The sequence below is a fragment of the Symbiobacterium turbinis genome (assembly GCF_055383075.1).
On record NZ_AP042433.1, the window covers coordinates 1,032,554 to 1,087,920 of the forward strand.

Genomic DNA, 55,367 nt, shown 5'->3' on the forward strand with positions numbered 1-55,367 from the left:
CGAGGCCGTCCTTCCGCCGGCCCATCAGGGTTGCGCCGGAATGGGCGGCCGTGCCCTTGACGAACACCTTGTAGCGGGAGGGCGCCGCGATGTGGCTGACCACGCCGACCGGCTTTTCGGCGTAGAGCAGCTCGGGCCCCTGTTCGATGTGCATCTCGAAGAAGCCGGCAATGGGACCGAAGTCCCGGGGACCGTCGACAAGATCGTACCCGGCGTTCTCCTGCAAGGCCTGGCCGAAGGTGATGCCGTCGCGGTCTGCGTAGGCCATCAGCTCATCCTCGGGGATCACGCCCGCCAGGGCCTTCGAGCCCAGCGTCGCCCGGCCCCAGCGGGAGGACTCTTCCGACGTGAAGTTGACGACCCCGACCGGCACCCGCGGCAGTTGGCCGTCCTCCTTCAGCGCCCGGATGACCTCCAGCGCGGCGACCACGCCGACCACGCCGTCGAAGCGGCCCGCGTTGGGCACGCTGTCCAGGTGGGAGCCCATCAGAAGGGCGGGCCGGTCCCACTCGCCCAGGACAGCGGCGATGTTTCCGAAGCGGTCAATGCGCACCTCAAGGCCCTCGGCGCGGCAGAGCTCAATAAAGTGGGCCCGCGCCGCGCGGTCCTCCGGCGTCAAGGCCAGCCGGGTGACGGCGGTGGGGCCGGAGCGGCCGAACTGCGCGAAGGCATTCAGGTCGCGTTCGATGCGAGCAGGCTGTACGGGCATAATAGATTCCCCTTTCTACGATGATGAGGATAGACCGGCGGGGCCCCGCGCCAGTGCGCAGGACCCCGCCGTGTGTACGGCGGATGCGATTAGAGCCCCTGCATAATGAAGACGACGATGCTGGCGAGAATCATGCCGGGTGCGTTGCGCTTCGCAACCTCCATCGGGTTCACGTTGGCGATACCGGACACGATGATAGCCGCGCCTGCCACGGGGCTCATGGACCGGCCCAGGGCGCCGGCCAGGGAGGCGAGCGTGCCCAGCTTCGGGATGGTCAGGCCGAACGTGGCGGCGTGCGGGGTCACGGCCTCGTTGAAGGCGATGGTGGCCGCGTCGCCGGAGCCGCTCAGGATGGCGACCAGCATCGGGCCCCAGGTGCCGGCGGCGCCGATGGCGCCCTTCGCGCCGGTGGCCGCCTCGAGCAGCATGTCGATCAGGCCGACCGAGCCGAGACCGGCGGCGAACACGCCGGCGGCGATGATGATGCCGATGACGTCGGCGTACGCCTTGCCCATGCCGTCAAAGAAGGACTTGGTGAGCTCGGCGGGGTTGGTGCGGGTGACAGCCAGGGCGACCATGGCGCCGATGACCATACACGCGGGCACCGTCAGGCCCCAGTCCTTCATCGCGGGCACGGTGGCGCCGAGAACCAGCAGAACCAGGGGCAGAACCGGCACCAGGGCGTAGAGGGGGTTGACCTTGAAGCCGTTGGCCTCGGCCAGGACGTCGGACTTGTGGCCGCGGTCCTCCTTGCGGAGGATGGCGAACAGGGTCAGGACGATGGCGCCGATGAGACCCGCGGTAATCGTCGCCGGCGTGACCACGGCGATGGTCTCAACGACAGAGGCCCCCGACATCTCGGCCACCATGTTGATGTGGGCGCTGCCCGGGCTCAGGACGGAGCCGAACGTGCCCGCGAGCACCGCTGCGGCGGCCACGGCCGGGTGGACGCCGGCGGCCATCAGAACCGGGATCATGACCGCGCCCACCGCCGCGCTACAGCCGGCCGCGCTGGGCAGGGCGATGTTGATGAGGAAGGTGGCGATGGTGGTAGCCGGGATCAGGATCGCCCGGGCCTTCGCGACGGTCCCGGCGACCGCGTGGACCAGGTGCTGGTCGCACTTGGTCAGCTTCATGACGTAGGCGAAGCCCATCACCGAACAGATCGCGCTGATGAGGCCCGCGTTGGTCATGGATTTCTGGAACTGGGCGAAGGCGGACATGGGTTCCAGGGAGATGATCGCCATGACGAGGCCGGCAGTGAACAGGACCATTCGGGTCTCGTACCGCTTCAGAATCGCATAGATGACCCCGAGGACGATAAGAACACCAATCCATGGCAGCATACGGTACCACACTCCTTTTGCTGCGTCACGCTTATGTGATCGGCGAAGTGCGACAGAACCTCGCCGCGATCACCTGCGACGTCAGGCCGACGCGGACTCCACAATCAGTGCGAAGACCACATCGCCGATGCGCTCCAGCGCCGCGATCTCGATGCTCTCCTGCAGGCTGTGTGCGCCGCGGTAACCCGTGCCCAGGTTGCAAGCGGTGATGCCCCTGCTGTTGAAGATGTTCGCATCGCTGCCCCCGCCGGTCGCCCGCAGCTCAGGCTCCAGCCCGGCCCGGCGGATGGCGGCCGCGGCCCGCTGCACCACGGGATCGTCCGGCTTCAGGTTGACCGGGCCGTAGGCGAACTGAATGTCGGCCTCCACCCGGGCGCCGAACTCGGCGGCGGTGCGCTCGAAGACCTCGGTCATGTGCTGGACCTGGGCCTCCATCTTCTCCGTGACGAGCGACCGCACGTCGCCCCTCATCTCGAAGGTCTCCATGACGATGTTGGTGGCGCTGCCGCCCTGCGCCAGCCCCAGGTTGGCGGTCGTCTCCTCATCGATGCGGCCGAGCGTCATGCGGGTCAGCGCGTGGGCCGCGACGACCAGGGCGCTGATGCCCTTCTCCGGCTCCACGCCGCCGTGGGCGGCCTTGCCAATGACCCGGTAGGTCACCTTCGTCTGCGCCGGGGCCTTATTGATGATCGTGCCGACCGGCGTCGAGGAGTCGATGATGAATGCCTCACGGGCCTCGATCAGGGAGAAGTCCATGTTCTTGGAACCGTTGAGGCCGCCCTCTTCGGCGATGGTGAAGACCACCTCGATGTCGGGCCGCTTCACGCCCTGCTCGATGGCGCGCTGCACACCTTCCAGGATGGCCGCCAGACCCGCGGCGTCATCTGCGCCCAGGATCGTCGTGCCGTCGCTGGTGATCACGCCGTCGCGAATCTGCGGCTTGATGCCGGTGCCAGGGGAAACCCTGTCCATATGGGCGCACAGGCAGAGGGGCGGGCCCTCGCTGTTTCCCTTCAGCTTGGCGATGAGGTTGCCGGTTTCACCACCGATGCGCTCACCGGCATCGTCCCGCTGTACGGTAAAGCCCATGGCCTCCAGCCGCTCCTGCAGCAGATCGGCCATGCGGCCCTCCTTCCGCGTCTGGGAGTCCGTGGTCACCAGCGTGAGAAAGGTATCCAGAATGCGTGGGCGTTCGCTCAACCGTCGTCACCTCTTCTGGGGTAATCGGCCTGCGCATGCAGGCGAAAGGTCAGTCCCGCCTAAGTGTAGCAAGCCGGCGGGTAGACTCTGAATGGAGAATAGGGCGGTTACTCCGGCACCGTTCCGTGATCCATTGGGCCATCGCCATTGCTGATCCAAAGGCCCTTGGCAAAGTATTTGCTGGAACTTAGGGCGGATATCCCTCAGGCGGCGCACCCCGCCGGTGGGGTGCGCGCCCGGGGCGATTCCCTAGCTCTGGGTCAGCCGCAGCACGGTCCGGACCATCACCTCGACGCCGATGGGCAGCGACCGCTCGTCGAAGTCGAAGCGGGAGTCGTGGTGGGGGGCTGCGATCTTCGAACCGATCATCATGTAGGCCGCCTTGCCGCCCCGCTTCTGCACCCGGTCCATCATCCAGGCGTAGTCCTCGCTGCCGCCGAGATCGCCGGTGGGCAGGATCTTCGTGACACCCGGCGTCTCGCCGGCGGCTTGCCCGATGATCTCCGCGAGCTCCGGATCGCTGGTGCCGCCCGCGGCGCTCCCCATCGGCCTCAGCTCCACCTGCACGTCGTACATCGCGGCGGCCGCCTTGATGATCCGCTCGGCCTGCTCCTTCATGTACGCGTCGATGTCCGTGGTCTCGCCGCGCGTCTCCAACTTCATGATCGCGTTGGCCGGGGTGACGTTGCGGCCGGAGCCGGCCTGCAGCACGCCGACGTTGATCCGGGAAGCGCCGCCCGAGTGGCGCGCGATCGCGTGCAGGTTCAGGGCTGCCGTGGCGCTGGCCAGCAGCGCGTTGCGGCCCGCCTCCGGGGCTGCCCCCGCGTGGGAGGGAACGCCGGTGAAAATCGCGTCCATCTTCGAAGTGGCCAGGAAGCCGGCGCCACCCGTGATAATGGTGCCAACTTCCCTCGCCTGGAAGCCCAGGTGGGCGCCCAGCAGGAAGTCGACGTCGTCGCAGACGCCGGCCTCCACCATCGCCCGGGCCCCGCGCACGCCCTCCTCAGCGGGCTGGAAGAACAGCTTGATGGTGCCGCGCAGCTGATCCTTCATCTCAGCAAGCACGGTGGCCACGCCCAGCCCGATCGCCGTGTGGCCGTCGTGACCGCAGGCGTGCATCGCGCCCTTGTTCTTGGAGGCGAACCCCTCCTGGTTGGGCCTGTGGTCCGGATCGTCTGACTCGGTGATGTCGAGCGCGTCCATATCGAAGCGCAGGCCGATGGTGGGCCCCTCGCCGCAGCGCAGGATGCCGACGACGCCGGTGTAGCCCCCGGCCATCTTCCGGGCGATGTCAGGATTGGCCCCCTGCGCGATCGCGCGCTCCAGGTGGCGCTCCAGTTCAGCCTCGGAGGGCAGGCCCGCCATGTGCTCGCGGTTGTGCACCTCGGGCCCGAACTTGACCTCATAGCCGAGTTCGGTCAGGCGCTCGACGACCTTGGTGGCCGTGCGGAACTCCGTCCAGCCACTCTCCGCGTGCGCGTGGAGGTCGCGGCGGATCTCAACCAGTTCCGGAGCTAGTTTCGCAACTCGTGCTGAAACATTCATGGTAACACCTCCTTACAAGATTATCATCCACCGCTTTCCTGGGGGGTATCGCCCATCGGGACCGGTTTTCGGTCTAACGGGGTCTCGGGTTTGTCACCTAACGGCGCACTACTGCACGCCTGGCGGTACCAAACTAACCAGGAGCACGAGCGTCCTACCTGACCTCCGCCTTGAAGACGCGGAAGAGAAGCCAGAGGGAGGGCAGCAGCACCAGCAGGCCAAACGGCAGGGTCTGCAGCAGAAACCGGATGGAGGGGCCGGCCGCCGCGGCGCCATGGAAGGTGATGTCCGGATAGATGAGATACGGCCACTGACCGACCGCCCAGCCGCTCAGCAGCACGACCACCTGCGCCACGGCCGCAGCCCGGCCCAGCAGGTAGCGCCGGGTGTAAATGGCCGCAGCGGAGAGCAGGGCGAGGGCGGCCCCGCCCAGCAGGATCGGAGCGGGGGCAGGGCGCGTCAGGTGCTCCCACAGATGGGGCATGGCGGCCGGCAGGAGCGGCAGCAGGGCCGCAGCGAGCAGCCCCATGACGGCACCGGACCAGAGGGCCCGGCGGCGGAAGTCCTCCTGCACCTCACCGCGGGTCTCCACGGTGAGGAAGACCGCGGCCAGGTAGGCGCACATGGCGGTGGTCAGCAGGCCCATAAGGATGGAGACCGGACTGTACCATGTGAGGATGGGGTCTACCTGGACGGTTCCGCCGGGGAGCACCCGGATGCCGCCGCCTGAGACGGCCGCAGCGGCGAGGCCCAGCAGGAAGGGAGTGACGGCGGAGGAGGCGCCGAAGACCGGGCTCCACAGCCGCCACTGGCGCGATTCGCCCGATGCTGCGGCCCGGAATGCGAACGCCGCGCCCCGGAGGACGATGCCGATCAGCACCAGGTGAAACAGGCCGAAGAAGGCGATGCCCAGGGCGCGGTAACCGGTGGGAAACACCGTGAACAGGATGACGATGACGAAGATCAGCCAGACGTGGTTGGCCTCCCAGACGGGCCCCATCGCACGGGCGATGGCCTGCCGGTGCTGCTCCTGCCTGGGGCCGGTGGCCAGAAGGTCCCAGATGCCGCCGCCGAAATCCGCCCCGGCCAGCACCGCGTAAGCCATGAGGGCCAGCAGCATGACCAGCGCCGCCCCCACCACGGGGTCCAGCGTCGACCACAAATGCATGGCGCATGTCCACCTCCTTAGAGTCATTCGTGGCGCAGGCGGCGGAGCAGCAGGACCAGCGCCACCGCCAGGGCGGCGTACAGGGCCGTGAAGCCCGCCACCGAGGGGTCCATGCCGCCTGACGGGGTCACGGCGTCGGCGGTCAGCATCGCCTTCCAGATCGTCCAGGGCTGCCGGCCCGCCTCGGCCACGATCCAGCCGGCCTCCAGGGCCAGATACCCCATCGGCGCCGCAATGACCAGCAGCCAGAGGAGCCGCCGATCCCGGGCCACGTCCGCGGGCCTGCGCCAGCGGACCCAGGCGTAATAGAGGCCAACCAGAACCATGGCCAGGCCGGCGCCCACCATGAGCTGAAAGGAGAGGTGGACGAGGGGTAAATTGGGCCATTCGTCCCTGGGAACCTGGTCGAGCCCCATCACCTCCGCATCGAGGGCGCCGTAGGCCAGGAACGAGAGCAGCCCGGGCAGCTCAACGCCGCAGCACACCTTCCCCGTCTCCTGGTCCGGCAGGCCGCCGATGAGGAGCGGCGCCCGGGTGCGGGTGACAAAGAGCGCCTCCATGGCTGCCAGTTTCTCCGGTTGGTGCCGGGCGACGACCTTGGCGGAGACGTCGCCGGTCAAGGGCATGGTGACCGCGGCCAGCAGCCCCATGATCACCGCGATCTGGAGCGCCTTCTGCCGGAGGCTGTCTGTGCGCCCCCGCAGCATGCCCCAGGCGTAGACGCCGCTCACGGCAAATCCCGTGGCTGCGTAACAAGCCAGGGTGGAGTGGAGGGCCATGATGGGCCAGTGGGGGTTGGTGAACACGACCCACGGGCTCAGCGCCTCCGGATGGCTCCGCAGCGTCTCGATGCCGACAGGGTTCTGCATCCAGGCGTTCGCAGCGGTCACCAGCACCGACGAGGCGGCGCCGCTCACCGCCACCGCGACGCTGGTGAGCCAGTGCGCGACGGGCCGCATGCGGTCACGCCCGTACAGGTACAGGCCGATGAAGATGGCCTCGGTGAAGAAGGCGTAGCCCTCCAGCGTGAAGGCCGGGCCGATGGTGCTGCCGGCGAAGTGCATGAACTCGGGCCACAGGAGGCCCAGCTCGAAGGCGATGCCGGTGCCGCTCACGGCGCCGATGGCGAAGAGCACGGCGGTGGCCCGGGCCCACGTGCCGGCGAGCCGCAGGTACTGCGGATCCTTCGTGCGCAGGTGGAGGTATTCCGCGGCGGCGAGCAGCGCAGGCATGCCGACCCCGAGGGCGGCGAAGATCATGTGAAAGAAGAGCGAGTACGCCATCTGAAACCGGGCGGCGTCAAGATGAGACACGCACGTCCCTCCTGAAGCGGCCTGCGCGGATGGCAGGCGGACCACCATCTGGCGCATGGTGCGGGCAGAACCGGGCTTGCGCACCTGCCGCAACTTCTGAGACAATATAATGGAATTAGGGGGTGCCTACATGAGAGAGCAGATTACCCGTACCGAGGTGCACAGCCCGTCGGGACGGCTTTATTACATCGACGTGTCCGACGCGGGCTATGTGTGCGTCTACGACGCCAGCGGCCGCAGGATGCTGCGCGTGACCCTGAAGGGAATCAGCGCGAAGGCGATGGTGAAGCGGATTCGGGAGAACATCTCCACCGGTGCGCCGGCTTACCTGGCCGGCTGGCCCCCGAAGGACGTCGACCGGATCCTCACCCAGCACGCCATCGCCTGCGAGCGTTAGTCATACGGTCTGTCACGGGGCGCTGCCACAGGCGGCGCCCCGTCGGCATGCGGACGCCGGCGCCTCGTTCGCAAGTCTGCCCACGTGGGCCTTCGTGCCATTCTCCGAACCGGTATGGACAGTGTGCCGCCCTTCTTGCCAAAGATTCCCCCGTTCGGTACAATCACTACGGCAACTTTTGGGGGAGTGCCCCACGTCGTGAAAGGGGAATCGACGCGTATGGAGCGCAGCTTTGTCATGGTGAAGCCCGACGGCGTGCAGCGGGGCCTGGTGGGGGAGGTCATCAGTCGGTTCGAGCGGCGCGGCCTGAAGCTGGTCGCAGCCAAACTCATGCGGGTCTCGCGCGAACTGGCGGAGCAGCACTATGCGGAGTTGAAGGACAAGCCCTTCTTCCCGAGCCTGATCGAGTTCATCACCTCGGGCCCTGTCATGGCGATGGTCTGGGAGGGGCCGAACGCGATTGCCACCATCCGCAAGACCATGGGGGCAACCAACCCGGCCAACGCCGAACCCGGCACCATTCGGGCGGATTTCGCCTGCGACGTCTCCTTCAACGTCGTCCACGGCTCCGACGGCCCCGAGAACGCCGAGCGCGAGATCAAGCTGTGGTTCGGCGAGGTGGAGGAGTCGTACAGCCGGTCCGTAGACCGCTGGATCTTCCCCGAGGGCTGAGGCACCCAGCCCGCGCGCGACGGCGCTGGTGACCGCCGGTCACCAGCGCCACATGCTATGTCTTGCTCCCTTCGCACCTTACGGGTCGGATTTCTGGCTGCGCCGGCCGGGGATGATGAGCACCTGCCCCGGCGAGAGCTGATACGGCTCCGACAGCTTGTTGGCCTTGGCGATGGCCCCGGGCGAGGTCGCGAACTTCCGGGCCAGCCGCCAGAGGCTGTCGCCCCGCCGCACGGTGTAGACCGTCTGGGTCTCCCGGGGCAGGAGGGCGCAGGAAACGTACACATCCACCCAGCCGTCCCTGGTGGCCGCCACCAGTTCGCCCGCCGAGGTGGGCCTGGCGGCGACCAGCCCGCCCACGTAGAGGCGTCCCAGCTCCTCCAGCCGGCTCTCCCGTCCCACGGCCATGACCTGGTAGAGGTAGATCGTCTGCGCCCCGCTCGCGCCGGCAATGACCTCAGCCCGGCCGTCGTCGTTCACGTCGTCCAGACTGAGCGACCGGAAGTAGGCATTGGGGTAGAGTAGGGTCTGACAGAGGGCCACCAGCCCGCCGGGAGTCAGGGCGTAGAGCAGGACGTTGTCGCGGGTGCCCACCGCCACGGTGCCTGGCCCGCCCGGGTCAACCTGGCCGACGGCCAGGGAGAGCGCGTCCTTGGGCAGCCCTGCCTCTGCAAGCAGGGCGTAGGTGTCGCCCGTCCAGCGGTAGATCTTCAGCTCACGGCCGGCGCAGGCGACGATCTCGGGCGCACCGTCGAGGTCGACGTCGCCGGTGGTGACCAGCAGGAGCCGCCCGAGGCCGCCGCCCCGCCACCGCCTGTGGTACTGGTGCTCCGTTCCTCCTTCAGCGTGTGTCCCGTTCTCCGTCATCCGAGCCCCACCTCGCAGAGCATCCGTCGGGGCTCCCGGATGTTTCAGCCCCTGTAAGACCAGCTTATGTCACCAGAAAGGTGGGTGTGCGCATATGACGCAGAAGAAGGTTCGCCTGGCGATCATCGGCGGCACGGGGGTCTACGACCCGCGCATCCTCGATAACATCAGGGAGGAGGTCATCACCACCCCTTACGGGCAGGCCAAGGTGCGCATCGGCACCTACGCGGGGGAGGAGGTGGCCTTCATGGCCCGGCACGGGGTCGATCATTCCGTGCCCCCGCATCTCATCAACTACCGTGCCAACATCTACGCCCTGAAGATGCTGGGCGTTGAGCGGGTGGTCGCGACCACCGCCGTGGGTTCGTGCAACCGCGAGCTGAAGCCCGGCGATTTCGTCGTGGTGGACCAGTTCCTGGACTTCACCAAGGGCCGCGTCTGCACGTTCTTCGAGGGCGGCGAGGCCGGCGTGGTGCACACCGATGTCACCGAGCCCTACTGCCCGGAGCTGAGGCAGGTGCTGGTCGCCGCCGCGCAGGAGGTGGGCGTCGCCGCGCACCCCAGGGGCACCTATGTCTGCACCGAGGGCCCGCGCTTTGAGACCGCGGCGGAGATCCGCATGTTCGGCCAGCTTGGGGGCGACGTGGTGGGCATGACCAACGTGCCCGAGTCGGTGCTGGCCCGCGAGGCCGGGCTCTGCTATGCGACGGTGTCGATGGTGACCAACTACGGCGCGGGCATCTCGCCCACGTCGCTCACCCACGAGGAGGTCCTCGAGGTGATGGCGGCCAACAGCGAGAACCTGAAGAAGCTGCTCTTCGCCACCCTGAGGCAGATTCCCGTGCAGCGGGGGTGCGCCTGCCACAAGAACAACCCGGCCCTGAAGGTGTAGGAGGTGACCGAAGTGCAGAGCAAGGTTTCGGCCTCGACCCTGCGGGATCCCGCGCTGGCGCCGAGCGGGCATCAGAAGATCGACTGGGTGAAGGCGCACATGCCGATCCTGAATCAGCTGGAGCGGGAGCTTAGCCGCGAAAAACCCCTGGCGGGCCAGCGGGTGGCGATGTCGATCCACCTGGAGGCCAAAACGGCCTACATGGCCCTGGTCTTCGCCGCGGCCGGCGCGGAGGTCTTCCTCACCGGCTCCAACCCGCTCTCCACGCAGGACGACGTGGCGGCTGCCGCCGCCGAGCGCGGCGTGACGGTGCACGCCTGGCACGGGTCGACGCCCGAGGAGTACACCGAGCACCTGATCCGCACCCTGGAGGCGGCACGTCCCACCCTGCTGCTGGATGACGGCGGCGATCTCACCTACCTGCTGCACACCAGCCGGCAGGACCTGGCCGGGGACCTGATCGGCGGCTCGGAGGAGACCTCCACGGGGGTGCAGCGGCTCAGGGCCATGGAGGCCGACGGCGTGTTGCGCTTTCCCATGGTGGCGGTCAACAATGCCCGCATGAAGCACCTGTTCGACAACCGCTACGGCACGGGCCAGTCCACCATGGAGTCGATCATGCGCAACACCAACCTCTCCATCGCCGGCAAGCGCGTGGTGGTCGCCGGCTACGGCTGGTGCGGCAAGGGCGTGGCCATGCGGGCCAAGGGGCTCGGGGCGCGGGTGATCGTCTGCGAGGTCGACCCGGTTCTGGCCAACGAGGCGCTCATGGACGGGTTCGAGGTCATGCCGATGGCCCGGGCCGCAGCCCTGGGCGACATCTTCATCACGGTGACCGGCTGCGAGAAGGTGATCCGCCGCGAGCACTTCGAGGTGATGCGCGACGGCGCGATTCTGGCCAACGCCGGCCACTTCGACGTCGAGATCTACAAGCCCGACCTGGAGGCCTTCGGCGGCAGGCCGGTGCGGGTGCGGCCCAACGTCGACGCCTACACCGGCCATGACGGCCGCCGCCTCTACCTCATCGGCGAGGGGCGGCTGGCCAACCTGGCCGCGGGCGACGGCCACCCGGCGGAGGTCATGGACCTCTCCTTCGGCGTGCAGATCCTGACCCACCTCTGGCTCCTGGAGAACCGGGGGAAGCTGGAGAACCGGGTGATTCAGGTGCCGGCCGAGATCGACGTGCGCGTGGCCGAGACCCGGCTCCGGGCCCTGGGCGTCGAGATCGACCGGCTGACCCCCGAGCAGGAGCGGTACGTGCGGTCCTGGCAGGTGTAGGCCGTGGCACAGCTCTTCGTACCGCTGCAGGGGGCCTTCGGCCGGATTGCGGGATCCGGCGTGAACACGTACGGCGAGTCGCTGGAGCGGCCCCACTGGCAGGGGGCGGAGATCGGCCTCTGCGACACCCTGCCCGACGTGCTGGGCGCCGTGGCGGAGGCCGAGTACTACGAGTGGGTGATCGGCGCCCACCACCCGACCCACCGGGACGGCGGACCGGTCTGGTGCCGGTTCCTGGACCCGGACCGGGCGGTGCGGTCCGAGGCCCTGGAGGTGGCCTGGACCGCCGCCCAGGCGGCCCACCGGCTCGGCGCGCGCTATATCCTCTTTCACTTTCCGTGGCCGGCCCTGCAGATGCCCGGCGTGGACTACGCCGCCCTCGGCTGGTACTTCAAGGACGCCGACCCGATCCCCCTGGAGGCGTGGCCCCGTGAAGCGGAGCTCTACGAGTGGAGCCGCCAGTGCTTCGACCGGCTGGCGGAGCTGCAGGAGCGGGAGCGAATCCGCGTCGTGCTGGAGATTGACGGGCCGAACCCGTACTTCTTCGACGGCGAGCTGTACAGCCGGCTGTTCGAGGAGTTCCCCGAGCTCTCCCTCTGCATCGACACAGGCCGCCTGGGCCTCCTGGCCCGCACCCACGGGCAGGACCCGGTCAGCCTGGCCGAGCGCTGGCTGCCCTGGGCCCGGCACCTGCACCTGCACACATCGCTGTGGGATGCCGAGGGGCAGTTCCGGAGCCACCTGCCGACAAACGGCAGTCACACCCGGGATCGCTGGCCGCAGGTGACCCCCGCTGCCGACATCGCCCGCATGGTGGTGGAGGCGCACCCGCAGGCGGTCATCGTGCTGGAGCACGCCCCCCGGTCCGTGTCTCCCGACGAACTGGAAGCCGCCCATGAATGGGCAGCGACCCTGGTGAGGTAGAGCCCCTACAGGCCGGGCGAACACCCCCCCGACCGACCCGACAGGGCGTTTCCTATAGACCTTTGGTGCCATTTGCACCGGACGGGTCTATTGGTAACGTCAATAGTAACGGGTCGCTATCGGGGGGGTTCACGATGCGTAACCACCAGTGCACCTCAGATCAAGCAGCAGAGGTCCAGCGCGCCCTGGCCCGGTCGGAGGCCCGCCTGGCCAGTATGCTGGCGATCACACCCGCTGCGACCATCGCCCTCGATGCCGATCAGCGGATCGTCCTGTTCAACGAGATGGCGGAGAAGATCTTCGGTTGGACCCGGGAAGAGGTCCTGGGCCAGCCGCTGGACATCCTGCTGCCGCCCGGCACCGCGGCGCGGCATCGCAAGTTCGTCGCAGAGTTCGGACGGGGTCCCGTGAAGCAGCGCACCATGGCCGAGCGGCAGGAGCTGTCGGCCCGGCGGAAGTCAGGCGAGCTGTTTCCGGTGCAGATCGGCATTGCCCGGGTCTCCGTGGAGGACGAGACGCTGTATCTGGCCGTGGCACAGGACCTGACTGAGCGCAAGGAGACCGAGCGCCGGCTGAAGGCGAGCGAGGAGCGCTTCCGGCTGGCCTTCGAGCACGCCCCCATCGGCGTGGCCCTGCTCGACGCGCACGGCCGGATTCTCCAGGTCAACCGCGCGTTTTGCGCCATGCTGGGGTGCGACGCGGCGGAGCTGACCGGCCGGCCGCTGTCCCACTTGGCCCTGGAAGCCGATGCGCTGCCCGATCTCGCCGAACTGGCGACCGGCGGGGCGTGTGTGCCCTTGCGCCACCGGAGCGGCGGGACCATCTGGGCGGACCTGAGCTGCGCCGCCATGCACGGCCAGCAGGGCGAGGCCGCCTACATCCTCCAGGTGCAGGACGTCACCGACCGCAAGCGGTACGAGGAGGAACTGGTGCGTCTGGCCCTCGTCGATTCGCTCACCGACCTGGCCAACCGGCGGCGGTTCCAGCAGGTGCTGGAGGAGGCCCTCTCCCGGGCGCAGCGTACCGGCGCAGGCGGGGCGCTCTTCTTCATCGACCTCGATATGTTCAAGCACATCAACGATACCCTCGGCCATCAGGCCGGCGACGAGGTCCTGCGGCAGGTCGCCGCCCTCCTGCGGAGCGCAGTTCGTTTGGGCGACACCGCGGCCCGGCTGGGAGGCGACGAGTTCGCGATCGTGCTGCCCGGCGCAGACGGCCCGCTGGCGGCGCGGGTGGCCGACCGGCTGCTGGAGTCGATCCGGCAGAGCAGGTTCGCCAGCGAGGAGACCCCGGTGTCGCTCACGGCCAGCATCGGCATCGTGCTCTTCCCCGACCACGGCAGTTCGGTGAGCGAACTGCTGAGCAAGGCCGACATGGCGCTCTCCGAGGCCAAGGAGAGGGGGCGGGACAGCTGGGCCCTCTACACGCCCGACGGCCCCTGGCAGCGGCAGTTGGAGGCGCGGCTGCTCTGGAGGCGGCGCATCAGCCAGGCGCTGGAGCAGGACCGGTTCGTGCTGCACTATCAGCCGATTCTCGATCTCAGGCGCAACGTGGTCACGCACCACGAAGCGCTGCTGCGCATGGTGGGAGATGAAGGGGAGCTCATCTTCCCGGGAGAGTTCCTGGGCGTGGCGGAGCGGTTCGACCTGATTCAGCAGGTGGACCGCTGGGTGCTGGACACGGCGCTCCGGCAGCTGGCCAACCTGCGCCGGATGGGCCAGAGCCAGGTGCTGGAGGTCAACCTGTCGGGCCGGACCCTGATCGATCCGGACCTGCCGGGCATCATCCGCCGGGGCCTCTCCGACCGCGACGTGGACCCCGCGAGCCTCGTGCTGGAGATCACCGAGACGGCGGCCATCGGCGACCTGGAGCAGGCGGAGCGGTTCATTTGCGAGATGAAGGCGCTGGGGTGCCGCTTCGCCCTGGACGACGTGGGCGCAGGCTTTGCCTCGCTCTACTTCCTGAAGCGGCTGCCGGTGGACTACGTCAAGATCGACGGGGCGTTCATCCGGAACCTGGCCCACGACACCGCCGACCAGCACCTGGTGCGGGCCCTGGCGACCGTCTGCCGCGAGCTGGGCAAGCAGACCATCGCGGAGTTCGTCGATTCCCCCGAGAGCCTGCGGCTCGTGCGCGCGTACGGGGTCGACTACGCGCAGGGCTACCTGATCGGCCGCCCCGGCCCGGAGCTCTGCTCGACCGAGGCGCCGTGTCAGTGAGATGCCTGCCAGCGACACAGAATAGCCAGCACCTCGTGCTGGCTTCGTTTATTCATTGAAGCAGGAATCGTCGCAAGTGTGACGGAAGTAATCGCACAACTCGATCCGGGAGGGTTATTCACATGGAGTCTCTCGTGCTTTACGAGCTGCAGCTCTATGCACCGGTGGAGATTGCGGGCCAGAATCGGTGGGCCCACCTCGACACGGGCGCCACGCAGGACACCACCTTCGGCGTTTTCGATGGCGTGGAGGCGGGCGAGCAGGAGGTCACCATTCGCGGGGCCCTGGCGGAGGCCCGCCACCGCAAGGGACGGGTGAGCGACGTCCGCTTCCTCGGCGACTCGCTCGGCTCGCTGGAGGTGGTCGTCAGCGACGACCAGGAATTCTATGCGAACATGCCCTTTCCGGTCAGCATGCGGCTCGGGAGGGCCACGCTGCTTTCCCGCCCGCTGCTGCTGGATTTCAAGGCGCTACGCGTGGGCCGGGAGCCGCTGCCTGAGCACTACCCGCGGACGACGGTACCGCTGGAGCTGTTCCGGGGCATCATGCTGGTGGACGTGGAACTGGAGGGGCAGAAACTGCGGACGGCGGTGGACATCGGCGCGGCCATGTCTGTCGTGAACACCGCACGCCTGCCCCAGTGGCGGACACAGCCGGAGCAGGTTTACGAGGGTGAGCTCACAAACGCCACGGATACAAGCGCGTCGGTTTCCGTGTGCCTCACGCGGGGCCTCACGCTGGGCGGCCTCAGCCTCGGGGACTGTGAGCAGTTCATGGTGGACCTGAGCCGAGCCGAGGCGGGGCTGGGCACACGGATCGACATGGTGCTCGGCCTCAACACCCTCCTGGCCTCGTCCACCGTCTGGTACGTCAATCCGGAGGCCGGGAAGGTGGAGATCACCACCCGCGGCCTGCCGGTGTAAGCTTTCGCCCAGCCTCACGGCCTGCTGCGGCGGCCCCTAGCAGCCCCGTCCGCTCAGCCGCTCCTGCAGGATCTGGATCAGCTCAGCCGTCTGGGCCTTCCGGTTGCGGTCGCCCGTAAACGTGAGCGGCTCGCAGACCGTGATGGTGCGGGCCTCGCGGTCGATGTAGAGCGGGACGAACGGGATGTGCTTCCCCGTCGCCCGATGGTAGAACCGGTCCACGCTCAAGAACCCCTCGTACAGCTCCGACACCTCGCTGTCTGTGCTGGCGTAGTCCTTGTCGGGGAAGATGAGGAGGCTCTCGCCCCGCTTCAGCGCGGCCGTGCTCTCCCTGAAGGTGGTGATGATCTGGGCGGATCCCCGGTACACGGGGATGCAGCCGGCGGAACGGTACAGCGCCGAAAGGCCGATGGCCGCCAGCCAGGCGAGGGAAGTGGCCTTCCACCGGGGCCAGCCGTAGCGCGCGCCGAAGGTGATGTCCCGGAGGTGCCGGTAGCAGGCCTCCCGGTCGCGGAACTGATGAAGCCCCCACGTGCGCACGGGCACGGGGAGCCACAAGAGGTTCAGCACGATGCCGTAGATGTCGGCGTGGCGGCACAGGTAGACTGCGGGTTCCACCAGCCGCTCCGGGTGGACGATCGTATACCGCGGGGCCAGCGGACGGAGCACCGCCCGGCAGAACCGAAACAGCTTTCCGTAGAAAGACATCTTACGCTCCCTCGATTCCGCGGTGAGACTTGAAGAGCCAGCGCGGGTGAATCTGGTAGCCCACCACCGCGAGCACGATGTCGGCGACCAGCTTGATCCACACGGCCGTCCAGCTGGTGATCAGGTGCACGGCGAGCACCACCAGGTAGGAAGCGAGCATCTGCCCGGCCACCAGCAGGTAGTACTTGGCGGTGGCGTCGGTCATGCTCCGCTCGGTGCGCACACGGAGGAGCAAGTGCAGGAGCAGCCGGACGACCGAGCCGGCCGCGGCGCTCACAATGCTCGCGGCGAGCAGGCGGCTGCCCGGGGCCAGCGCCGCCAGCCAGACCAGATCCACCCAGGCAAACACAGCCAGCGTTGCCAGTGAGGCGAGCGCGCCCGCCAGCGCGTAGGCCCCCAGGTGGCTGATCAGGATCTTGAAGATAGGCCAGGAGTCGCGCAGGGTGTGGTAGTGCGTACTCGCGTTCTTGTTGAAGTAAAGCGTTTGAATCGGCATCTCCGCCATGGGGATGCCGCGCTTCATGGCCTGCACCAGGCAGTTGGTCTCATACTCAAAGCGATCGCCCGCGACCTCGGTCGCCCACTGCCAGAGGCTGATGGGCAGGGCCCTGAGCCCCGTCTGGGTGTCCCGCAGGTAGCGGCCGTAGAAGAGATGAAACGCGCCGCTGGTCAGTCGGTTGCCGAAGCGGCTGCGTGCGGGCACGATCTTCTGGTTGAAGTCGCGGATGCCCAGCACGTAGGCCTCGGGATTCTCGTGGGAGACCCGGGCCATGCCGCAGACATCCTCCACCGCGTGCTGGCCGTCCGCATCCACCATGATGACGCGCCGGTAGAGCCGCTGCCATCCCTCTTGCAGGCAGTGGCGCAGGGCCGTCTTCAGGGCCGCCCCCTTGCCGCGGTTCACCTCGTGGCGCAGCACCACGCAGCCCTTGAGCTCGGCCAGGCTCGCAAAGATAGAGCGGCAGGCGGGGCTGCTGCCGTCGTCCACCACCACGATCCGCTGGAACCCGCGCTCCAGAAGGGCCTGCACGTACTGCACCAGGGCGGGCGGAGGCTCCAGGGCCGGGATGATGATGATACTGCTGGCACTGTAGGGGCCTGCTGCTTCGGCAGAATTCAAGTCCGTTTCACTCTCCCGTTCACTTCGGGCTTCCCGTCGCCGCGAAAAGACTGTACAGACTACTATTCCGCCTGAACCACGGGCGTTCCTGCCTGTCCGCTCCCTGCCCCGGGGTTCTGGCTATCAGCATCCCCGAATCTGGGGGCCCCCGCGCGCACGCCGCACGGCTCTTGCCGCGCACGGACGGGTCAGATAAACTAATCCTGACATTGAACGGGCCCGCCGCGCCGGCCCGCTGACCGACGGACGAGGAGGAGTCATTCATGGAGCGGCTGATGATCGAGGGCGGAACAGTGCTTCCCATGACCGGACAGGCCGATGTGTACGAAAACGGAGTCGTTCTGGTCGAGTCGGGCCGGATCGTCTACGCAGGTCCCCGGGCCGGCGCCCCGTTTCTGCCGGGGGCCAGGCGCATCAACGCCGTGGGCAAGATCGTCATGCCCGGCATCGTCAACACGCACTGTCACGCCGCGATGACCCTCCTGCGGGGGTACGCCGACGACATGCGGCTGATGGACTGGCTGCAGACGAAGATCTGGCCGGCGGAGGCGAAGATGACCGCGGATGACGTGTACTGGGGAACGGCCCTGGCCGCCTACGAGATGCTCTCCGGCGGCATCACCACCTTCCTCGACATGTACTTCCCCGCGGACGCGGTGGCGCGGGCCATCGAGGCCACGGGCATCAGGGGCATCGTGGCCCGGGGCATCATCGCCGTCGGGGGTCCGTCTGAGGCGCTGTCCCGGCTGGATGAGAGCCGCGAGGCCTTCCACAGGTGGAACGGAAATGCGGGCGGCCGGATCACGTTCATGGTCGGGCCCCACGCGCCGTACACCTGCCCGCCCGATGCCCTGCTGGCCTGCGCGGAGCTGGCGGACGAGCTGGGCATCGGCATCCACATCCACCTCTCCGAGACGGCGGGCGAGGTGGAGGAGGCCCGCAGGCAGTGGGGGAAGAGCCCCATCCGGCACGTCTACGACCTGGGGCTGATGAAGGGCCGGCATGTGGTGGCGGCGCACTGCGTCCACGTCGACGATGATGACATCGCGATCCTGGCCGAGACCGGCACCGGCGTCTGCCACTGCCCGGTGTCGAATCTGAAGTTGGCCTCGGGCCGCACGCCGGTCAGCAAGATGCGGCGGAAGGGCGTTCCGGTTGGCTTCGGCACCGATGGCGCCTCCTCGGAAAACATGCTGCACATCCTGGGCTCCGAGATGCGCATCGGCGCCATCCAGGCGAAGGAACTGGAGGGGGATCCCGCGGTCTTCACCGCGTACGACGCGGTCGCCATGGCCACCATCGAGGCCGCCCGGGCGCTGGGAATGGAGGCCGAGATCGGCTCCCTGGAGCCGGGCAAGCGCGCGGACATCATCCTGATCGACACGGAGCGGCCGCACCTGACGCCGAACCACGACGTGTTCGCGCTGGTCGCCTACTCGGCCCTGCCCAGCGACGTCGTCACGACCATCGTCGACGGGCGCATCGTCTACGACAACGGCCGGCTGACGTATATGGACGGCCGGGAGATCATGGCCAAGGCCCGCGAGGCGGCGGCCCGGATCGTGAAGAGTTAAGATTCGCCGAAGGCATGCGGCAGAGGTGAGACACGTCATGGAATACCGCAATCTTGGCAGGAGCGGGCTGAAGGTCTCGCAGATGGCGCTGGGCACCAACGCGTTCGGCACCCGCAGCGACGAGGCGACGTCCATCAAGATCGTCCACGCGGCGCTGGATGCCGGCATCAACCTCATCGACACCGCCGACCTGTACGGGCAGGGCGAGTCCGAGCGCATCATCGGCCTGGCGCTGAAGGACCGGCGCTCCCGGGCCCTCATCGCCACCAAGTGCTGGTACCCCACCGGCGACGGGCCCAACGACCGGGGCACGTCCCGGAAGCACATCATGGATGCCGTCGACGCCTCGCTGCGCCGGCTCCAGACCGATTACATCGACCTCTACCAGGTGCACCACTGGGATCCGACGACCCCCATCGAGGAGACGATGCGGGCGCTGGAAGACCTGGTCCGCGCCGGTAAGGTGCGGTACATCGGCTGTTCCAACTTCTCCGGCTGGCAGATCGTCAAGGCCAACGCCGTGGCCGACCGCCATGGCTGGGCGCGTTTCATCTCCAACCAGCCCGAGTACTCGCCGGTCAACCGGCGCATCGAGCAGGAGGTGATCCCGGCCAGCCTGGCGGAGGGGGTGGGGCAGATCGTCTACTTCCCCCTGGCCGGCGGGCTGTTCACCGGCAAGTATCGCCGGGGTCAGGCGCCGCCCGAAGACTCCCGGGCCGCGAAGCAGGGTCAGCGCTTCGTCGACCGCTGGTTCACGGAGGCCAACTTCGACCTCATGGAGGCGATGGAGGGGGTTGCCCGTGAGGCCGGCGTCACGCTGGCGCAGCTCACCCTCGCGTGGGTGATGGCCCGCCCGGGCGTGACGTCCGCCATCGTCGGCGCCAGTCGGCCCGAACAGGTGGCGCAGAACGTCTCCGCCTGCGAGGTCGGGCTGCCGCAGGAGATCATGGACCGGGTGACGGCGCTCTCCGAGCCCTTCACCCGCTGAGGCTCGCCGCCGGCCGGCTTATTCTGAGCGCAGCCGGTGGAAGAGCGCCGCAAACAGGATCGTCGCGAACAGGAGGCCGCTCAGGCTGGTGAGCATGGCGAGCAGCTTGCCCAAAGGGCTTGTCGGAAGCACGTCGCCGTACCCGCCGGAGGCGAAGGTGAGCAGGGTGAAATAGGCCACGTCCAGGGCTGAGGCAGGCAGGCCGCGCCACTCGAACGTCTGGGGGAAGGCCAGCTGGGCCGACAGGTTCAGCAGCACCAGGTTCGACAGGGTGTTCAGCAGCCAGAGGCCCGTGGTCCGCACCTGTGCCACGGGGCCGGTGCGGCTGACGGGCGCGGACATGAGCTGGTACGCGCCGGTGTAGCTCTCCCAGAGCCCGACCGCCGCGGCCGCCGCGGCCAGACTGTACGCCCACCGCTCGGCCTCCGCCAGCAGCACGAGCAGCAGAAGGCTCAGCAGGGCCATGACGGCTGGGCGGACCAGCGTGTGGTTCAGGCGGTCGGCCCGGTCGGCCCCCAGCCAGAGCACCCCCGCCACCAGGCTGCCTGCCGCGGCCAATAGCAGCAGGTGACTCATCGTACATCCTCCTGCTGTTCCATACGCCCGTCCACCCCGCGATGATGCCGGGTGTACTAGCCCCCCTGCCCGCTGAATATCCCAGTGAGGGACAGGGGGGCGACGATCGATGCACAGCAGCCACTCGGGACGGCTGCCCGGCGGTAGGCAGATCTACGTTTTCCTGCTCTTTCTCGGCCTGTCGCTGCTATTGGGGGGAATTATGCGGAGCGGCTCGGGCGCGCTCTCCGGCCGGAGCGTGCCCGCTGCGGCGGGCCCGGACGGCGCTGCGGGCGCCGTGCCGGAGGCGGAGTCGGCTGCACGCCTGACCCCGCTCACGCAGACCGCGGCCATGGACGGCTTCGCCGCATGGTCGCCGGACGGCCGGGAGATCGCGTTCATGCGGGACGGGCAGATCCTCCTGACCGCGCCGCAGGGCAAACCGGTGCGGGTTTTGACCACCCAGCCAGGGGCGTGGGACGCCGGCCCGGTCTGGAGGCCAGACGGCGGGGCCCTGGCGTTTGTGCGCCTTTCCACCCGCGACAGCGGGGCCCAGATCATGCTGCACCCGCTCCCATCCGGCACAGCGGAACCCGACCCGCCCCGGGCGCCGGCCGGCGAAGCCCGGGCCCTCGCCGGCGAGACGGGGGCCATCGGCTACCTGGCCTGGCATCCAACGGGCGACAGCCTGTATTACACCACCGCCGACAGGATCGTGCGCATAGATGCGGCCAGCGGGCGGAAGGAGGAGATCTACCGGGCGCCCGATGGATGGGAACTTCTCTCGGGAGGTCTGGCCGTCACGCAGGACGGGCGGTGGCTGCTGTTCGGGGGCGGGCCCCGCACGGCCGGCGGAGTGGAGTACGAACTGTACCGGCTCCCGGCCGGCGGGGGTGAGCCCGAGCGGCTCACCAGCGGCGGCGGCATCATGCCCGGGCTGCACCCAGGGGGGCAGCTGGTGGCCTACCGGAACCCCCGCACCGAGACCGGCATCTACGTACTGGACCTCGCCACGAAGTCCGCACGCCGGGTGCTGCCGGACGACGCCAGGGCGATGTTCTTCCACCCGCAGTTCTCACCTGACGGCAAGAAGCTGCTGGTCTCCCGCCTCTGGCTGCTGCCTGCACAGCAGCGGGAGCGGGGCGGGTTCACGTCCAACATCTACGTGTACCAGTGGGAGTGAAGATGGGCGGCCCGCCGGCAGGGAAACGATGGCAGCAGGCGAAAACTAACGGCTGGGAGGTGGCGCGACGATGGTCAACGTTCACGACCATGCCCACAACCTGGCGCGTGCGCTGAAGCAGAGCCAGGAATACCGCAGTTTTCAGGCCGCCCGGGAGAAGATCAAGGGCAAGCCTGCCGCAGAGAAGATGATCGCCGACTTCCACACGCGCCAGATGGACCTGCAGGCCCAGGTGCTCCAGGGGAAGGAGCTGACCGAGGAGCAGAAGCAGGGGCTGGAGCAGCTCTACAACGTGCTCGTGCAGGACCTGGACATCCGCGACTACCTGATGGCCGAGCAGCGGCTCGCGACGCTGCTCCAGGATGTGTACAAGATCATCGGTGAGGCGGTGGACGTCGACCTGCCCTTCACCAAGTAGATCACCTTCAGAGCCGATGCAGGCCGGTGCGCCACTGCGCACTGGCCTGCCGCGTCACGACGCCGGACGATCCTTCACACTCCATCGGAGCCGGACAGGCCGCCGTGCGGGAGCACCACCTGCCCCTCGGTGAAGACGGGCAGGTGGGTCGTGGTGCCCAGCTGGGCGCAGAAGAGCAGGTCGTCCTGGAGCCCCAGCTTGACCAGGTTGCGCCCGTGGGAGGAAAGGTGCAGCAGGTCGGCCAGCCTGCCAGCGTAACGGCGGAACAGCTCGCGGGCCACCAGCCCCATGTCATTGGTCTCCACCGGCTGGCCCGGCCCCGCCATGAACTCCAGGATCGCCCCGGCGCACACGGTGTCCTCCAACGAGAACTGGTCGTGGGTGCCGGCGCAGCAGATGGCCGCGTCCATCTCGAGGCGCGCCAGTTCCCGGGCGACCGCCGGGGCGTTGAGCAGGCTGGCGATGTAGACCCGGTCAGCCCCTGCCGCGCGCCGGATGGCGCGGGTGCCGTTGGTGGTCGTGAACAGGATCGGCCGCCCTTTCACGCGCGCCTCGGTGTACTCCAGGGGCGAGTTGCCGAGGTTGAATCCGGGAATGATCACGGCCTTGCGCTCGCCGCCCAGGAGGAACTGCCTTTCCGGGTTGTCCCGCGCCACCTGGAAGGCTTCCTCCGGGGTAAGGATCGGCACCACGGTGTCGGCGCCGTTGGCCAGGGCCGTGCAGATGGTGGTCGTCGCCCGCAGCACGTCGATCACCACCGCAGCCTTGCCGGCCAGCTCCTCCGCAGGGGGGATGTTCAGTACGGTCGGATAGACGTCGGCACGCATGTTCTGGCCTCCCGCATGAGCAGATACTAAAATTATACACTTCCCGTGAGGGCGCGGATAGTTTTCCCGGACAGTACTCGCAGGCCTCCGCCGCGCATAGCCTCATCGGGGAGGTGTGTGTACATGCCCCGGTGGGCCCGCTTCCTGTCGTGCACCCTCACCGGCTCGCTGCTCGCCTTCGGCGGCGTTCTCCTGGCCGCCGGGGCGGTGGAGCGCCCGCCCCACTTCTGGCGGGCCTTTCAGGCCTTTGCCGTGACTCCGGCCTTCTGGACCCTGCTGCTGCTCTTCGTGCTGCTGGCCGCGGGCGCGGTCACCGCCGCGAGGGCCCTGGTCAACCTGTACGCGCTGCACCCTGTGGCCGCCGGCGCCATCGGCGGCGCGCTGCTGGCCGCGTGCTACATCGCGGCCCTGGTGTCCGGCCACATGCCGGGGTGGGGCGGCTGGGAGGGAACGCTGCCCCGGCTCTGGCCCGCGGCCGTCTGGATGGCCGCACCCATCTCCGCTGCCGGCGCCGCCGCCGGCTGGCTCTGGGAGCGGCTTGACTGAGCGCAGAGGAGTTGTATCGGGCGAACTCGAAACACTAACCGATGGGTATGCATGCAGAAAGGGGGTACAGCCCACATGGGGCTGCGCTCCTTCGTCGCGATAGACGTCGAGACGACCGGAACTTCGCCCGACCATGACGAACTGATCGAAGTGGCGGCCGTGCGCTTTGAAGACGGCCGTGAGACCGCGTGCATCTCGCAGTTGATCGACCCCGGCTGCCCGATTCCGCAGCGCATCCAGAACCTCACCGGCATCCACCCGGCCATGGTGGCGGGCAAGCCCCCCATCGAGGCGGTCGTGCCCGCCCTGGCCGAGCTGTTCGGGGACCTGCCGCTGGTGGCGCACAACGCCCCGTTCGACGTGGCGTTTCTGCAGGCAGCCTTCGCCCGGGCCGGCCGCAGCCTCCCCAACTGGAGCTACGACACGGCCGAACTGGCCCGCATCGCCCTGCCCCTTGCCCGGAACCACAGGCTGGCCACCCTGGCCCAGCTGCTGCAGCTGCCGCTGGAGCGGCACCACCGGGCTGAGGATGACGCCCGCGCGTGCGGCCGTCTCTTCGTCGCGCTGGTGGAACGGCTGGGGCAGATGGACATGGGCCTCCTGCAGTTCATCCTGGCAGTGGGCGAGCCCGCCGGCTGGTCGCTGGCGCCGCTCTTCCGGGCTGAGTTTGCCGCCCGGGAGGCCCGGGGCGAGCGGCCGCTCCCGGCAACCGAGTGGATCCGGCCCTTCGCGGGCCCGCTGCACCGGCCCGAGCACGAGTCGGAACCCGATGAGCCGGCGCCCATCGACCCCGCCCTCGTCCTGTCTGTGCTGGGCAGCGGCGGGGTCATCAGCGAGGCCATTCCCCATTACGAGCACCGGCCCCAGCAACTGGAACTGGCTGAGGCCGTCGCGCGCGCGTTCAACGACGGCGCCCACCTGCTCATGGAGGCCGGCACCGGGACCGGAAAGTCACTGGCCTACCTGGTGCCGGCCTTCGCCTGGGCCAAGGCGAACGGCGAGAAGGTCGCCATCTCCACCCACACGATCACCCTTCAGGAGCAGCTGTGGGAGAAGGACATCCCCTTCCTGCAGTCGGCCCTTTCCGGCACGCCGCTGGAAGGGGTGCAGGCGGCACTGGTGAAGGGGCGGAGCAACTACATCTGCCTGCGCAAGTGGGAGGAGGCCGCCATCGGGGCGGACTTCCTGACCTCCCTGGAGGAGCGCCGGTTCATGATCCGCCTGGCGGGCTGGCTGGCCGAGACGCAGACCGGCGACCGGTCCGAGCTGAACCTGGCGGGCGAGGACGAGCGGTTCTGGCGCACCGTGCAGTCGGAGACGGAGACCTGCCTCGGCCCCAAGTGCAAGTGGTTCCGCCACCACTGCTTCGCCTTCCGCGCCAGGCGCCGGGCGAAGGATGCGCAGGTGCTCGTCCTCAACCACGCGCTGCTGTTCGCCGACATCGCGACCGGCAACCAGATCCTGCCGCCCTTCCGGCAGCTGATCATCGACGAGGCGCACCACCTGGAGGCGGTGGCCACGCAGAACCTCGGCGTCAACCTGGAGAGCTGGGACATCACCGGCGCGCTGCTCGTCCTGTTCCGCTCTCCGGGCCAGGGGCTCCTGCCGCAGCTCAGGCGCAAGCTGCCCAGAGGCGAGGCGATCCCCGCCAGGCCGCCCGTGGGGCTGCCGCACGAGGACCTCATCGACAAGCTGGTGGGCCTCATCCAGCACTGCCGGGCCGCCGCCGACGAGCTCTTCCGGCTCTGCGCCGAACTGGTGGAAGCCCGGGGCGGAAGCGACGAGGAGGGGGGAACCCGGACCCTCAGGCTGACCGACGCCGTCCGCACCGGGCCGCTGTGGGAAGCCCTGGACCAGGCGCGCGCCAACGCCGTGCACCGGCTGGGCACGCTGGCGGCCGGGCTGACCCTCCTGGCCGAGGCCGTGGAAATGCGTGAGCCGCCGTTCGCAGACGCAGACGCGCTGTTAGTTGACATACAGAAGCAGAATGGTATTCTTATTCAAAGTACCAAAGCGATTGACTGTGTGCTTCTGGAGCCGGGCGAGGGAGACGTGACCTGGATAGAGGCGGCCCAGCGGGGAGAACGGCTGCGGGTGGCCTTGCGGTCTGCCCCGATCAACGTCGGCGACGTGCTGCGTGCCGAGCTGTTCGGCCGGCTCCGCTCGGTGATCATGACCTCGGCGACGCTCGCCGTGGGCGGCAGCTTCGGCCACCTGAAGCAGCGGCTGGGCCTCAGCGGCCTGCCGCCGGACCGGCTGCGGGAGGGGGTGCTCTCCTCGCCGTTCGCCTACCGGGAGCAGGCCCTGCTGTTGGTGCCGGAGGATCTGCCCAGCCCGAAGGACGGAAGCGGCTTCACCGAGGCGGTGACCGAGTTCCTGCGGCGCTTCCTGCCCCGGGCCGGGGGCCGCACGCTGGTGCTCTTCACCAGCCATCGGCAGCTCCGCCAGGTCTATAATTCACTGAAAGAGGAGCTGGAAGGCGAGGGGCTGCTGCTCCTGGGGCAGGGGCTCGACGGCTCGCGCAGCCGGCTCGTGGCGGAGTTCCGGGATGGGGAGCGGACCGTGCTCTTCGGTTCGGCCTCCTTCTGGGAGGGGGTCGACATCCCCGGGGAGGGGCTTACCTCCGTCATCCTGGTGCGGCTGCCGTTCAACCCGCCGGACGACCCGGTGATGGAGGCCCGCATTGAGGATCTGGATCGCCGGGGCCTCTCCAGCTTCGTGCACCTGAGCCTGCCCCAGGCGGTCATCCGCTTCAAGCAGGGCTTCGGACGGCTGATCCGAACCCGGCACGACCGCGGCGTGGTCATTGTGTTGGATAATCGGCTCTCGCCGCGGGTCACCCGCTACGGGCTGCAGTTCCTGCGGTCGCTGCCCAATCCGGCCGTCTTCCGCGGCAGCTCGGAGGAGGTGCTCCGCAGGGCCATGGCGTGGCTCAATCTGGCTGACGAGGGGTAGGCGCAGCCGGAGAGACTACACAAGTACACATGACAGGCGGAAGGAGTAGACGGATGGCGCTGGTCCTCCTGACCAACGACGACGGGATTTTCGCTCCCGGCATCAACGCACTTCGTGCCCGCATGGAGAAGATCCCCGGCCTGCAGGTCTGGGCGGTGGCGCCCGACCGGGAGCGGTCTGCCAGCGGGCACGCGATCACGATGTACCGCCCGCTCTTTCCGGTGCGGGTCGACATCCCCGGGGCCGTGGCCCCGTGCATCTCGGTGACGGGCACGCCGGCCGATTCGGCGAAGCTGGCCATCGAGGCCATCCTCCCCCGGCGGCCCGACCTGGTCATCTCGGGGATCAACCGCGGCGCAAACCTGGGAACGGATATCTTCTACTCCGGCACGGTGGCCGCGGCCCTGGAGGGACCCATTCTGGGGGTGCCCGCGATCGCGGTTTCCCTCGATTCGCTGACGTCGCAGGACTACTCGGTGGCGGCCGACTTCACCGCCGAACTGGCCCTGAAGGTGCTGCAAGAGGGGCTGCCCGAGGGAACGCTGCTGAACGTGAACGTGCCCGCGCTTCCCCGCAGTGAGATCAAGGGGGTGCGGGTGACCAAGGTGGGGCGGCGGGTCTACCGCGATCAGTGGGTCCGCCGGGTGCACCCCCGCGGCCAGGAGTACTACTGGCTGGCCGGCGAACTGGCGGAGATCACCAACGACCGTCAGTCCGACGTCGCGGCGGTCGAGGAAGGCTACATCTCGGTCACGCCGGTCCATCTCGACCTCACGCGCTACGACCAGATCGAGCGGCTCCGCGGGTGGGAGCTCTCGCTCTGAGGCGGACTGTGCGCACACCGCTGTTATCATGTATTCTTATAAGAGAGTAGTGTTCGGCATGAGACGACCTATTGTCGCCCGTGAAGGATGGCCGTTTGTCGGCACGCTCGCCGTGCTTGCTCTTCTCTCCCTGATGCTTCACTGGGGCCCGGCCCTGATTCTGGCGGCGCTGGCCCTGTTTGTGGCCTGGTTCTTCCGCGATCCCGAGCGGCCGGTTCCGCAGGAGGACGGCCTCGTGGTCTCGCCCGCCGACGGGCGCGTCATGTTCGTCCGCGAGGTGGAGGAGCCGCGGTTCGTCGGCGGACGCGCGGTCATGGTCTCGATCTTCCTGTCCGTGTTTGACGTGCACATCAACCGCGCGCCCGTCGCAGGCGAGGTCGCATACCGTGAGTACGTGCCGGGCAAGTTCCTGGCCGCCTGGGACGATTCGGTGGGCGAGGTGAACGAGCGCGCCTACCTGGGCCTGGTGACGGAGGCGGGCCAGCGGGTGCTGGTGAGCCAGGTGGCCGGGCTGGTGGCCCGGCGGATCGTGACCTGGCCCTCGGTGGGCGACCGGCTGGACCGCGGCGAGCGGTTCGGGTTGATCCGTTTCGGCTCCTGTACGCAAGTTTGGCTTCCGCCGGGGAGCGAGGTGCTCGTGCGGCCGGGCGACCGGGTCGCGGGCGGCGAAACGGTGATAGGGAGGCTTCCATAGTGAACGGTAATTCTGCCAGACAGCGGTATCGGCTGCGGTGGCGCGTGCGCGCCGTCCGGGGGGGAGACTGGTTCCGGGAAAGGGGGCAGAAGGGCCTCTCCAGCCTTCCGCACCTCTTCACCCTGGCCAACCTTTCGTTCGGCATCGGGAGTCTCCTCCTGACCATGGACGGTCAGTTTCGGTCAGCCTCGCTCATGGTGGTCGGTTCCCTGATCGCCGACGGCCTGGACGGCCGGCTGGCCCGATTGATGAAGGCCGACGGCGCCTTCGGCCGCGAGCTCGACTCCCTGGCCGACGTGGTCTCGTTCGGCGTCGCCCCGGCGGTGCTGCTCTACCAGATGGGGCTGCGCGATCTCGGCTACCTGGGGCTTGCCGTGACGCTGTTCTTCCCCCTGTGCGGTGCCCTGCGCCTGGCGCGGTTCAACATCCTCAACATCGAGGGCTACTTCCTCGGCGTGCCGATCACCGCTGCGGGCACCCTGCTTTCCACCATGGCCTTCTACTTCCAGCAGGAAACCACAGCACCGCCCCCGCCGCACGTCATCCCCGCCGTCATGGTCATCCTGGGGTATCTCATGACGTCGTCCATTCCGTACCCCGACTTCAAGAAGCGGCCCAGGGGCGCGGGCATCCAGTTCTGGCCGGTGGTCGGGCCGGTGCTGGCCCTGGCCGGGCTGCTCTACGCCGCCGGGTGGAACCCGTGGGTCGTCATCCTCATGCCGCTCACGGCCTACGTGGTGCTGGGCCCGTGGCTCGTCGTGCTCCGGAAGTGGGACGAGAAGGTGCAGCCCTGGCTGGCCACAGTCACCCGGCGCTGATTGGCCGACTCCGTTCGCTCAGCCTGGCCCCGCCATCTGGCGGGGCCTTTGCATACCCCTTGTCCGGCACCCGTATACATGGGTCAAGCCGTGGGAGGGGAGAGGTGAACGGAAGTGCGCGGAGCGGACAGCGGTGAGTCGCTGCTTGACGTGGGCGCGCTGGCGTCGGGCGTGCTCTGGGGCGTAATGCTCATGGTGGTCAGCGCGCTGGTGCTGGGTGTGCTGGACTTCCGCTACCCGCCGGAGCCCCAGGCCGAGGCGGCCCGCACCCTGGTCGTGCAGGGTGTCGCCGCGGCGCTGGCCGGGCTCCGTGCCGCCTGGGTGGCGGGGCGCGGCGGGTTTCTGCACGGGCTGGCGGCCGGCGTCGCACTGATCGCAGCCGTCACGGTGCTCATCGGCATCTTCCGGGACCTCCCCGGCATCGTCGGCCTGGCGAGGGGGCTGCTGCTGGGGGCCGGCGCCGGCGCCGCAGCCGGGATCGCGGCCGTCAACGTGGCGCGGCGGTGAGCAGCGCCGGGTTTACAAAACATGCGCACGGGGCAGACTTTCTGGCTGAGAGAAGCTGGAAGGGAGGAGCGCCCCGTGAAGAGCTCCGCATGGGTGGCCACCACATCTGCGACGCTGGCGGTCGTGGCGCTGCTGGTGGCGCTGCCAACCACTGCGGCCGCCTTCCGGTCCCCGTCTGCCGGACCCCTGGCGGCGGTGGTCAGCGAGCGTGCACTGCGCCACGGCGACCGCGGCCCGGCGGTCGCCCAGCTGCAGGACCTGCTCCGTCAGAGCGGCTTCGACCCCGGTCCGGTGGACGGGATCTTCGGCCCCCTCACCGAGGCGGCCGTCATCGCCGCCCAGCGCCATTTCGGGCTGGAGGTGGACGGGCTGGCGGGCCGCATGACCGTCGGCGCCCTGGAGGGGGCGAGGTCGCAGGCGCCCTCGCCGGCCGCGGCGGTGCAGCGGGAGGCGCCGGGTGCGGTTCGGCGGGAGTGGCCGCAGCCGTCCGAAACGGGTCTCAGAATCTACGACGCGGTGGTGGCAGCGGCCGACCGGCAGGAGGCACCGGCCGGCGGCGCAGCGGCTGCGCTGACCTTCCACCACCTGCCCGCGCCTGAAGCGCTCAGTGCGCTGCTGCAGCACCTGGCGGCGCACGATGCCCGGGCGACCTTCTTCGTCACCGGAACCGAGGCCGAACTCCGGGCGGCGGACCTGCAGCGCATCCAGGCCGCGGGCCACGACGTGGGCAGCCTCGGCTACCGCGAGGTAGACCTGCGCAACCTGCCGCACTGGGCGGTGCGCGCGGAGCTGCGGAAGGCCAGGGAGGCCGTGGCGAAGGCCACGGGCGCGCCGCCGGAGCTGTTCCGGCCGCCCCTCGGCCGCTTTGACCGGCAGCTCGTGCGCCTCGCGGAGGAGGAGGGGATGCGAATGGTCCTGTGGTCCAACGCCGTCGCACCGGCCGGCGTCAACGGAAGCCCTGACCGGCTGGCCGCCCACGTCCTGCGGGCGCTGCACCCGGGCGCAATGCTGATGATCCCGCTGGATGTGCCCGGTGGGGTGGAAGCGGCGCACCGGGTGCTGCAGGGCATGACGGAGGCCCGCTATCGCACGCAGCCTCCGCTCTCGGGCCATTACGACACGAAATGACAGGATTCGCCATCTTTGTCGACCGATTTCTGTCAACACTGGGCAGGAATGGGGGAGGAGCGGGTCAAATATAGGGGGGCAGCAGGCTCATTTCCGGGAGGAAACGGCAATGACGGAAGCTGCTACCTCTGGGTCCGCACGGATGCGCGGCATCGGTCTGCTGACAGACCTGGCAGCCCTTCCCTGGCATGAGCGTCCGCCCCTGGGCTGGGCGGCCGCTGCGCTCTCCCTGGTCACCGGACGGGTAGGACGGGCCCTCAGTCGGTGCCGAAAGCTCGTGGAAGCGCAGCCCGAGCGGCTGGATCTGAGAGCGCGCCTGGCCGTCATGCTGTTGCATGCCGGCGCCGAGTGCGAGTTGCAGGCGGCCGTGGACCACCTGGCGCCGGCGGTCAAGCGCGATCCCGAACATCCCCACCTGCGGCGGTGGCTGGCCGAGGCGCTGGTGAGGAGCGGCATGCCTGAGGCCGCCATCGCGCACCTCGACGTCGGGCTGCGGCTGAATCCCGACATGCCTGAACTCTGGGTCACCAAGGGGCGGACCCTACTGGTCCTCGGGCGAACGGAAGAGGCCCTGGTGTTCATCGACGGCGCGCTGGCCGGGCGGCCGCGCAGCGGCGCTCTGTGGAATCTGCGGGGACTCTGCCTGAATGAGCTGGGCAGGCTGCAGGAGGCGGCAGAGGCCTACCGCAGGGCCGCCAGGCTGCTGCGCACCGACGGAGCGGTGTGGGCCAACCTGGGGCTGGTTCTGCAGAAGACCGGCGAGACCGCGGAGGCCCTGCGGGCGCTCCTGAGGGCCGTTCGGCTCAGGCCCGCAGACCCCACGCTGCTGAACAACGTGGGCTATACCCTGCTTCGGGCCGGGCGCACGCGGGAGGCCATTGAATCGTACCGGCAGGCCAGCGCCCTGGAACCGGATTCACCCCTTACCCTGGGCAACCTGGCGGCGGCGCTCTTCGAGGGCGGCATGGCGGCCGAGGCCACCAGGCTGCTGGACGCCGCCCTGCAGAAGGCTCCGGGCGATCCGACCCTGCTGAACAACAAGGGGCACCTGCTCATGAAGGCGGGGCAGTTCCGTGAGGCCCTGGAGTGTTTCGACGAGGCCCTGAGGCGGGCGCCGGACGACCCCGCGGCCCTGGCCAACCAGGCCGCCTGCTACTTCGCGCTCGGGCGCTATGAGCAGGCCCTGAGCGCCTACCGACTGGCCGTGGCCACCGAGCCGGACAACAAGCAGCACCTGTGGTCCATCGGCGCGTGCCTGGAGCGGCTCGGGCGGGCCGAGGAGGCCCTGCAGACGTACAATCAGGCCCTTGGCGCGTAACCGGAACAGGCCGGCTGGAATGCCGGCCTGTTCATCTATGTCATCGGCGGGGTGCGCGCCCCCCCGCCTGGGTGGGCGCCCCGCTACTTCAGGGTAGCGGAGCCTTCAGCGAGGGCCTGCTCGGCGTACTTCAGCATCACCTTCACCATGCGGCCGCCGATGCGGCCCCCGATGTGTCCACATGCGCGTGAGCTCATCTGGGGCCAGCCGTGCTGCACGATCTGTTCGGTAAGGCCTGCCTGTTCGGCAACCTCCCACTTGAAGCGGTCCAGGAGCTCATGCGGTAAAACTCGGCCGGTGGGCGTGAACTTTGCCACGGAGCACCACCTCCTGCGGTTTTACGCTGTTAGTGTTCGGCGCGGTCGCCGTCGTTATGTCTACCAATCCGCGGCATCACAGGATACGTAAAACCAATGACGAAGGAGCAGCCGAACGTTTTGTCGAATGAGTATCCAGTTTTGCCTACCCCCGGGAAGAGCGTGGTGCGAGGAGGTCCAGAAGTTGTCAGCTCGCCCGCTTCTCACACTCGATATCGGCACCCGCAAGGTCGCCGGGCTCGTCACTGCCCCCGGCCCGAGGGGACTGAAGATTATTGCCGCGGAGGTCATGGAGCACGCCACCCGCGCCATGCACGACGGTCAGATTCACGACGTCGCCGCCGTGGCCGAGGCGGTCACGCGCGTGGTCGGGCGGCTGGAAAAGCGCACCGGCGAACCGTTGCGTGAGGTGGCCGTGGCCGCCGCGGGGCGCGCCCTCCGTACGGTGCGGGGCCGCGCCGAACGGCAGCTGTCGGGACTGACGCAGCTTACTGCCGACGAGGTCTTCAGCCTGGAGCTCGAGGCGGTGCAGGCCGCGCAGGGGGCGCTCAGCGAGGTGCTCCGCGAGGGCGAGCGGCCGCAGGACTATCACTACGTCGGCCATTCCGTGACACGCAGCCTCCTGGACGGCTTCTCCCTGGCCAACCTGGTGGGTCAGCGGGGTACCGTCGCGGAGGTCGAGGTCATCGCCACCTTCCTGCCCAGGGGTGTCATCGACTCGCTGCAGTCTGTGCTGGAGACCTGCGGGCTGGAGATGATCGCCCTCACGCTGGAGCCCATCGCGGCCCTGAGCGTGGCGGTTCCCGACTCCATGCGCCACCTCAACCTGGCCCTGGTGGACATCGGCGCGGGCACCTCCGACATCGCCCTCACCGCCCGGGGCGCCGTCCTGGCGTACGATATGGTGCCCATCGCCGGCGACGAGATCACCGAGGCGCTCTCCGAAACCTTCCTGCTGGACTTCAACGTCGGCGAGGCGGTCAAGCGCAAGACCGGGACGTCGGATGTGCTGCGCTTCACCGACATCCTCGGCCAGACGCTGGTCAAGGAGCGGCACGAGCTGGTCGAGGCGATGCAGCCCGCCGCCCGGCGGCTGGCGGGGCAGATCGCCCGGCGGATTCTCGCCCTGAACGGAGGTGAGCCGCCGCAGGCCGTCCTGCTGGTGGGCGGCGGTTCGCTCACGCCGGGCCTGCCGGAATACGTGGCGGCCGAACTGGGCCTGCCCGCTCAGCGAGTCGCCGTGCGGGGCCGCGACGCGATCCGGGGCGTGGAGGGGGCCCGGAGCCTGCTGAAGGGGCCGGATGCCATCACGCCCATCGGCATCGCCGTGGCCGCGCGGGACCACTCCACCCTGGGATTTTCATATGTCTACGTGAACAGCGGCGGGGTACGGCTGTTCCGCCCCGGCCGGCTGACCGTGGCAGACGCGCTGCTGGCCGCCGGGATTTCCATCCGTGAGCTGCAGGGAACCGTTGGCAAGGGGTTGACGATCACCGTCAACGGGGAGCTGCGCATGGTGCCCGGGACCTTCGGCCGCCCCGCCCGCATCCTGCTCAACGGCGAACCGGCGGGGCTGGACACGCCGGTTCAGCACCACGACCGCATCGACGTGGAGCCGGGCACTCCCGGCGAACCCGGGCGCGCCACGGTCGCCGAGGTCGCGCCTGAGGCCGTCTGCCAGCTCACCGTGGTCCTGAACGGCACGCAACACACCCTCTCCCCGCTGGTGACCGTGAACGGCGAGCCTGGAGAGCCGGACCGGGAGCTGGCGGACAACGACGTGGTGGTCGTGCGGCCGCTCCGCACCGTGGAGGATGCGCTGACCGCCCTCGGCTACGCCGACCTGTCGACAGCCGAAGTAATTCGGTATACACTGAATGGAAAGCCGGGTTCCGTCCTGTGGCCGCGCTATGTGCTTGCCATCAACGGCGCGCCGGCAGAGCCCGACGCTCTGGAGGCGCCGGTGCAGTCCGGCGACCGGTTTGAGATCCGCGACAACCCGCCTCTGACCGCCGGCGAGCTCGTAGAGCGGCTCGGCGCGGGCGCAGAGGTGCGCGTTCGCCTGAACGGCGAGGTGTACGCGGTGCCGGCCGGCAGTCTGCGGGTGGTGCGCAACGGCGTCCTCGCCGGTCCGGCCGATGCGCTCCGGGAGGGCGATGAGATTGTGATCACCACCAGCGAGGAGCCGCCAATCTTTGCCAACCTGCTCGTTGCGGCCGGGGTGACGGCCACGCCGCCCCCCGGAAAGCGGCAGCTCGTGATGCGCCTCAACGGGCGCGAAGCGGAGTTCATCACCCCGATCTCTGAGGGTGACGACGCAGAGATCGAATGGATCTGACGGGAATCTGCGCCGCCCGCCGCAATAGATTTAGAGCGAGTGGCAGCCCACAGGAGGTGATAGCGCGGTGAACCTAGAACGCCTGGGTTCCATTACATCGGAACTCTCCTCGAACCTGCTGAAGGCCATCGTCGTGCCGCAGGGGGGCCTGCGCGCTTGGTTCGCCCGCCATCGCTCTTCCGCCCAGCGGAACAAGAACGGCCGCCCGGAGGGGCGGCCCGAGCGTGAACTAGATGTCTCCACCGCGGAGTTTCCCGCCGGTCCGGTGATCCTCATGGGAGGAACCCCGGTGCCGGATGAGGCCGTTGTCGCAGCCGTTCACCTCTCCGGAGGCAGGAGCTCGCGGGTCGCGATTGTGCCCGCTGGGGCCAGTGGCGATCCGGAGGTGGCGGCCGCCGCGGCGGCGCGGGCGTTCACCCGCTTTGGCATGAAGCAAGTGGAGCCGCTGCTCCTGGACTCCCGCGAAAAGGCTGCGGATCCGGAATGGGCGGCACGGCTGCGCGAGTTCGACGCCATCGTGCTGTGCGGCGACAGCCCGTCCCAGGGGCTGCACGTGCTGCAGTCCACCGCCGCGGCCGCGGCGCTCCGGGAGCACCTGCAGGCCGGGCGCCTCCTGGTCGGCATTGACGCCGGGGCCGCGATTCTGGGGAGCCGGCTGTTCCTGCACGCGGCGGACGACGCCAGCACCGTCGGGCTGGGCATTCTGCCGGCCCTGCTCATCGACTGGGGCTTCAGCGGCGCCCAGCGCTTCAGCCGCCTGGTGCGGGCGATGTCCGCACCCGAGGCCTGCGCCATGATGGGGGTGGGGCTTGACACCTGCACGGGGCTGCTGGTGAGCGATGGCGAGGCAAAGGCGCTGGGCGAGGCCACGGTGACGGTTCTGGACCCGTGGGAGCGGGGCACGCCCAGCGAGGACCGGCCTGGCGGGCTGAAGGTCCACCTTCTGACAGACGGCTACCGGCTGAACTTCCGCACGCGCCGGGCGTTCCCCCCCGAGCGCCAGGAGGCGGAGGTCAGGTAAACGGCGAATCGCGGGACCACCGAACTCGGTGGTCCTTTTTCGCTTTCTTGGGAACCTTTCGCCCGCCCCGTTTGTCCTGTGTGTGGCGGCCGCCGGACGGAGGTGAGTGGATGCTGACGCAGGGGGAGTTCCTGCGTCTGTTGCAGGAGCAGGAGGGCCGGCTCTACCGCATCGCGATGGCAATCACAGGCAGCGATGCCGACGCCTGGGACGCCCTGCAGGACGCCGTGGAGGCCGCGGTACGCAGCCTGCCGGAGCTGCAGGGCGGGGCTGATGCCTTCCCCAGCTGGATCAGGCGCATCGTGGTGAAGCATCCATAGCGGCCCGGGAGATCTGGGGGCTGATGGATGAACTGGACGCGGGGCAGCGGCAGGTGGTCGCCCTGCGCTACCTGGCCGACCCGTCGCTGGAGGAGATTGCCCGCAGGCTTGACCTGCCTGTGGGTACGGTGAAGTTTCAAGCTCAGTGCTCGGCTCTCGCGCTGATCTGGAACGGAATGCCGAACTTGTCGGTCAGGGAGGCGTAGGCGGGGCTCCAGTCGGTTTTCTGCAGCTCCATCTCGACCTTCTGCGCGCCTTCGGCGAGCCGGGCGTAGATGCGCTCTGCCTCTTCCACCGAGTCGGGCATGACGGTGACCATAACCTGTTCCCCGAAGGTCAGCGACTGTCCCGGGAAGCTGTCGGAGAACATCAGCGCCGCATCGCCGATGGTCAGGTGGGCGTGCATCACGCGATCGTTTGCCTCTTCGGGCATCCCGGGGAACGGGCTGTCGCCGTACGTCATGATGCCTTCGATTTTGCCGCCAAACACCTCCGCGTAGAAGTCAATGGCCTCCCGGGCATTACCGTCGAGCACGATGTACGGGATGATGCGCATCGCCACGGAATCCTCTCCTTTGTTGCACCCCTTTGGGTGGTGTTCCCTGATGAGGGCCTGCCGGACAGCGGCCAAGCATGGACCCATCGACCAGTGTGAGCCAAATCCGGTCGGTGCGATTCACGGCACAGCGGGAGGTGCTCAGTGCGTTTAGAGGGGGAGGACGAACACGGGCGGCCCTGGGCTGTCGGGACTCTCCGTTTGAGCCGTCGCCGGCGCGTCGACCGTCGAGGCTGCATCCGCTGCGATAACAAATGCGCCGTAGTATCCCTGGATGGCTACGCTCTCGTTCCGGATTGGGCTGATTTCGCCGTCTGCAACCAGGTAGCTGTCACCGAGCGTTGGCCTGAACGTGGTGGACCCGGTGGCTGCCGTGAACCAGAAGCGGACAGGTGGCTCAAGCCCCTGGTGCTGCTCCAGCCGCTGGAAGCCGACCTGGCTGACGGCCGAAAACGCGCTGTGTGCCGGGACCAGCCCGCCCGGCATAGAGCCCGTCATGCGCAGGAATGAGCCATTTTCGTACCGAATGGTCCCTCGACCAGTATGACGCAAACGCCGGGGCCGACCACATCACATGTTTGAAGACGAGGGCACCCACACGCTCCGGGCTGGGTGAACTTGGGATCACGGCGGAAGCAGGGGAGGAGGCGGGCTGGGCGTTGACGTTCGAAACCAGGCAACAGACCAATTGTGACGGTTTGCAGGTGGCGGTCAGCACGGCGCACGGCGGTTATGAGTTGCGTTTCCAACGGCCATACGCCGACCCCGCTGAGCGCCTCTGGGCCATGCTTACGCAGCCCAGGTCGTGGAGTGGCTGGCCGAGGCGGATATGACCCTGTTGCCAGGCGGCCGGGTGCGGCTGCGGTGGCTGAACACCGAACCCAAGAGGAACAAAGGGTTGGCCACCGGGGTCATTACGGCCGTGGACCCGCCCCGTCTGCTGGAGTACTGCACTGGCCGACGTGGCGCGACGAGCATTTCAGCCGCTCGCAGGTTTACCGTAACCGCTATGCTGCCGCCATGGGCCTGCAGCCGTGACCTACTGCGGCCAAGGAAGGCCCAGCTTCCCACAGGGACCGCTGCCCGGGCGGCTGCGGGGAACCGCGGCAATCCCGGGGGCCTCTTTTCGCTGTCGCCCTCCGCTAGTTTACATAACATATATTATCGGACGTTGTGTCTGTGAAAGTGGACCCCCGAAAATCCGGCCGGACGCCTCCCCTATCCCGCGGGTTGGCGTCCGGCCCCTACGCAGTAGTTAACAATTCATTATGCGCCGCCCTGCGCCGGCGGCCCGTCTGCCGCGTCGCTGTGCGCCCCTGGTGCGTTCTGGTCATCGCATTCCGGATGCAGATTCACCACCGCCTGCAGCCGCGGCCCGAAGCTGATGCGCCGGGTGATGAACTTGCTGTCCTGAATCGGCTTGCGGCAGCGGGTGCAGTACAGCTTTCCCTCCATGCGCAGCCGCTCTGCGGCGGCGCGCAGCTCGTCCTCCGTCGGGTCGATCAGAACGGGCCGTTCGGCCTCGATCGCGTTGACCAGCAGCCGTTCCATCTCTTCGCTCACGCATGACACCCCCGGTTTCCCCGGACTGTGGGTCCAGTCCGTTCATACCTACGCCGGGAGTTTACCGTTCATGAGCCCGTTGGACGTCCTGCAGCCGCCCTGACCGGTGTGGCGGATCGCCGCCACTCGGTCTCTGGTGCTCTCGCGACAGCCGCCCAGGACTTCCATCGCCCTGCAGAACCCGCATGGGCATCGGACTATCTAACCACACATATATCTGAATACACTGACAGTTAAACCGGCGGCCATCGTCAGGCCCATCGGCCGCATCATGGCGGTGTCGGACGGAGTGAGAACCGGGGAAACCTACGCTTCGCCGCTCACCACATGGTCAAAGATCCTGTGGTACAGGGACGGAAACGCGTACTCCCCCAGCGCTTCCGGCGCCACCCAACGCACCTCTTCACCCTCCGCCACCTTACACCCGGGGGCCAGCGCAGCCCGGTAGCAGCGCACGTGCCACACCAGGTGCGTGAAGACGTGCCGCACGTCCACCAGGTGCTCCCCCACCTCCACCTCCGCGCCCAGCGCGTCACGCAGGAGGGTGCGGAGCGCCTCTTCCGGGGCCAGCCCGGCCGGCACGTCGCCGCCGGGAAGCTCCCAGAGCCCGGCCAGGAGGCCTTCCTGGGGCCGCCGTACGATCAACAGACGGCCCTCCTGCTCCACCCACGCCGCCACCCGCTCCACGGGCCTGGGGGCCCTTGCCCTGCCCTTCACGGGCAGCTCACCCACCCTGCCGGCCTTCCAGGCCTCGCACAGCTCCCGCACGGGGCAGAGCAGGCACCGGGGTCGGCGCGGGGTGCAGATCACCGCCCCGAGGTCCATCAGGGCCTGGTTGAACTCGCTCGCTCGCCCAGGGGGAATCATGGCCCTGACCAGCTCCTCGACGACCCGACGGGTCGCAGGCCTGGCGATGTCGTCCGCGATCGCATACAGCCTGGCCATCACCCGCAGCACGTTGCCGTCCACGGCAGGTACCGGCCGGTTGAAGGCGATCGAGAGGATGGCCCCGGCGGTGTACGGTCCCACCCCCTTCAGCGACGCCACGGCCTCTGGGTCGTCGGGCACTTCGCCGCCGTAGCGCGCCACGACCTCCTGGACGGCGGCGTGCAGGTTGCGGGCGCGGGCGTAGTAGCCGAGCCCCTCCCAGGCCTTCAGGACCTCCTCCTGGGGCGCGGCAGCCAGCGCCTCGAGGGTGGGAAACTGTTTCATCCACCGCTCGAAATAGGGAATCACGGTCTCCACCCGGGTCTGCTGCAGCATGATCTCAGAGACCCAGATGCGATAAGGATCGCGGGTGCGGCGCCACGGCAGGTCCCGCGCGCTTTCCGCATACCAGTCCAGCAGGCGGCCGGCTATCTCCGCCGCCCGCCTGCGCTCGCGAGTCTCGTCGTGCTGCGAGGAGTGCAACGCTGTCTCTCCCTGGCATCTCTTGGGGCGCCCGCTCGGGGCGCCTCATCTGGCCAATGGTTCGCCGGCGCGCCCGACGGGTCCTTCCCGCGCTGCACTCCCGTCCAGGGGACCTATCTGGCCCGATTGTCAGCCCTACTGCTGCGACTGCTGCTGGCCCTGGTCCTGCTGTCCCGGGGGAGGACCGCACTGCCACTGAGCCTGCTGGTCTCCCCCTGCACCTCCTCCCTGTCCACCCTGTCCTCCCTGCGCCGACTGCTGTCCGCCCGCTCCCCAGTTTCCCTCCTGGCCACCGCCGCCCTGGTTGCCGCCCCCCTGCCAGTTGCCGGCGCCCTGTCCGCCATCTCCCTGGCCGTTGCCGCCGGCCTGGGCGCCCCCAGCCTGCCAGGCCCCGCCTCCCTGGCCTCCACCCTGACCTCCGCCCTGGCCCTGGTCTTGGCCCTGGCCCCGGTCTTGGCCCTGGCCCTGGGCTCCGCCCTGCTGGCCGCCCTGTCCCTGCGCCTGCCAAGTCTGCTGCCCCTGTACCTGGGCCCCGTTCTGACCGCCGGCCCAGCCTTCGTCCTGCCGCATCTGGCCCTGACCCTGCCCCTGGTTGTGCCCCTGCTGCCGGGTCCGGTTCTGACCGCCACCGCCCTGGCCGCCGAACTGGCCCTGCTGCTGGCCGCGCGCCTGCCCCACCAGGGCGTTGTACTGGCTCAGGTACTGCAGCCGCGACTCCAGAATCATCACGTGCCTTTCCATATCGTCCGCCATCTGCTTAAATACCTGGTGTGCCTTCGGGTCTTCCGACTGCGCCGCAAACAGCAAGTAGTTGCCCTTGGCCGCCTGCGCCATGGCAATCGCACGTTCCAGATCTCCGTGCACCGTCATCCCTGCATCCTCCTCCTGGCGCCACCCTCGCCGACAGGGAAGGGCAGCCTCACCGCCGAAGTCCACGTATGTTAGCCGCCTGCCCGCGGCCGCGCTCCGGCGCTAGTCTTTGCTAGGCGAAAGCGAGGTATGCGACGATGATCGTGCGATCAGTGGACGGCCAGCTTTACCTGACCGAGCAGGTGGAGCACGCCCGGCTGACAGCGGACCTGGTGGCCTGCTGGGGCGGGGTGTGCGCGCCGGTGGAGCCCCTGGAGCCCGTGCGGCAGGCCGCAGCGCTGCACGACGCGGGCTGGGCCGATGTGGACGCCCGGCCGGGCGTCAATGCCGAAACAGGGCGGCCCTACTCCTTTCTGGACATCCCCCAGGACGTGCACGTCGCGGCCCACACCCGCACGGTGCGTGAGGCGCGGCAGGCGCATCCCTACGCCGGGCTGCTGACCTCCCTGCACAGCGCCGGCCTCTACCGGAATCGCTACGGCTACCTTCCCCACATCGCCTCGCGGCCCGTGGCGCCCCAGTGGCGCACGGCCGTGGAGCGCTTTCTGGCCGAGCAGGACGCCGTGCAGGTCGAGCTGACGGCCGCCCTGCAGCCCGACCCCGACGTGCTCTGGACCCACTACCGCTGGTTCCAGCTCTGGGACATGCTCTCGCTCTTTTCCTGTATGCTGAGCCCTGACAGCACCACGGAGCGCCTGCTCTGCGCGGTGCCGCAGGCGCCCGGGGCGGAGGACATCGCGTTCCACCTGCGGGGAACCGGCAGCGGAAGCTTCCAGGTGGACCCGTGGCCCTTCGAGACAGAGCAGGTCGCCCTCCGCTGGACGGCCCGCATCCTGCCAGACCGGCCCTACCGCAGCGACGCCGAACTGCTGGACGCCTACGCCCAGGCCCCGCCGCAGCAGCAGGAAGTGGTGCTGCATCCGCGCTGAGAAAGGCGTGACCCGCCCAAGACACGGGCGGGTCACGCATCATCATCTGGCGTATTCGCTTCGTCAGTCGCCGCCTGCGTAGGAATGCAGGCCGACGATCAGCAGGTTGACGCCCACCAGGGTGAAGAGGATCACCCCGAAGCCCAGCACGGCCAGCCAGGCGGAGCGGCGGCCCTCCCAGCCCGCGGTGATGCGGAAGTGCAGGTAGGCCGAATAGACGAGCCAGGCGATGAGCGCCCAGGTTTCCTTCGGATCCCAGAACCAGTACCGGCCCCAGGCCTCCTTGGCCCAGATCATGGCGAAGATCAGGCCGCCGAGGGTGAAGATCGGGTAGCCGATGGCCACCGCCCGGTAGCTGATCTCATCCAGCAGCTCCGGGTCGCCGCCCACGCGCACCGCCAGGGCGTCGCCGATGCGCCCCCGGGCGATGAACCGGCGGATGAACCCGTAGAGCACGGCACCGACCACCACCGAGTAGAGCAGGGTGTTCAGGTGCTTGCCCCGCCAGCCGTAGGGCACCACCACCGTCGGCAGGGGAATCCCCAGCACCGAGCCGTGCTCCCCCACCTCCGCGCCGTACGGCCCGATGATGGGCGGCAGGTGGTAGATGGACATGCCGTTGTTGAAGATCCACTCAAACCCCGCGTAGCGGAAGAACAGGGCCAGCACTGTGAAGCCCAGAATGACGAGGATGAGGTAGAAGACGACCTCCATCAGCCGTATGCCGACGATGCGCTCCCAGCGCTCCCAGCGGGTCTCCGCCACTGCGCCGGGAGCAGCCCCCTGCATGGGCGCGGCGCCCTCCAGTCCGGCAGCGACCTCCTCGGCTGCCCGGGCCCGGGCCTGCGCCAGTTCCAGCCCGCGCACACGGAGCAGGTACAGCATCGCCGCGCCGAAGGCGACGGCGAAGAAGCCCTCGCCCAGTGCGGCCAGGCTGACGTGCAGCGGCAGCCAGATCGACTGCAGGGCCGGAATCAAGGGGGTGACCTCCGGCGGGAAGACGTAGGAGTAGGCCAGCAGGGCGATGGTCACCGGCGTCACCAGGGCCCCGAGCACGTAGAGCCGGTACATCCGGTGCAGCACCAGGAAGGCCAACATGCTGGAGAACGCCATGAAGCCGATGAACTCGTACATGTTGGAGGTGGGCCAGAAGCCCGACCCCTGCCACCGGGCCACGATCGCCAGGCCGTGCAGGACCACCCCGATGACGTTGGCCACCGTTCCGTGGCCCGGGGTCCGGCTGAACCGGGTGCCCCCGGAGATCCGCTGGCCCAGCGTGCCCGAGACGTACAGCAGAAATGCGGCCAGATACGAGGCAAAGGCGCCGAAGAGCAGCCACTGGGCCGCGTCAAGCAGGAACTGATTAGGCGGTGTCATTTGAACTCTGCCCCTCCCCCTGGGGTGCGCCGAAGAGGCGCTTCATCTCCCGCGTCAGCGCGAACCGGTTCTTGTGCGCACGGGCGCCGATGAGGATCTCCCCGTTCTCCTCACGGACCCAGACCTGCCAGTGGTAGATGAAGAACGTGATCAGCATGCCCACGAACACGATGGCGAGCCCGAAGTACATGTAAGGCACCGTCTTGTCGTGGTGGAGCTTCAGGGCGGTGTACCAGCGGCTGTCGACCCGCTCCACCTCCAGGTAGTAGGGCCCCATGTACACGGCCTGCTGCCCGCCGGCCATGGCCAGGGCGATCCTGCCGACCATCTCGGCCCCGTCCGCCGTCGCCACCTCAGCGAAGACCACCGGGTTGCGCACCTCATACGAGGCGTTCATGGGCTCGTTGGTCTCGGGGTCCAGAATGAAGTCGTGCAGGTAGGTGAGCACGACCAGCTTCAGGTCGGTCCCCTCGATGGCATACTCGGGCGCCGGGTCCCGCAGGTCGAACGGGATCGTCGCCACGGCTTGCCCGGTGTCCGCTTCCACCAACCGCAGGTGGGCCACCCCGGGCTCCTCCCGCCACGAGGCCTGGTAGATGTCCCAGCCGCCGTACGAGAGCGGCTTGTTGACCTCGATGGTCCGCCGGAGCACCTCCTCGCCGTCCACGATGATGGACGCATCGGTGGCGTAAAGCGAGGGCAGCCCGTTCTCGTACAGCTCCATCGTGAACTTGTGGTTGGTGATGGCGAAGTTCTCGCCCGGCACCTTCACGGTCTGGCCGTCGGGAATCCAGACGTCCCGCACCTCATCCCAGCCCGGAAGCGCCTTGGCGAAGGCCGCAAAACCGACCACCAGCAGGCCGATGTGCAGGATATACGGTCCGTAGCGGCTTAGTCGGCCCTTCTCGGCGTACAGGCACTCCCGGTCCCGCCAGATCCGGTACCCCGCCCGCTTCAGCTTCGCCTCCGCCTGGTCGAGGTCGCCTGCGGTCTCCAGCACGACCTGCTGTTTGCGCAGGAAGTGCGGCAGCTTCCAGACCTGCGGGCGGGTCAGCATGCGGTGCAGCGGCACCAGCCGGTGCAGCGAGCAGATGACGAGGCTGACGATCAGCATCAGGACCAGGGCCACGTACCACACCGAAGAGTACGTGTGCGTCAGCCCCAGTTTCATGAACAGGTTGCCCCAGAACTCTCCGTACCGGTCGGGGTAATACAGGTGCGGAGGCCGCCAGTCCTGGTACAGCGACTCCTGCTCGATCAGCGTGCCCAGAATCGATGCGACCGCCAGGGCAATGATGATCCACGACGCTACCTTCGTCGACGCGAAGAAATCCCAGGTCCGGTCCAGCAGCGCCACCCAGGGGTTCGGCCCTTCAGGCGCCCGGGCCCGGGGCCGGTCTCCCAGGGCCCGCCCGCACCCGGGGCAGAACTGGGCCCCTGCAGGCAGTGCCCGCCGGCAGTCCGGACAGTTGGCTGCATGCACAGCGGCCAGAGCGAAACTCCCCCCTTGCCTTTCCCCCCGCGAAGGCGGGGGGCCCCACTAAAACCCCGTGCTAGAACCCCGTGAATCCGGTAACCTCCAGGAGCCAGGCCGACATGCGCTCCAGGCCGCCGGTGGCGAGCAGGAGCCCCATCAGCACCATCACGGCGCCCCCCACCCGCTCCAGGACCAGCGAGTAGCGTGCCAGCTTGCGCACCGAACCCAGGGCGTAGGCCATGCCGATGAAGGGCAGTGCAAAGCCCACCGAGTAGGCCAGGAGCAGCAGCCCGCCGTACCCCGGATTGGTGGCCGCCAGGGCGAGCACGGCCCCCAGGATGGGCCCGATGCACGGCGTCCAGCCCGCGGCGAACGTGAGGCCGACCAGGGCGGAGCCCAGGTAGCCCTCGGGCCTGCTGGCCAGCTGCCGGCGGGTGTCGCGCATCATGAAGGGCAGACGCAGGACGCCCATCAGCGAAAGGCCCATCAGAATGATGAAGATGCCGCCGGCCACGGGGAGCCACGAGCGGCTGCTGTAGAAGAAGGAGCCCAGGGCGCTGGCCGTGAGGCCGAGCGCGACGTAGATCACCGAGAAGCCCGCGAAGAAGGCCAGGCTGTGCTTAAGCACGCGCGCGCGCACAGCCCGGCTGCCCTCTGAGAGCTGGTCCACCGACACGCCGGTTACGTAGCTGAGGAACGACGGGTAGATCGGCAGCACGCAGGGCGAGATGAACGACAGCACCCCGGCGCCGAAGGCGAGAAACAGGTTCGGCGAAGCCATGCGCATCGACTCCTCATCAGCGGGCCATCAGCCGCCGGACCTCAGCTTCAATCTGCGCCCGCGACATCTGGTACTGGTAGACCCCGCGCACGATGCCGTCGCGGTCGATGAAGAAGGTAGCCGGAAGGGGCAGAATGTTGTAGACGGTCTGCGCCTCCTCCCCGGCATCGATCAGGATCGGCAGATCGATGCCGAGGCGGGCCGCGAAGTCGCGGATCGTCACCTGCGACTCCCCCACGTTGATCGCGTAGAACTGGAGCCCGTCGGCCCTGTACCGGTCGTAGACCTCCTGGAAGTCAGGCATCTCCTTGCGGCACGGTGGGCACCAAGACGCCCAGAAGTTGATGATCACCGGCTGGCCCCTGTGATCGGAGAGCCTTACGGTCCCGCCGTCCAGGGCCGGGATCTCGAAGTCCGGCGCCGGCGTGCCCACCGGGGGCACCATGTAGGCGTCGGTGCGCGGCACCAGCAGCATGAGCATGATCAGGAACGCCATGATCCCGAGCGACACGCCGGAGACCCAGCGCTTCCAGGCGGGGCGCTTCCCCAGCTCGGCCGCCCTGCGGGCCGCTGCGGCCGCCCGGAAGTCGAAGCCGCACATGTGGCAGAACCGGCCGTCTGGCTCCAGGCCGGTCCGGCACTCCGGACAGTGCATGGTTGACCACCTCTTCCCGTCAATACAGTCGTTTCGCGCAGGTGCGTGGATACCTGCGTGTCGTCGGGCCATGCACGCATGATTATAACAAACTATTGGCTATTGGGGTCAATCCTGCGTCCATCGGAACTGCCAGACAACGAAAGGTCTGCACCCTCAGGTGCAGACCCGATATACCCGTGCCCGTGCCTCAGGCCGGCCCCCGTTTCGCAGTACGGCCTGCCGGCGGGTAGCGGAAAGCCGCCTGCTGGTTCCACGCCCGCAGTTCCGGGAACATGCGGTCCACGGCGAGCGAGATCTCCAGCATGCGCAGGCCGCCCCGTTCCTCCACCGGCCTGCGGGCGGTCTCGGCCAGCATGCGCCCAAGTCGCCGGCTTATGGCATGCAGCTCCGCTTCGTTGGAAAAGTCGCCGGCCGCCGCCGCCCGCAGCACCCTGCCATGGCGCCGGCGCAGCCGCTGAAGCTTCGCGTACAAGTCGCCGGGCATTCTGCCCTCGAAAGTCTGTACGACGACCCCCATTTCCGTCCCCCTCCCCTCAGCGCAGCTCGGTCGGGACGAACAGCACCTGACCGGGGTAGATCTCAGCAGACGAAAGGCCGTTCATTCGCTGAATCTGGTAGATGACCTCGCGCACGTCGCGGTCACCGGCGTGGGCGACGGCGATGTCCCACAGCGTGTCGCCGGGAGCGACGGTGTGGTGAACGCCGACCGGCGGCAGGCTGGTCTGCGTGTGCACCAGCCGGGGGAACAGCAGTACGGCCGCCGCGGCCGTCACCACGAACAGCACGGCCAGCGTGCGGGCCCTGCGGACCGCCTTGGGCGTGCGCCTCCGAACCACCCGGACCCTGGACTGGACGTTGTGCGCCGCCATAGCTACCCCTCCCTGTGCCGAACAGCCCTTTGGTTACGCCGGAACCTGTGTTCGCTGTTAGCATACCACGAATGGATGTTCCGGTCAAGCCCTTCTGTGGATTTTTCGAACAGGCGTTTGCAGATCGGCGGACATGTGGTACAATCGACCCGACCGGACCGTGCGCCGGAGAGATCGGGGTGGGGCAGCTCTGACGGGAGGGGCTCCCGCCTCAGTTCAGGGGGTGTCGCTGCATGCCGGAACCCTTGACGGAGCGCCAGCGTCAGATCCTGCAATTCATCAAGGATGAGATCCGCACCAAGGGTTACCCGCCGTCGGTGCGGGAGATTGGCGAGGCCATCGGCCTCAGCTCCAGTTCCACCGTTCACGGCCACATGACCCGGCTGGAGGAGAAGGGGTACATCCGCCGGGATCCCACGAAGCCCAGGGCCATTGAGGTGCTCGATGGGAGCCACACGCAGCTCAAACGCACCATCGCCGTGCCCATGGTCGGCCGTGTCACAGCCGGCCAGCCGATCCTGGCCCAGGAGGCCATTGAGGACCATTTCCCGCTTCCGGCCGACTTCGTTCGCGCGGACGAGTCAGAGCTCTTCTTCCTCACCGTTCAGGGGGACTCCATGGTCGAAGCGGGCATTCTTGACGGCGATTACGTGCTGGTACACCGCCAGCAGCACGCCAGCAACGGCGACATCGTCGTCGCGCTGATCGAGGACGAGGCCACCGTCAAGCGGTTCTTCAAGGAGCAGGACCACATCCGGCTCCAGCCCGAGAACCGGTTCATGGATCCCATCATCGTTCCGGACTGTCAGATCCTCGGCAAGGTGGTCGGACTGGTCCGCCGCATGGACTGAGCGGAAAGCACGAGGCCCTGTGCGAGCGCAGCGCTTGCACAGGGCCCTTTTCTTCCCCTGCGCGGTCCCCGGTCAACATGGCCGGTCAGATCAGTACCTTTACGACAAAGGCGACGGTGAGCCCCAGGGCCACCATGACGTTGACCACCACCGAACCCAGCACGCCCACCAGTCCGCCGAATCCGGCTTTCACCGCCTCGCCGCCGGAGCGGCCGGCAAACAGTTCAAAGAGCAGCGCGCCCAGGAACGGTCCGAGCAGCAGCCCCACGGGCATGAAGAAGAGGCCGACGATGGAGCCGATCACGGCGCCCCAGGCCCCGGCCCTGCCCGCGCCGAAGCGCTTGGCGCCCCAGGCCCTGGCGTAGTGCTCGGCCACCTGCGTCGCGATCACCACGAGCAGGGCGACGACCAGGAAGCCCGGGGTGATCTCGCGAAAGCCCTCGACGAAGCCGTACACCAGCATGGCCAGGAAGACCACCGGCAGTCCCGGCAGGGCCGGAATGAAGGTGCCCACCACGCCCGCGAGCATCACGACGACGGCGATCACGAAAGCGATCCACTGCCCGGCCATGTCACCACTCCCCCTACAAGGTAAGAATGCCTGCGGCCGCGAGTTGGTTCGCGGCCCGGAGGGCGGCCAGCATGACGTGCTCGCGCGTAAGACCCCCCTGAAAATATGCGACGTACGGAGGGCGCACGGGCCCGTCAGCGGAAAGCTCAATGGATGAACCCTGAATAAACGTGCCGGCGGCCATGATCACCGGATCGTCGTACCCCGGCATCGCCCAGGGCTCGGGCCGCACGTGGGCGTCCACCGGGCTGGCCTTCTGCACAGCCTGGCAGAAGGCGATCAGCCCCTCCGGGGTGCCGAGTTCCACCGCCTGCACCAGGTCGGAGCGGTACTCGTCGTATCCGGGCCGCACGCCGAAGCCCAGCAGTGCGAAGAAGGCGGCGGTGAACTGCGCGCCCTTCAGCGCCTCGCCGGTCACGTGGGGCGCGAGGAAGAGCCCCTGGTAGAGCAGCCGGTTGGCGCCGGCGTTCGGCCCGACCTCCGGGCCGATGCCCGGGGCGAACAGTTGGGCCGCCGCCCTCTCCACCAGGTCGGCCCGGCCGACGATGTAGCCGCCCGTGGGCGCGATGCCCCCGCCGGGGTTCTTGATCAGCGACCCGCACGTGAGGTCCGCCCCCACATGCGGCGGCTCCTGCGCCTCCACGAACTCGCCGTAGCAGTTGTCCACCAGGACCGTGATGCCGGGGTTGGCCTCCCGGGCGGCCCGGATGACCGTGCTGATCTCGGCCACCGTGAGCGGCGCACGCAGCGAGTAGCCCCGGGAGCGCTGGATGAAGAGACAGCGGGCATCAGGCTTGCGGACCGCCGCTGCGACCGCCTCCACGTCCACGGTCCGGTCCGGGCGCAGGGGAACCTCCTCGTAGGCGATGCCCCACTCCGCGAGGCTGCCCACCGTTCCCTGAATCACCTGCTGCAGGGTGTCGTACGGGGCGCCGGCGGCGGCGATCAGCCGGTCGCCTGGTCGCAGGGCGGCGAAGAGGCCGGTCGCGATGGCGTGGGTGCCCGAGGCGAACTGAATGCGCACCAGGCCGGCCTCCGCACCGAAGGCACGGGCGAAGACCTCGTCCAGCTTCTCCCGGCCAATGTCGTTGTAACCGTAGCCGGTAGACTCCGTGAAGTGGACCTCGGAGACGCCCGCCTCCTGGAAGGCGGCAAGCACGCGTGCCTGGTTGCGCAGCACCAGTTCGTCGACCTGCGCCCACACGGGCCGGACGCGCTCCAGGGCGGCGTCCGCCGCACGCACGATAGCTTCAGGACAGTCGGGGATGAGTTGGTTCCAGATGTTCAACGGCGTAACCTCCAATAAGCACCAATAGGCGACATCCAGTACATTTTACCCGTTATACGCGCAGGGAGCCATCCCCGGCAGGGATGGCTCCCCCCTAGCGTCGCCTGGGCCGCACCACCAGCAGCCAGTAGAGCAGGCTCGGCATGGGAAACTGGATGAGGCCCAGGAGCCCCCAGAGCCACGCCCGCGCGCCCCGGCGGCGGCTGTCCAGAAAGAGCAGGGTCCCCTGCGCTCCCAGCAGCAGGACGATCAGCACCCAGCCCCACCACGGAATCCTGCTCGGGTCATTCATGGCTGGCCCTCCTCCCCCCGGCCGCGGCCCAGGCCAGTGCAGCGGCCATGGCGAAGGCCAGGGCCCCCTGGGCCATCAGGAAGTAGACGGGAAACTGCAGCCACGCCCACAACCAGGCGCAGAGGATCAGCCCCGCGGCGGCCAGAAAACGCACCAGGTCGCGCCGGAGGGCCCGCCGCTGCTCCCGCTGCACGTCGCTGACCAGCATGATGAAGGCCCCCAGGTCGGGCGGGCTCTCCTCTGCCACCGTGCCCGCAAGGGCGTCCAGCCCCTCCCGCAGGCTCCGCTCCCAGGGCTCCGCACTACGCTTCATCCTGCCCCAGCTCCCTTCGCAAGGTGCGCACTCCGTTGAAGACGCGCGACTTCACCGTTCCCACCGGGATTTCCATCCACTCTGCGATCTCCTCGTACGTGTACCCGTAGTAGTGCTTCAGCACCACCGGCAGCGCGACCTCCCTGGGGAGCGCCTGCAGTGCCGCCATCAGGCTCTGCACCTCCGGCGACGGCGGCGCCTGCCAGAGCGGCTGCACATCGGCGACCCGCGCCGCAGCCTGCCGTTCCCGCTTCTCCCTGCGCAGCCAGTCCAGGTACTGCCGGGTGGCGATGGTCATGAGCCAGGTACTGAACCTGGAGCGCCCCTGGAACTGCCCGATGCGCTGAATCGCCCGGATCATGGTCTCCTGGGTGAGATCCTCCGCCAGCCCGCGGTCGAAGGCGATGGTGACCAGGTACTTCTTGACCGGCAGGTAGTGCTGCTGCAGCAGGGCGGCCAGCGCGGCCGGGTCACCGCGCTGCGCCCGCCGGATCAGATCTAGGTCGCCCAAGGGGTTTCACCCGCCCGTCTCTGGTGTTGAGCCGGCCTCAGCGCACCTGGCTGGCGAAGAGCTGCTGCCGGTCCAGGCGGCGGAGCAACTGCCACAGCAGGAGCCCGTTCAGAAGGAGCAGCACCGCCCCCACGCCCAGGACCACCGGAACGCTGAAGACCAGCACCCCCGTTACCTGCCCCACCACCAGCAGCAGCATCGGCAGCACGACCATGCCGCCCAGCTGGTACGCGGCCTGGAACGTGGCCACCCGCGCGCTGATGAACACGTTGAGGAGCACAGCCAAGAGGGCGATCGCGGGAATGACCAGGAGCACCAGGGGAATCCAGTTCACCTGCGGGAAGATGATGCGCCCGAACAGCGGCCAGGCAGCCGCGTTCACCGCCGCCGCGCAGAGCAGCAGGGTGGCCAGCGACAGCGCCATGGCCGGAACGAACGCGGCCAGCACCTTCCCGATGAAGAGGGACAGCATGTCGACCGGGGCGAACAGCAGGGTCTCGAGGGTGCCCCGCTCCTTCTCTCCGGCAAACGAGTCGGCGGAGATGACCGAGGCGGCCATGAGCGGGATCAGGAGGAAGAACGGCGCCAGCATGTAGTTGACCCCCACGTAGATGAGCCGCTGGCTCAGCTCCGGCAGCTCCGCCAGGGCGGCCGCCACCGCCCCCGAGGGCAGTTTCTCCGCCCAGCCGAGCACGGCCTGCGCGTCGGACGGCGACATGCTGTCCGCGCCGAACCGGAACACCAGCACCAGGCCCAGCGGGACCGCGATGCCCAGAATCAACGGCAGGAGCAGCATTGGCAGCCATACCTGCAGGTTGGCCGTGATCGCCTGAACATCCTTCCGGGCAATGGCCACGACGGCTCTCCTATTCACCCGCAGCACCCCCTGTAATCTTGAAATAGAGTGTCTCCAGATCCCGCCGGACGGGTGCCGCGCTGTAGACGGCCGCCTCCTGCGCCAGGCTGCGCAGGAGCTGCGGAATCGCCTCCCGCCCGGGTACCGTAAAGGCGATGCGGCCCGGGCCGACCCGCTCCGCGCGGACGCCCCGGTACTCGCTTCCCGCCAGGGCGAGGTCAGTCTCCACCTCCAGCGTCACGGTGGGGAAGTGGCGGGCCTCCAGTTCCGCGCGGGTGCCCTGCTCCACTACCCGGCCGCCCATGAGGAACAGGAAGCGGTCGCAGACGATCTCCAGCTGCTGGAGCAGGTGGGAGCAGATGACGACCGTGGTGCCGTCCCGCTGGTTCAGGCGGCGGATGTAATGCAGCACCATCCGGATGCCGTCCGGGTCGAGGCCGTTGGTCGGCTCGTCCAGGAACAGCACCTCGGGCCGGTGCAGCATCGCCTTGGCCAGCCCCAGCCGCTTCTTCATGCCGGTGGAGTAGGTGCCTACCTTCCGGTCGGCGGCGTCGGCCAGGCCGAACTCGGCCAGCAGCTCGTCCGGCCGGCCGGGCTCATCCACGCCGTAAAGATCGGCGAAGAACTGCAGGTTCGCCCGCCCGGTCATGTGCGGGTAAAGCCCCGCAGACTCGGTCAGGACGCCCGACATGCGCCGCACCCGTTCGCCGTCGTGGCGGGGGTCGAAGCCGCCCACGGCCAGGTCGCCCCCGTCCGGGGCGATCACGCCGTTCAGCAGCCGGATCGTGGTGGTCTTACCGGATCCGTTGGGGCCGATGAAGCCGACGATCTCGCCCCGGGCGACGGAGAAAGAGAGATCCGTCAGCACCGGCCGACCGTCAAATCCCTTCTGCACCCCGTTCAGTTCGATGAAAGGAGTCCCGTTCATGCGCATCACCCGCCGGTGTGACGCCCGGGGGGTGCGGAAAGTTCACCGCCTGAAGAAAAAAGCCACAGAAAAGCCGGCCCTCCCCGCGATGGGGAGGACCGGCAGTGCAGAACTGCACGTCAGAAGACGATCGCCTGCATCACGAACCCGAACACGACACTGAGCACCACGGCGATCAGGCCAGGGATCATGAAGCTGTGGTTCAACACGTACTTGCCGATGCGGGTGGTGCCCGTGGAGTCGAAGTTGACGGCGGCGATGATCGGGCCGTAGTTCGGGAGGAAGAAGTAGCCGTTCACCGCGGGGAACATGGCGGCCAGGAAGGGCACCGGAATCCCCAGGGCCAGACCCAGCGGCATGATGGCCCGGGTGGTCGCGGCCTGGGAATTGACCAGGACCGAGAAGAAGAACAGCACGATGGCCAGGAGCCACGGTGCCTGCTGGACGATGCCGCCCAGCTGGGCGTTGATGACCGCCTGGTTGCCGCTGAACCAGGTGTCGCCGGCCCAGGCGATGCCGAAGATGGCGATGAGGGCGTTGGCGCCGGCCTGGAAGACGGAGCCCTTCACCAGGGCGCCCACATCCGCCTTGGTGATCCACAGAATCGCCGTGGCGGCCACCAGCATCACGATGCAGATGGCGTGCCACATCTGCAGGGTGGCCGTGCTGCCATCGGCGTGGACGAAGGTGGGACGCAGCGAGGGAACGGCTCCCAGGATGACCACCATGAGGGCGGCGAGCAGGAAGATGACCACCGAGGACTTGGCGCCGGGCGGGGCTTCGTACGCCGCCAGTTCCTCGCGCGACTTGGGCTTGACGGGTTCGATGAGCCCTTCCCGCACGCGGCGCTGGTACTCAGGATCCTCGTCCAGCTCCTTGCCCAGGAAGTTACAGATGAAGGCCGCAACCATACAGGCCAGGAAGGTGGACGGGGCGGTGATCAGCATCAGCTTGGGCAGCGTCATCCCCATCGCCTCCGTGAGACCCAGCATGGCCACCATGGCCGCCGAAATCGGGCCGCCGGTGATGGCGAACTGCGAGGCGATGACCGAAATGGAGAGCGGCCGTTCGGGGCGAATGCGGGTCTCACGGGCCACCTCGGCGATGACCGGAAGCACCGAGTAGGCCACGTGGCCCGTGCCGGCAAAGAAGGTAAACATGTAGGTCACGAAGGGGCCGAGGAACGTGATGTACTTCGGATTGCTCCGCAGCATCCGCTCCGCCAGCCGGACCAGGTAGTCCAGGCCGCCGGCCGCCTGCATGGCGGAGGCCGCACAGACGACCGCCAGGATCATGAGCATCACGTCGATCGGAGGCGAAGTCGGTTCGAGCCGGAAGACGAAGACGAGCACCGCGAGGCCGACACCGCTGGCGAGACCGATGCCGGCTCCGCCGAGGCGGACGCCCAGGTAGAGGAAGAAGAGTACAACGAGCAGCTGTAACCAGACCAAGAAGTGCACCTCCTTCAGCTTTCCTGCTTTGAGCATACTTGAGCGACCCACTGGTCGCTATCCGCCTCCGGTGCTCGCTTGTAAAGGCACGAATAGAGTTCTCAATAATAGTCCTTCGGATCATATTGGGATCAGACAAGTGCATCGAAACGCCATTTCCCGCATAGCGGAAAGTCGCCGGCGGCCACAGGCGCCGACGACCTTCGGGGCGAGCAGCATGGGCCTTTGGCCGCTGTGACCGCAGCCCCATTCGCCCGGCCCGGGCGCCTTTTCAGGCACGGGGCGCCTCCTGAACCCCCGCACTGGCCGGAGGGACGCGACCGTGCGCCGCCTATCGGGCCTACACCCCTGGCACCAAACTGCCATTGGCCCTCCCGGTGCTCAAACCAACGTGCCAGAGTTCAGATACCCTGCAGGCCGGATGCAAATCAAAAATGGCGGGGATCTCCCCGCCGCTCTTCAATCCCTCATCGCCTCGCTCCCCACAGCCGCAATCCGGTAGGTGAACCGGCCGCCGGGGGCATCGATGACCACCCGCTCGTTGACCCGCTTGAGCAGAAGCGCCAGCCCGAGCGGTGACAGACAGGAGATGTGCCCCTTCGCCGGGTCGCCCTCATCCGGACCGACCACGGTATAGACCTCTTCGGTACCGTCGGCCTCGTCCACCAGCGTCACGGGCATGTCCATGAACACGACGTCCAGCGCAGCATCGTCGTCCTGCTCAGCCATCCTCTCCAGGAGCTGACTGGCCACCTCCACATAGCGGCGCAGGTGCGGGCGAACGCTGTATGCGCCCCCCTCGCTCCCGGGGCTCGAGAAATACTCCTCCATCTGTGTGTTCAGCAACTCGTCCAGCACGCGCAGTCTGCTGGCAATCCGCGACCGCATGTGCTCGATCTCGGACGGCGGACGTGCACGCACCATGGCATCACGACCTTTCGCTTGTGTGATGTAGACCGGCGGCATCGGCCGGATGTTCCGCGCATACGGAACCACTCCGCTCTGGGAACGGAGTGGCAACTCCTCTTGCCAATAGTATATCACAATTGGCAGCCCCTGTAACTCATGCGGGGCCCGCGCACCGCCTCCCCTCCCTCCCACTTTTCGGCATTTGGCCATGCCCTCATGCTGCGGAGGGACCCTGCTGCGTATGCATCCCAGGAGGTGGAGTGCGATGGCCAGGGTGCGACAGCCCCAGCGCATGGAAGAGATCAGCAACTGGCTCCGGCAGGGCCGCATCACCCCGGCCGATGCCCTGCAGATGGCGATCGAACTTCGTAAGCGGCGCACGGCCGCGCCCAGGGCGCAGGGCAAGCCCGCCGACACGGCCCAGGACCAGCAGCGGCGGATCCAGGCCGTGATCGGGGAGCTGGAAGGGCTCGTCGGGCTCGGACAGGTGAAGCAGCTGGTCAGGGAGTTGCAGGCCTACATCGCGATTCAGCTCCGGCGCGCTCGGGCCGGGCTGGCCAGCGAGCCCAGCACGCTGCACATGATCTTCACCGGCAACCCGGGCACGGGCAAGACGACGGTGGCCCGGCTGCTGGGCCGCCTCCTGAAGGAAATGGGTGTACTGCCCAAAGGTCACATGGTCGAAGTAGAGCGTGCGGACCTGGTGGGGGAGTACATCGGTCACACCGCGCAGCGCACCAGGGAGATCGTCCGCAAAGCTACGGGGGGTATTCTGTTTATAGATGAAGCATACAGCCTGGCCCGCGGCGGCGAGCGGGACTTCGGGAAGGAGGCCATCGACTATCTGGTGCGGGCCATGGAGGAGCACCGGGGCGAACTGGTGCTGATCCTGGCCGGCTATCCCGACGAAATGGCCTGGTTCCTGCGGCAGAACCCCGGGCTGCGCTCCCGGTTCGCGCTGACTCTCCACTTCCCGGACTACACGGCGGAGGAGCTGGTGGCCATCGGCGAGATGATGCTGCGCCGGCGGGACTACCAGCTCACGCCCGACGGGCGTGCGGCACTGCGGCAGATTCTCCGGGGCCAGGCGTGGCTCACCGCCGGCGAACACGGCAACGCCCGCGCGATGCGCAACCTCGTCGAGCGGGCGATCCGCTGCCAGGCCCTGCGGCTCGTCGACCGGCCGGACGCGACCCGGGAGGAGCTGATGGCGATCACGCGCGCCGACCTGGAGGACGCGGTGGCCGCGCTCGCCGGGCGGCCCTGGCCGGAGTACCCGGGGCTGCGATGAAAAA

Annotated in this window: 57 protein-coding genes (1 of these 57 cut by a window edge); 26 read left to right on the plus strand and 31 right to left on the minus strand. The window is 68.3% G+C overall.

Going from position 1 to position 55,367, the window contains the following annotated elements; all coding sequences use genetic code 11:
- The 6 genes from ACZ45O_RS04915 to ACZ45O_RS04940 form a co-directional block, all read right to left on the minus strand.
- Positions 1–709, minus strand: the 5' portion of a protein-coding gene (locus ACZ45O_RS04915) for a M20 family metallo-hydrolase (protein WP_464856128.1). 509 nt of this gene lie to the left of the window's left edge; the window shows 709 of its 1,218 coding nt (coding positions 1–709); it begins with the start codon at positions 707–709; the stop codon falls past the left edge of the window.
- Positions 710–798: 89 nt separating this feature from the next.
- A complete protein-coding gene (gene dcuC, locus ACZ45O_RS04920) occupies positions 799–2,055 on the minus strand; it encodes a C4-dicarboxylate transporter DcuC (protein ID WP_464856130.1) in 1,257 nt (418 codons plus the stop codon).
- An 81-nt stretch (positions 2,056–2,136) separates the two neighbouring features.
- Positions 2,137–3,255 (minus strand): M20/M25/M40 family metallo-hydrolase, encoded by a 1,119-nt coding sequence (locus ACZ45O_RS04925; RefSeq protein ID WP_464856132.1) that lies wholly within the window; start codon positions 3,253–3,255, stop codon positions 2,137–2,139.
- 249 nt (positions 3,256–3,504) lie between these two features.
- Complete coding sequence (locus tag ACZ45O_RS04930; RefSeq protein ID WP_464856134.1) at positions 3,505–4,800, minus strand: amidohydrolase; 1,296 nt, start codon at positions 4,798–4,800, stop codon at positions 3,505–3,507.
- A 154-nt stretch (positions 4,801–4,954) separates the two neighbouring features.
- Positions 4,955–5,968 carry a cytochrome d ubiquinol oxidase subunit II gene (locus ACZ45O_RS04935; RefSeq protein ID WP_464856136.1) on the minus strand — a complete coding sequence of 338 codons (1,014 nt, stop codon included), beginning with the start codon at positions 5,966–5,968 and terminating at the stop codon, positions 4,955–4,957.
- A 23-nt stretch (positions 5,969–5,991) separates the two neighbouring features.
- Complete coding sequence (locus ACZ45O_RS04940; RefSeq protein WP_464856138.1) at positions 5,992–7,281, minus strand: cytochrome ubiquinol oxidase subunit I; 1,290 nt, start codon at positions 7,279–7,281, stop codon at positions 5,992–5,994.
- Between the two features lie 130 nt (positions 7,282–7,411).
- Here ACZ45O_RS04940 and ACZ45O_RS04945 point away from each other — a divergent pair, with 130 nt between their 5' ends.
- Together ACZ45O_RS04945 and ndk are read left to right on the plus strand one after the other, a co-directional pair.
- The gene (locus tag ACZ45O_RS04945; RefSeq protein WP_464856140.1) at positions 7,412–7,678 is read left to right on the plus strand and encodes a hypothetical protein; all 267 of its coding nucleotides are present in this window, start codon (positions 7,412–7,414) and stop codon (positions 7,676–7,678) included.
- Between the two features lie 219 nt (positions 7,679–7,897).
- Complete coding sequence (gene ndk, locus ACZ45O_RS04950; protein WP_464856142.1) at positions 7,898–8,350, plus strand: nucleoside-diphosphate kinase; 453 nt, start codon at positions 7,898–7,900, stop codon at positions 8,348–8,350.
- 78 nt (positions 8,351–8,428) lie between these two features.
- Here the strand turns inward: ndk and ACZ45O_RS04955 are convergent, their stop codons facing one another.
- Positions 8,429–9,217, minus strand: a complete 789-nt coding sequence (locus tag ACZ45O_RS04955; RefSeq protein WP_464856144.1) for a LysM peptidoglycan-binding domain-containing protein — start codon at positions 9,215–9,217, stop codon at positions 8,429–8,431.
- A 94-nt stretch (positions 9,218–9,311) separates the two neighbouring features.
- Here ACZ45O_RS04955 and mtnP point away from each other — a divergent pair, with 94 nt between their 5' ends.
- From mtnP to ACZ45O_RS04980, 5 genes are all read left to right on the plus strand, one after another.
- Positions 9,312–10,109 carry an S-methyl-5'-thioadenosine phosphorylase gene (mtnP, locus tag ACZ45O_RS04960; protein WP_464856146.1) on the plus strand — a complete coding sequence of 266 codons (798 nt, stop codon included), beginning with the start codon at positions 9,312–9,314 and terminating at the stop codon, positions 10,107–10,109.
- 12 nt (positions 10,110–10,121) lie between these two features.
- A complete protein-coding gene (locus ACZ45O_RS04965) occupies positions 10,122–11,387 on the plus strand; it encodes an adenosylhomocysteinase (RefSeq protein WP_464856148.1) in 1,266 nt (421 codons plus the stop codon).
- 3 nt (positions 11,388–11,390) lie between these two features.
- Positions 11,391–12,311: a sugar phosphate isomerase/epimerase family protein gene (locus ACZ45O_RS04970; protein ID WP_464856150.1), complete on the plus strand. Its 921-nt coding sequence runs from the start codon at positions 11,391–11,393 to the stop codon at positions 12,309–12,311.
- 134 nt (positions 12,312–12,445) lie between these two features.
- Positions 12,446–14,530, plus strand: coding sequence for a putative bifunctional diguanylate cyclase/phosphodiesterase (locus tag ACZ45O_RS04975; RefSeq protein ID WP_464856152.1), 2,085 nt, complete (start codon positions 12,446–12,448; stop codon positions 14,528–14,530).
- Positions 14,531–14,652: 122 nt separating this feature from the next.
- Complete coding sequence (locus tag ACZ45O_RS04980; protein ID WP_464856154.1) at positions 14,653–15,453, plus strand: hypothetical protein; 801 nt, start codon at positions 14,653–14,655, stop codon at positions 15,451–15,453.
- Positions 15,454–15,489: 36 nt separating this feature from the next.
- Here the strand turns inward: ACZ45O_RS04980 and ACZ45O_RS04985 are convergent, their stop codons facing one another.
- Both ACZ45O_RS04985 and ACZ45O_RS04990 read right to left on the minus strand, forming a co-directional pair.
- A complete protein-coding gene (locus tag ACZ45O_RS04985) occupies positions 15,490–16,161 on the minus strand; it encodes a hypothetical protein (protein WP_464856156.1) in 672 nt (223 codons plus the stop codon).
- Position 16,162: 1 nt separating this feature from the next.
- Entirely contained in the window at positions 16,163–17,281 is a 1,119-nt protein-coding gene (locus ACZ45O_RS04990; RefSeq protein WP_464856158.1) for a glycosyltransferase family 2 protein, read from the minus strand.
- Positions 17,282–17,544: 263 nt separating this feature from the next.
- Here ACZ45O_RS04990 and ACZ45O_RS04995 point away from each other — a divergent pair, with 263 nt between their 5' ends.
- The gene (locus ACZ45O_RS04995) at positions 17,545–18,855 is read left to right on the plus strand and encodes an amidohydrolase family protein (RefSeq protein ID WP_464856159.1); all 1,311 of its coding nucleotides are present in this window, start codon (positions 17,545–17,547) and stop codon (positions 18,853–18,855) included.
- 37 nt (positions 18,856–18,892) lie between these two features.
- A complete protein-coding gene (locus ACZ45O_RS05000; protein ID WP_464856161.1) occupies positions 18,893–19,843 on the plus strand; it encodes an aldo/keto reductase in 951 nt (316 codons plus the stop codon).
- Between the two features lie 18 nt (positions 19,844–19,861).
- On the opposite strand, the gene ACZ45O_RS05005 is transcribed toward ACZ45O_RS05000, so the two are convergent.
- Entirely contained in the window at positions 19,862–20,419 is a 558-nt protein-coding gene (locus tag ACZ45O_RS05005; protein WP_464856163.1) for a potassium channel family protein, read from the minus strand.
- 109 nt (positions 20,420–20,528) lie between these two features.
- Here ACZ45O_RS05005 and ACZ45O_RS05010 point away from each other — a divergent pair, with 109 nt between their 5' ends.
- Both ACZ45O_RS05010 and ACZ45O_RS05015 read left to right on the plus strand, forming a co-directional pair.
- On the plus strand, positions 20,529–21,581 hold the full coding sequence (locus ACZ45O_RS05010; protein ID WP_464856165.1) for a TolB family protein: 1,053 nt from the start codon (positions 20,529–20,531) through the stop codon (positions 21,579–21,581).
- Positions 21,582–21,651: 70 nt separating this feature from the next.
- Complete coding sequence (locus tag ACZ45O_RS05015) at positions 21,652–21,999, plus strand: YlbF/YmcA family competence regulator (RefSeq protein WP_464856167.1); 348 nt, start codon at positions 21,652–21,654, stop codon at positions 21,997–21,999.
- 74 nt (positions 22,000–22,073) lie between these two features.
- Here ACZ45O_RS05015 and ACZ45O_RS05020 read toward each other — a convergent pair whose 3' ends face one another.
- Positions 22,074–22,826 carry a 2-phosphosulfolactate phosphatase gene (locus ACZ45O_RS05020; protein WP_464856169.1) on the minus strand — a complete coding sequence of 251 codons (753 nt, stop codon included), beginning with the start codon at positions 22,824–22,826 and terminating at the stop codon, positions 22,074–22,076.
- A gap of 123 nt (positions 22,827–22,949) precedes the next feature.
- On the opposite strand from ACZ45O_RS05020, the gene ACZ45O_RS05025 reads away from it, so the two are divergent.
- The 8 genes from ACZ45O_RS05025 to ACZ45O_RS05060 all read left to right on the plus strand — a co-directional run bounded on the left by ACZ45O_RS05025 (position 22,950) and on the right by ACZ45O_RS05060 (position 31,616).
- Positions 22,950–23,372, plus strand: a complete 423-nt coding sequence (locus tag ACZ45O_RS05025) for a hypothetical protein (protein WP_464856171.1) — start codon at positions 22,950–22,952, stop codon at positions 23,370–23,372.
- Positions 23,373–23,447: 75 nt separating this feature from the next.
- On the plus strand, positions 23,448–26,327 hold the full coding sequence (locus ACZ45O_RS05030; RefSeq protein ID WP_464856173.1) for a helicase C-terminal domain-containing protein: 2,880 nt from the start codon (positions 23,448–23,450) through the stop codon (positions 26,325–26,327).
- 53 nt (positions 26,328–26,380) lie between these two features.
- The gene (gene surE / locus ACZ45O_RS05035; protein WP_464856175.1) at positions 26,381–27,151 is read left to right on the plus strand and encodes a 5'/3'-nucleotidase SurE; all 771 of its coding nucleotides are present in this window, start codon (positions 26,381–26,383) and stop codon (positions 27,149–27,151) included.
- Between the two features lie 58 nt (positions 27,152–27,209).
- The gene (locus tag ACZ45O_RS05040) at positions 27,210–27,845 is read left to right on the plus strand and encodes a phosphatidylserine decarboxylase family protein (protein WP_464856177.1); all 636 of its coding nucleotides are present in this window, start codon (positions 27,210–27,212) and stop codon (positions 27,843–27,845) included.
- Positions 27,845–28,663 (plus strand): CDP-diacylglycerol--serine O-phosphatidyltransferase, encoded by an 819-nt coding sequence (pssA, locus tag ACZ45O_RS05045; RefSeq protein WP_464856179.1) that lies wholly within the window; start codon positions 27,845–27,847, stop codon positions 28,661–28,663. Before ACZ45O_RS05040 ends, pssA begins: the two co-directional genes overlap by 1 nt.
- A 114-nt stretch (positions 28,664–28,777) precedes the next feature.
- A complete protein-coding gene (locus ACZ45O_RS05050) occupies positions 28,778–29,170 on the plus strand; it encodes a TIGR04086 family membrane protein (RefSeq protein ID WP_464856181.1) in 393 nt (130 codons plus the stop codon).
- A gap of 75 nt (positions 29,171–29,245) precedes the next feature.
- On the plus strand, positions 29,246–30,298 hold the full coding sequence (locus ACZ45O_RS05055; protein ID WP_464856183.1) for a polysaccharide deacetylase family protein: 1,053 nt from the start codon (positions 29,246–29,248) through the stop codon (positions 30,296–30,298).
- Positions 30,299–30,440: 142 nt separating this feature from the next.
- Positions 30,441–31,616: a tetratricopeptide repeat protein gene (locus ACZ45O_RS05060; RefSeq protein ID WP_464856185.1), complete on the plus strand. Its 1,176-nt coding sequence runs from the start codon at positions 30,441–30,443 to the stop codon at positions 31,614–31,616.
- 83 nt (positions 31,617–31,699) lie between these two features.
- Here the strand turns inward: ACZ45O_RS05060 and ACZ45O_RS05065 are convergent, their stop codons facing one another.
- A complete protein-coding gene (locus ACZ45O_RS05065) occupies positions 31,700–31,933 on the minus strand; it encodes a small, acid-soluble spore protein, alpha/beta type (protein ID WP_464856187.1) in 234 nt (77 codons plus the stop codon).
- Positions 31,934–32,117: 184 nt separating this feature from the next.
- On the opposite strand from ACZ45O_RS05065, the gene ACZ45O_RS05070 reads away from it, so the two are divergent.
- From ACZ45O_RS05070 to ACZ45O_RS05085, 4 genes are all read left to right on the plus strand, one after another.
- A complete protein-coding gene (locus ACZ45O_RS05070; protein WP_464856189.1) occupies positions 32,118–34,271 on the plus strand; it encodes a cell division protein FtsA in 2,154 nt (717 codons plus the stop codon).
- 67 nt (positions 34,272–34,338) lie between these two features.
- Positions 34,339–35,292, plus strand: a complete 954-nt coding sequence (locus tag ACZ45O_RS05075) for a cyanophycinase (protein WP_464856191.1) — start codon at positions 34,339–34,341, stop codon at positions 35,290–35,292.
- 110 nt (positions 35,293–35,402) lie between these two features.
- Complete coding sequence (locus ACZ45O_RS05080; RefSeq protein WP_464856193.1) at positions 35,403–35,612, plus strand: RNA polymerase sigma factor; 210 nt, start codon at positions 35,403–35,405, stop codon at positions 35,610–35,612.
- A gap of 11 nt (positions 35,613–35,623) precedes the next feature.
- The gene (locus ACZ45O_RS05085; RefSeq protein WP_464857656.1) at positions 35,624–35,818 is read left to right on the plus strand and encodes a sigma factor-like helix-turn-helix DNA-binding protein; all 195 of its coding nucleotides are present in this window, start codon (positions 35,624–35,626) and stop codon (positions 35,816–35,818) included.
- Here ACZ45O_RS05085 and ACZ45O_RS05090 read toward each other — a convergent pair.
- The 4 genes from ACZ45O_RS05090 to ACZ45O_RS05105 form a co-directional block, all read right to left on the minus strand.
- Entirely contained in the window at positions 35,755–36,168 is a 414-nt protein-coding gene (locus tag ACZ45O_RS05090; RefSeq protein ID WP_464857658.1) for a VOC family protein, read from the minus strand. The genes ACZ45O_RS05085 and ACZ45O_RS05090 overlap by 64 nt on opposite strands.
- A gap of 1,266 nt (positions 36,169–37,434) precedes the next feature.
- Complete coding sequence (locus ACZ45O_RS05095; RefSeq protein WP_464856195.1) at positions 37,435–37,731, minus strand: hypothetical protein; 297 nt, start codon at positions 37,729–37,731, stop codon at positions 37,435–37,437.
- Positions 37,732–38,037: 306 nt separating this feature from the next.
- Positions 38,038–39,141 (minus strand): A/G-specific adenine glycosylase, encoded by a 1,104-nt coding sequence (gene mutY, locus ACZ45O_RS05100; RefSeq protein ID WP_464856197.1) that lies wholly within the window; start codon positions 39,139–39,141, stop codon positions 38,038–38,040.
- A gap of 135 nt (positions 39,142–39,276) precedes the next feature.
- Positions 39,277–40,011 (minus strand): DUF1657 domain-containing protein, encoded by a 735-nt coding sequence (locus ACZ45O_RS05105; RefSeq protein WP_464856199.1) that lies wholly within the window; start codon positions 40,009–40,011, stop codon positions 39,277–39,279.
- 137 nt (positions 40,012–40,148) lie between these two features.
- On the opposite strand from ACZ45O_RS05105, the gene ACZ45O_RS05110 reads away from it, so the two are divergent.
- The gene (locus tag ACZ45O_RS05110; protein WP_464856201.1) at positions 40,149–40,940 is read left to right on the plus strand and encodes a DUF3891 family protein; all 792 of its coding nucleotides are present in this window, start codon (positions 40,149–40,151) and stop codon (positions 40,938–40,940) included.
- A gap of 63 nt (positions 40,941–41,003) precedes the next feature.
- Here the strand turns inward: ACZ45O_RS05110 and ccsA are convergent, their stop codons facing one another.
- From ccsA to ACZ45O_RS05140, 6 genes are all read right to left on the minus strand, one after another.
- The gene (gene ccsA / locus ACZ45O_RS05115) at positions 41,004–42,317 is read right to left on the minus strand and encodes a cytochrome c biogenesis protein CcsA (RefSeq protein WP_464856203.1); all 1,314 of its coding nucleotides are present in this window, start codon (positions 42,315–42,317) and stop codon (positions 41,004–41,006) included.
- A complete protein-coding gene (locus tag ACZ45O_RS05120) occupies positions 42,304–43,800 on the minus strand; it encodes a cytochrome c biogenesis ResB family protein (RefSeq protein ID WP_464856205.1) in 1,497 nt (498 codons plus the stop codon). Before ACZ45O_RS05120 ends, ccsA begins: the two co-directional genes overlap by 14 nt.
- Before the next feature lie 70 nt (positions 43,801–43,870).
- Entirely contained in the window at positions 43,871–44,575 is a 705-nt protein-coding gene (locus tag ACZ45O_RS05125) for a cytochrome c biogenesis CcdA family protein (RefSeq protein ID WP_464856207.1), read from the minus strand.
- 16 nt (positions 44,576–44,591) lie between these two features.
- The gene (locus tag ACZ45O_RS05130; protein WP_464856209.1) at positions 44,592–45,230 is read right to left on the minus strand and encodes a redoxin domain-containing protein; all 639 of its coding nucleotides are present in this window, start codon (positions 45,228–45,230) and stop codon (positions 44,592–44,594) included.
- Positions 45,231–45,420: 190 nt separating this feature from the next.
- On the minus strand, positions 45,421–45,717 hold the full coding sequence (locus tag ACZ45O_RS05135) for a hypothetical protein (RefSeq protein WP_464856211.1): 297 nt from the start codon (positions 45,715–45,717) through the stop codon (positions 45,421–45,423).
- Between the two features lie 49 nt (positions 45,718–45,766).
- Positions 45,767–46,102 (minus strand): LysM peptidoglycan-binding domain-containing protein, encoded by a 336-nt coding sequence (locus tag ACZ45O_RS05140; RefSeq protein ID WP_464856213.1) that lies wholly within the window; start codon positions 46,100–46,102, stop codon positions 45,767–45,769.
- A 233-nt stretch (positions 46,103–46,335) separates the two neighbouring features.
- On the opposite strand from ACZ45O_RS05140, the gene lexA reads away from it, so the two are divergent.
- Positions 46,336–46,953 (plus strand): transcriptional repressor LexA, encoded by a 618-nt coding sequence (gene lexA, locus ACZ45O_RS05145; RefSeq protein ID WP_464856215.1) that lies wholly within the window; start codon positions 46,336–46,338, stop codon positions 46,951–46,953.
- A gap of 85 nt (positions 46,954–47,038) precedes the next feature.
- Here lexA and ACZ45O_RS05150 read toward each other — a convergent pair whose 3' ends face one another.
- The 9 genes from ACZ45O_RS05150 to ACZ45O_RS05190 all read right to left on the minus strand — a co-directional run bounded on the left by ACZ45O_RS05150 (position 47,039) and on the right by ACZ45O_RS05190 (position 54,087).
- Positions 47,039–47,524 (minus strand): DUF456 domain-containing protein, encoded by a 486-nt coding sequence (locus ACZ45O_RS05150; protein WP_464856217.1) that lies wholly within the window; start codon positions 47,522–47,524, stop codon positions 47,039–47,041.
- 13 nt (positions 47,525–47,537) lie between these two features.
- A complete protein-coding gene (locus ACZ45O_RS05155; protein WP_464856219.1) occupies positions 47,538–48,812 on the minus strand; it encodes a methionine gamma-lyase family protein in 1,275 nt (424 codons plus the stop codon).
- Positions 48,813–48,906: 94 nt separating this feature from the next.
- Entirely contained in the window at positions 48,907–49,104 is a 198-nt protein-coding gene (locus ACZ45O_RS05160; RefSeq protein WP_464856221.1) for a sigmaY antisigma factor component, read from the minus strand.
- Positions 49,097–49,417 carry a YxlC family protein gene (locus ACZ45O_RS05165; RefSeq protein WP_464856223.1) on the minus strand — a complete coding sequence of 107 codons (321 nt, stop codon included), beginning with the start codon at positions 49,415–49,417 and terminating at the stop codon, positions 49,097–49,099. Before ACZ45O_RS05165 ends, ACZ45O_RS05160 begins: the two co-directional genes overlap by 8 nt.
- Positions 49,407–49,928 (minus strand): RNA polymerase sigma factor SigY, encoded by a 522-nt coding sequence (gene sigY, locus ACZ45O_RS05170; RefSeq protein ID WP_464856225.1) that lies wholly within the window; start codon positions 49,926–49,928, stop codon positions 49,407–49,409. The genes ACZ45O_RS05165 and sigY overlap by 11 nt, the downstream gene beginning before the upstream one ends.
- Before the next feature lie 37 nt (positions 49,929–49,965).
- Complete coding sequence (locus ACZ45O_RS05175) at positions 49,966–50,802, minus strand: ABC transporter permease subunit (RefSeq protein ID WP_464856227.1); 837 nt, start codon at positions 50,800–50,802, stop codon at positions 49,966–49,968.
- Positions 50,795–51,712 (minus strand): ABC transporter ATP-binding protein, encoded by a 918-nt coding sequence (locus ACZ45O_RS05180; protein ID WP_464856229.1) that lies wholly within the window; start codon positions 51,710–51,712, stop codon positions 50,795–50,797. The genes ACZ45O_RS05175 and ACZ45O_RS05180 overlap by 8 nt, the downstream gene beginning before the upstream one ends.
- Positions 51,713–51,831: 119 nt before the next feature.
- Positions 51,832–53,163, minus strand: a complete 1,332-nt coding sequence (locus tag ACZ45O_RS05185) for an anaerobic C4-dicarboxylate transporter family protein (RefSeq protein ID WP_464856231.1) — start codon at positions 53,161–53,163, stop codon at positions 51,832–51,834.
- A gap of 459 nt (positions 53,164–53,622) precedes the next feature.
- Positions 53,623–54,087 carry a GreA/GreB family elongation factor gene (locus tag ACZ45O_RS05190; protein WP_464856233.1) on the minus strand — a complete coding sequence of 155 codons (465 nt, stop codon included), beginning with the start codon at positions 54,085–54,087 and terminating at the stop codon, positions 53,623–53,625.
- 250 nt (positions 54,088–54,337) lie between these two features.
- On the opposite strand from ACZ45O_RS05190, the gene ACZ45O_RS05195 reads away from it, so the two are divergent.
- Positions 54,338–55,363 carry an AAA family ATPase gene (locus ACZ45O_RS05195; RefSeq protein ID WP_464856235.1) on the plus strand — a complete coding sequence of 342 codons (1,026 nt, stop codon included), beginning with the start codon at positions 54,338–54,340 and terminating at the stop codon, positions 55,361–55,363.
- Positions 55,364–55,367 lie beyond the last annotated feature (4 nt).

Excerpts from the sequence above, each read along its gene's own strand:
- dcuC (WP_464856130.1), bottom strand. The coding sequence starts at position 2,055 with ATGCTGCCATGGATTGGTGTTCTTATCGTCCTCGGGGTCATCTATGCG.
- ACZ45O_RS04930 (WP_464856134.1), bottom strand. The coding sequence starts at position 4,800 with ATGAATGTTTCAGCACGAGTTGCGAAACTAGCTCCGGAACTGGTTGAG.
- ACZ45O_RS04935 (WP_464856136.1), bottom strand. The coding sequence starts at position 5,968 with ATGCATTTGTGGTCGACGCTGGACCCCGTGGTGGGGGCGGCGCTGGTC.
- ACZ45O_RS04945 (WP_464856140.1), top strand. The coding sequence starts at position 7,412 with ATGAGAGAGCAGATTACCCGTACCGAGGTGCACAGCCCGTCGGGACGG.
- ndk (WP_464856142.1), top strand. The coding sequence starts at position 7,898 with ATGGAGCGCAGCTTTGTCATGGTGAAGCCCGACGGCGTGCAGCGGGGC.
- ACZ45O_RS04955 (WP_464856144.1), bottom strand. The coding sequence starts at position 9,217 with ATGACGGAGAACGGGACACACGCTGAAGGAGGAACGGAGCACCAGTAC.
- mtnP (WP_464856146.1), top strand. The coding sequence starts at position 9,312 with ATGACGCAGAAGAAGGTTCGCCTGGCGATCATCGGCGGCACGGGGGTC.
- ACZ45O_RS04975 (WP_464856152.1), top strand. The coding sequence starts at position 12,446 with ATGCGTAACCACCAGTGCACCTCAGATCAAGCAGCAGAGGTCCAGCGC.
- ACZ45O_RS04980 (WP_464856154.1), top strand. The coding sequence starts at position 14,653 with ATGGAGTCTCTCGTGCTTTACGAGCTGCAGCTCTATGCACCGGTGGAG.
- ACZ45O_RS04985 (WP_464856156.1), bottom strand. The coding sequence starts at position 16,161 with ATGTCTTTCTACGGAAAGCTGTTTCGGTTCTGCCGGGCGGTGCTCCGT.
- ACZ45O_RS04995 (WP_464856159.1), top strand. The coding sequence starts at position 17,545 with ATGGAGCGGCTGATGATCGAGGGCGGAACAGTGCTTCCCATGACCGGA.
- ACZ45O_RS05000 (WP_464856161.1), top strand. The coding sequence starts at position 18,893 with ATGGAATACCGCAATCTTGGCAGGAGCGGGCTGAAGGTCTCGCAGATG.
- ACZ45O_RS05005 (WP_464856163.1), bottom strand. The coding sequence starts at position 20,419 with ATGAGTCACCTGCTGCTATTGGCCGCGGCAGGCAGCCTGGTGGCGGGG.
- ACZ45O_RS05010 (WP_464856165.1), top strand. The coding sequence starts at position 20,529 with ATGCACAGCAGCCACTCGGGACGGCTGCCCGGCGGTAGGCAGATCTAC.
- ACZ45O_RS05015 (WP_464856167.1), top strand. The coding sequence starts at position 21,652 with ATGGTCAACGTTCACGACCATGCCCACAACCTGGCGCGTGCGCTGAAG.
- ACZ45O_RS05020 (WP_464856169.1), bottom strand. The coding sequence starts at position 22,826 with ATGCGTGCCGACGTCTATCCGACCGTACTGAACATCCCCCCTGCGGAG.
- ACZ45O_RS05025 (WP_464856171.1), top strand. The coding sequence starts at position 22,950 with ATGCCCCGGTGGGCCCGCTTCCTGTCGTGCACCCTCACCGGCTCGCTG.
- ACZ45O_RS05030 (WP_464856173.1), top strand. The coding sequence starts at position 23,448 with ATGGGGCTGCGCTCCTTCGTCGCGATAGACGTCGAGACGACCGGAACT.
- surE (WP_464856175.1), top strand. The coding sequence starts at position 26,381 with ATGGCGCTGGTCCTCCTGACCAACGACGACGGGATTTTCGCTCCCGGC.
- ACZ45O_RS05040 (WP_464856177.1), top strand. The coding sequence starts at position 27,210 with ATGAGACGACCTATTGTCGCCCGTGAAGGATGGCCGTTTGTCGGCACG.
- ACZ45O_RS05060 (WP_464856185.1), top strand. The coding sequence starts at position 30,441 with ATGCGCGGCATCGGTCTGCTGACAGACCTGGCAGCCCTTCCCTGGCAT.
- ACZ45O_RS05080 (WP_464856193.1), top strand. The coding sequence starts at position 35,403 with ATGCTGACGCAGGGGGAGTTCCTGCGTCTGTTGCAGGAGCAGGAGGGC.
- ACZ45O_RS05090 (WP_464857658.1), bottom strand. The coding sequence starts at position 36,168 with ATGCGCATCATCCCGTACATCGTGCTCGACGGTAATGCCCGGGAGGCC.
- ACZ45O_RS05105 (WP_464856199.1), bottom strand. The coding sequence starts at position 40,011 with ATGACGGTGCACGGAGATCTGGAACGTGCGATTGCCATGGCGCAGGCG.
- ACZ45O_RS05110 (WP_464856201.1), top strand. The coding sequence starts at position 40,149 with ATGATCGTGCGATCAGTGGACGGCCAGCTTTACCTGACCGAGCAGGTG.
- ccsA (WP_464856203.1), bottom strand. The coding sequence starts at position 42,317 with ATGACACCGCCTAATCAGTTCCTGCTTGACGCGGCCCAGTGGCTGCTC.
- ACZ45O_RS05125 (WP_464856207.1), bottom strand. The coding sequence starts at position 44,575 with ATGGCTTCGCCGAACCTGTTTCTCGCCTTCGGCGCCGGGGTGCTGTCG.
- ACZ45O_RS05130 (WP_464856209.1), bottom strand. The coding sequence starts at position 45,230 with ATGCACTGTCCGGAGTGCCGGACCGGCCTGGAGCCAGACGGCCGGTTC.
- ACZ45O_RS05135 (WP_464856211.1), bottom strand. The coding sequence starts at position 45,717 with ATGCCCGGCGACTTGTACGCGAAGCTTCAGCGGCTGCGCCGGCGCCAT.
- ACZ45O_RS05140 (WP_464856213.1), bottom strand. The coding sequence starts at position 46,102 with ATGGCGGCGCACAACGTCCAGTCCAGGGTCCGGGTGGTTCGGAGGCGC.
- lexA (WP_464856215.1), top strand. The coding sequence starts at position 46,336 with ATGCCGGAACCCTTGACGGAGCGCCAGCGTCAGATCCTGCAATTCATC.
- ACZ45O_RS05150 (WP_464856217.1), bottom strand. The coding sequence starts at position 47,524 with ATGGCCGGGCAGTGGATCGCTTTCGTGATCGCCGTCGTCGTGATGCTC.
- ACZ45O_RS05160 (WP_464856221.1), bottom strand. The coding sequence starts at position 49,104 with ATGAATGACCCGAGCAGGATTCCGTGGTGGGGCTGGGTGCTGATCGTC.
- ACZ45O_RS05165 (WP_464856223.1), bottom strand. The coding sequence starts at position 49,417 with ATGAAGCGTAGTGCGGAGCCCTGGGAGCGGAGCCTGCGGGAGGGGCTG.
- ACZ45O_RS05180 (WP_464856229.1), bottom strand. The coding sequence starts at position 51,712 with ATGAACGGGACTCCTTTCATCGAACTGAACGGGGTGCAGAAGGGATTT.
- ACZ45O_RS05190 (WP_464856233.1), bottom strand. The coding sequence starts at position 54,087 with ATGGTGCGTGCACGTCCGCCGTCCGAGATCGAGCACATGCGGTCGCGG.
- ACZ45O_RS05195 (WP_464856235.1), top strand. The coding sequence starts at position 54,338 with ATGGCCAGGGTGCGACAGCCCCAGCGCATGGAAGAGATCAGCAACTGG.